Annotated in this window: 52 protein-coding genes and 3 tRNA genes (1 of these 55 running past the window's edge); 29 read left to right on the forward strand and 26 right to left on the reverse strand. The window is 56.5% G+C overall.

The features are described 5' to 3' along the window. The 3 genes in view from C4S72_RS04250 to qhpR are tightly spaced (at most 43 nt apart) and all read left to right on the forward strand, a layout consistent with a single transcriptional unit that may run on beyond the window. On the forward strand, positions 1–567 hold the 3' portion of the coding sequence (locus C4S72_RS04250; RefSeq protein WP_104001800.1) for a peptidyl-prolyl cis-trans isomerase. 306 nt of this gene lie to the left of the window's left edge; only the last 567 of its 873 coding nucleotides appear in the window; the start codon falls outside the window, past its left edge; its stop codon occupies positions 565–567. Then, positions 548–1549 (forward strand): HupE/UreJ family protein, encoded by a 1002-nt coding sequence (locus C4S72_RS04255; RefSeq protein ID WP_104001801.1) that lies wholly within the window; start codon positions 548–550, stop codon positions 1547–1549. The genes C4S72_RS04250 and C4S72_RS04255 overlap by 20 nt, the downstream gene beginning before the upstream one ends. Before the next feature lie 43 nt (positions 1550–1592). After that, positions 1593–2609: an AraC-like transcriptional regulator QhpR gene (qhpR, locus tag C4S72_RS04260; RefSeq protein WP_104001802.1), complete on the forward strand. Its 1017-nt coding sequence runs from the start codon at positions 1593–1595 to the stop codon at positions 2607–2609. A gap of 97 nt (positions 2610–2706) precedes the next feature. Here qhpR and C4S72_RS04265 read toward each other — a convergent pair whose 3' ends face one another. Beyond that, positions 2707–3744, reverse strand: coding sequence for a methionine synthase (locus C4S72_RS04265; RefSeq protein WP_104001803.1), 1038 nt, complete (start codon positions 3742–3744; stop codon positions 2707–2709). A 14-nt stretch (positions 3745–3758) separates the two neighbouring features. Continuing rightward, entirely contained in the window at positions 3759–4745 is a 987-nt protein-coding gene (locus C4S72_RS04270) for a DUF1852 domain-containing protein (protein ID WP_104001804.1), read from the reverse strand. Positions 4746–5805: 1060 nt separating this feature from the next. Between C4S72_RS04270 and cspE the strand changes: the two genes are divergently transcribed. The 8 genes from cspE to C4S72_RS04310 all read left to right on the forward strand — a co-directional run bounded on the left by cspE (position 5806) and on the right by C4S72_RS04310 (position 15663). Continuing rightward, on the forward strand, positions 5806–6015 hold the full coding sequence (cspE, locus tag C4S72_RS04275) for a transcription antiterminator/RNA stability regulator CspE (RefSeq protein WP_104001805.1): 210 nt from the start codon (positions 5806–5808) through the stop codon (positions 6013–6015). Between the two features lie 685 nt (positions 6016–6700). Next, positions 6701–7729, forward strand: a complete 1029-nt coding sequence (locus tag C4S72_RS04280; protein WP_160115440.1) for an AraC family transcriptional regulator — start codon at positions 6701–6703, stop codon at positions 7727–7729. A gap of 256 nt (positions 7730–7985) precedes the next feature. Beyond that, positions 7986–9359 (forward strand): FAD-binding oxidoreductase, encoded by a 1374-nt coding sequence (locus C4S72_RS04285; RefSeq protein ID WP_104001807.1) that lies wholly within the window; start codon positions 7986–7988, stop codon positions 9357–9359. A gap of 618 nt (positions 9360–9977) precedes the next feature. Further along, positions 9978–10544 (forward strand): gluconate 2-dehydrogenase subunit 3 family protein, encoded by a 567-nt coding sequence (locus C4S72_RS04290; protein WP_104001808.1) that lies wholly within the window; start codon positions 9978–9980, stop codon positions 10542–10544. 1 nt (position 10545) lies between these two features. Beyond that, positions 10546–12087: a GMC family oxidoreductase N-terminal domain-containing protein gene (locus tag C4S72_RS04295; protein WP_104001809.1), complete on the forward strand. Its 1542-nt coding sequence runs from the start codon at positions 10546–10548 to the stop codon at positions 12085–12087. Between the two features lie 37 nt (positions 12088–12124). Next, positions 12125–12916, forward strand: coding sequence for a 2-keto-4-pentenoate hydratase (locus C4S72_RS04300; RefSeq protein WP_104001810.1), 792 nt, complete (start codon positions 12125–12127; stop codon positions 12914–12916). 9 nt (positions 12917–12925) lie between these two features. Further along, positions 12926–14788, forward strand: coding sequence for a dihydroxy-acid dehydratase (gene ilvD / locus C4S72_RS04305; RefSeq protein WP_104001811.1), 1863 nt, complete (start codon positions 12926–12928; stop codon positions 14786–14788). 83 nt (positions 14789–14871) lie between these two features. Further along, a complete protein-coding gene (locus tag C4S72_RS04310) occupies positions 14872–15663 on the forward strand; it encodes an HpcH/HpaI aldolase family protein (protein WP_104001812.1) in 792 nt (263 codons plus the stop codon). A gap of 305 nt (positions 15664–15968) precedes the next feature. Here the strand turns inward: C4S72_RS04310 and C4S72_RS04315 are convergent, their stop codons facing one another. Together C4S72_RS04315 and C4S72_RS04320 are read right to left on the reverse strand one after the other, a co-directional pair. After that, on the reverse strand, positions 15969–17135 hold the full coding sequence (locus C4S72_RS04315; protein WP_235009043.1) for a glycerol dehydrogenase: 1167 nt from the start codon (positions 17133–17135) through the stop codon (positions 15969–15971). Between the two features lie 153 nt (positions 17136–17288). After that, positions 17289–18764, reverse strand: a complete 1476-nt coding sequence (locus tag C4S72_RS04320) for a coniferyl aldehyde dehydrogenase (RefSeq protein WP_104001813.1) — start codon at positions 18762–18764, stop codon at positions 17289–17291. Positions 18765–19222: 458 nt separating this feature from the next. Between C4S72_RS04320 and C4S72_RS04325 the strand changes: the two genes are divergently transcribed. The 6 genes from C4S72_RS04325 (at position 19223) to C4S72_RS04350 (ending at position 26275) form a co-directional block, all read left to right on the forward strand. Next, complete coding sequence (locus C4S72_RS04325; protein ID WP_104001814.1) at positions 19223–20857, forward strand: fatty acid--CoA ligase; 1635 nt, start codon at positions 19223–19225, stop codon at positions 20855–20857. A 158-nt stretch (positions 20858–21015) separates the two neighbouring features. Then, the gene (locus C4S72_RS04330) at positions 21016–22392 is read left to right on the forward strand and encodes a GntP family permease (RefSeq protein WP_104001815.1); all 1377 of its coding nucleotides are present in this window, start codon (positions 21016–21018) and stop codon (positions 22390–22392) included. Positions 22393–22442: 50 nt separating this feature from the next. After that, on the forward strand, positions 22443–23375 hold the full coding sequence (locus tag C4S72_RS04335) for a 2-hydroxyacid dehydrogenase (protein WP_104001816.1): 933 nt from the start codon (positions 22443–22445) through the stop codon (positions 23373–23375). A gap of 42 nt (positions 23376–23417) precedes the next feature. Further along, positions 23418–24575: an L-lactate dehydrogenase gene (locus C4S72_RS04340; protein WP_104001817.1), complete on the forward strand. Its 1158-nt coding sequence runs from the start codon at positions 23418–23420 to the stop codon at positions 24573–24575. Positions 24576–24992: 417 nt separating this feature from the next. After that, entirely contained in the window at positions 24993–26003 is a 1011-nt protein-coding gene (locus tag C4S72_RS04345; protein WP_104001818.1) for an SEL1-like repeat protein, read from the forward strand. Further along, positions 26000–26275 (forward strand): hypothetical protein, encoded by a 276-nt coding sequence (locus C4S72_RS04350; protein WP_104001819.1) that lies wholly within the window; start codon positions 26000–26002, stop codon positions 26273–26275. The genes C4S72_RS04345 and C4S72_RS04350 overlap by 4 nt, the downstream gene beginning before the upstream one ends. Before the next feature lie 239 nt (positions 26276–26514). On the opposite strand, the gene C4S72_RS25585 is transcribed toward C4S72_RS04350, so the two are convergent. The 10 genes from C4S72_RS25585 to C4S72_RS04400 form a co-directional block, all read right to left on the reverse strand. Then, positions 26515–27378 (reverse strand): hypothetical protein, encoded by an 864-nt coding sequence (locus tag C4S72_RS25585; protein ID WP_146071857.1) that lies wholly within the window; start codon positions 27376–27378, stop codon positions 26515–26517. 81 nt (positions 27379–27459) lie between these two features. Beyond that, positions 27460–28167 (reverse strand): YkgJ family cysteine cluster protein, encoded by a 708-nt coding sequence (locus C4S72_RS04360; RefSeq protein ID WP_104001821.1) that lies wholly within the window; start codon positions 28165–28167, stop codon positions 27460–27462. 108 nt (positions 28168–28275) lie between these two features. Beyond that, on the reverse strand, positions 28276–29187 hold the full coding sequence (locus C4S72_RS04365) for a hypothetical protein (protein ID WP_104001822.1): 912 nt from the start codon (positions 29185–29187) through the stop codon (positions 28276–28278). A gap of 100 nt (positions 29188–29287) precedes the next feature. Beyond that, positions 29288–30229 (reverse strand): hypothetical protein, encoded by a 942-nt coding sequence (locus tag C4S72_RS04370; RefSeq protein ID WP_104001823.1) that lies wholly within the window; start codon positions 30227–30229, stop codon positions 29288–29290. 578 nt (positions 30230–30807) lie between these two features. Continuing rightward, complete coding sequence (locus C4S72_RS04375; protein ID WP_104001824.1) at positions 30808–32454, reverse strand: electron transfer flavoprotein-ubiquinone oxidoreductase; 1647 nt, start codon at positions 32452–32454, stop codon at positions 30808–30810. A 140-nt stretch (positions 32455–32594) separates the two neighbouring features. Further along, on the reverse strand, positions 32595–33524 hold the full coding sequence (locus C4S72_RS04380) for an electron transfer flavoprotein subunit alpha/FixB family protein (RefSeq protein ID WP_104001825.1): 930 nt from the start codon (positions 33522–33524) through the stop codon (positions 32595–32597). Between the two features lie 12 nt (positions 33525–33536). Further along, positions 33537–34286: an electron transfer flavoprotein subunit beta/FixA family protein gene (locus C4S72_RS04385; protein ID WP_104001826.1), complete on the reverse strand. Its 750-nt coding sequence runs from the start codon at positions 34284–34286 to the stop codon at positions 33537–33539. Between the two features lie 153 nt (positions 34287–34439). Continuing rightward, the gene (locus C4S72_RS04390) at positions 34440–36218 is read right to left on the reverse strand and encodes an acyl-CoA dehydrogenase (protein ID WP_104001827.1); all 1779 of its coding nucleotides are present in this window, start codon (positions 36216–36218) and stop codon (positions 34440–34442) included. A gap of 52 nt (positions 36219–36270) precedes the next feature. Further along, positions 36271–38412: a fatty acid oxidation complex subunit alpha FadB gene (fadB, locus tag C4S72_RS04395; protein WP_104001828.1), complete on the reverse strand. Its 2142-nt coding sequence runs from the start codon at positions 38410–38412 to the stop codon at positions 36271–36273. A gap of 212 nt (positions 38413–38624) precedes the next feature. Then, positions 38625–39809, reverse strand: coding sequence for an acetyl-CoA C-acyltransferase family protein (locus C4S72_RS04400; protein WP_104001829.1), 1185 nt, complete (start codon positions 39807–39809; stop codon positions 38625–38627). Between the two features lie 224 nt (positions 39810–40033). On the opposite strand from C4S72_RS04400, the gene C4S72_RS04405 reads away from it, so the two are divergent. From C4S72_RS04405 to C4S72_RS04415, 3 genes are all read left to right on the forward strand, one after another. Continuing rightward, the gene (locus tag C4S72_RS04405) at positions 40034–41041 is read left to right on the forward strand and encodes an AraC family transcriptional regulator (RefSeq protein ID WP_104001830.1); all 1008 of its coding nucleotides are present in this window, start codon (positions 40034–40036) and stop codon (positions 41039–41041) included. A gap of 194 nt (positions 41042–41235) precedes the next feature. Further along, on the forward strand, positions 41236–41523 hold the full coding sequence (locus C4S72_RS04410; RefSeq protein ID WP_104001831.1) for a DUF1330 domain-containing protein: 288 nt from the start codon (positions 41236–41238) through the stop codon (positions 41521–41523). A gap of 84 nt (positions 41524–41607) precedes the next feature. Further along, positions 41608–42387, forward strand: coding sequence for an SDR family oxidoreductase (locus C4S72_RS04415; RefSeq protein ID WP_104001832.1), 780 nt, complete (start codon positions 41608–41610; stop codon positions 42385–42387). Positions 42388–42601: 214 nt separating this feature from the next. Here the strand turns inward: C4S72_RS04415 and C4S72_RS04420 are convergent, their stop codons facing one another. From C4S72_RS04420 to C4S72_RS04445, 6 genes are all read right to left on the reverse strand, one after another. Next, a complete protein-coding gene (locus C4S72_RS04420; RefSeq protein ID WP_104001833.1) occupies positions 42602–43252 on the reverse strand; it encodes a hypothetical protein in 651 nt (216 codons plus the stop codon). A gap of 276 nt (positions 43253–43528) precedes the next feature. Further along, positions 43529–43602: transfer RNA gene (locus tag C4S72_RS04425), tRNA-Cys, on the reverse strand. Between the two features lie 18 nt (positions 43603–43620). Next, positions 43621–43696, reverse strand: a tRNA-Gly gene (locus C4S72_RS04430). A gap of 122 nt (positions 43697–43818) precedes the next feature. Continuing rightward, on the reverse strand, positions 43819–44367 hold the full coding sequence (gene pgsA / locus C4S72_RS04435) for a CDP-diacylglycerol--glycerol-3-phosphate 3-phosphatidyltransferase (RefSeq protein WP_104001834.1): 549 nt from the start codon (positions 44365–44367) through the stop codon (positions 43819–43821). A gap of 30 nt (positions 44368–44397) precedes the next feature. Beyond that, positions 44398–46185, reverse strand: coding sequence for an excinuclease ABC subunit UvrC (gene uvrC, locus C4S72_RS04440; protein WP_268807693.1), 1788 nt, complete (start codon positions 46183–46185; stop codon positions 44398–44400). A gap of 126 nt (positions 46186–46311) precedes the next feature. Continuing rightward, the gene (locus C4S72_RS04445) at positions 46312–46644 is read right to left on the reverse strand and encodes an excinuclease ABC subunit C (protein ID WP_235009044.1); all 333 of its coding nucleotides are present in this window, start codon (positions 46642–46644) and stop codon (positions 46312–46314) included. A gap of 42 nt (positions 46645–46686) precedes the next feature. Between C4S72_RS04445 and C4S72_RS04450 the strand changes: the two genes are divergently transcribed. Then, positions 46687–47655 (forward strand): DUF1853 family protein, encoded by a 969-nt coding sequence (locus tag C4S72_RS04450; RefSeq protein WP_160115441.1) that lies wholly within the window; start codon positions 46687–46689, stop codon positions 47653–47655. 28 nt (positions 47656–47683) lie between these two features. After that, positions 47684–48604: a DMT family transporter gene (locus tag C4S72_RS04455; RefSeq protein ID WP_104001837.1), complete on the forward strand. Its 921-nt coding sequence runs from the start codon at positions 47684–47686 to the stop codon at positions 48602–48604. Between the two features lie 98 nt (positions 48605–48702). Here C4S72_RS04455 and C4S72_RS25725 read toward each other — a convergent pair whose 3' ends face one another. Continuing rightward, entirely contained in the window at positions 48703–48843 is a 141-nt protein-coding gene (locus C4S72_RS25725) for a hypothetical protein (protein ID WP_160115442.1), read from the reverse strand. Positions 48844–48976: 133 nt separating this feature from the next. Then, the gene (locus tag C4S72_RS04460; RefSeq protein ID WP_104001838.1) at positions 48977–49852 is read right to left on the reverse strand and encodes an NAD(P)-dependent oxidoreductase; all 876 of its coding nucleotides are present in this window, start codon (positions 49850–49852) and stop codon (positions 48977–48979) included. A gap of 131 nt (positions 49853–49983) precedes the next feature. Here C4S72_RS04460 and C4S72_RS04465 point away from each other — a divergent pair, with 131 nt between their 5' ends. Further along, a complete protein-coding gene (locus tag C4S72_RS04465; RefSeq protein ID WP_104001839.1) occupies positions 49984–50529 on the forward strand; it encodes a TlpA family protein disulfide reductase in 546 nt (181 codons plus the stop codon). Positions 50530–50547: 18 nt separating this feature from the next. On the opposite strand, the gene mtnN is transcribed toward C4S72_RS04465, so the two are convergent. The 3 genes from mtnN to C4S72_RS04480 all read right to left on the reverse strand — a co-directional run bounded on the left by mtnN (position 50548) and on the right by C4S72_RS04480 (position 52601). Then, complete coding sequence (mtnN, locus tag C4S72_RS04470; RefSeq protein ID WP_104001840.1) at positions 50548–51309, reverse strand: 5'-methylthioadenosine/S-adenosylhomocysteine nucleosidase; 762 nt, start codon at positions 51307–51309, stop codon at positions 50548–50550. A gap of 199 nt (positions 51310–51508) precedes the next feature. Further along, positions 51509–52270, reverse strand: a complete 762-nt coding sequence (locus tag C4S72_RS04475) for a pseudouridine synthase (protein ID WP_104001841.1) — start codon at positions 52268–52270, stop codon at positions 51509–51511. 243 nt (positions 52271–52513) lie between these two features. Then, positions 52514–52601 (reverse strand) — tRNA-Ser (locus C4S72_RS04480). Between the two features lie 144 nt (positions 52602–52745). Here C4S72_RS04480 and C4S72_RS04485 point away from each other — a divergent pair. From C4S72_RS04485 to C4S72_RS04510, 6 genes are all read left to right on the forward strand, one after another. Beyond that, positions 52746–53426, forward strand: coding sequence for a Bax inhibitor-1/YccA family protein (locus C4S72_RS04485; protein WP_104001842.1), 681 nt, complete (start codon positions 52746–52748; stop codon positions 53424–53426). Between the two features lie 107 nt (positions 53427–53533). Then, positions 53534–53932 carry a sulfurtransferase complex subunit TusD gene (gene tusD, locus C4S72_RS04490; protein ID WP_104001843.1) on the forward strand — a complete coding sequence of 133 codons (399 nt, stop codon included), beginning with the start codon at positions 53534–53536 and terminating at the stop codon, positions 53930–53932. Further along, positions 53929–54291 (forward strand): sulfurtransferase complex subunit TusC, encoded by a 363-nt coding sequence (tusC, locus tag C4S72_RS04495; RefSeq protein WP_104001844.1) that lies wholly within the window; start codon positions 53929–53931, stop codon positions 54289–54291. The genes tusD and tusC overlap by 4 nt, the downstream gene beginning before the upstream one ends. A 2-nt stretch (positions 54292–54293) precedes the next feature. Further along, entirely contained in the window at positions 54294–54572 is a 279-nt protein-coding gene (gene tusB, locus C4S72_RS04500; RefSeq protein ID WP_104001845.1) for a sulfurtransferase complex subunit TusB, read from the forward strand. Beyond that, positions 54572–54907 (forward strand): TusE/DsrC/DsvC family sulfur relay protein, encoded by a 336-nt coding sequence (locus C4S72_RS04505; RefSeq protein WP_104001846.1) that lies wholly within the window; start codon positions 54572–54574, stop codon positions 54905–54907. The genes tusB and C4S72_RS04505 overlap by 1 nt, the downstream gene beginning before the upstream one ends. A gap of 110 nt (positions 54908–55017) precedes the next feature. Further along, positions 55018–55599: a chemotaxis protein CheW gene (locus C4S72_RS04510; protein ID WP_104001847.1), complete on the forward strand. Its 582-nt coding sequence runs from the start codon at positions 55018–55020 to the stop codon at positions 55597–55599. 62 nt (positions 55600–55661) lie between these two features. Here the strand turns inward: C4S72_RS04510 and C4S72_RS04515 are convergent, their stop codons facing one another. Next, on the reverse strand, positions 55662–56762 hold the full coding sequence (locus C4S72_RS04515) for a malate dehydrogenase (protein ID WP_104001848.1): 1101 nt from the start codon (positions 56760–56762) through the stop codon (positions 55662–55664). Positions 56763–56849: the final 87 nt, after the last annotated feature.

Here is a 56849-nt window from a genome sequence, read left to right on the forward strand (position 1 = left end):
ATCCGTCGCCGTTCGGTGCAGAAACTGGAGTTTATCGCCCAGGGCGTGGCGGAACAGGTGGTCAGTGTCGAGCCTGATGCGGTACAGGCCTACTTCGATAGCCATACCCAGGACTATTACGAGGAACCTTCCTACACCTTCACCCATGTGTTCGTTAAACCTGATGCCAGCAGCGAAAGCGCTCCGGAGCGCGCCCAGAAGCTGCTGACAGAGCTGAACGATCAGCAGGTCGAATTCTCCTCCGCCACCGGTTTCGGCGATCGCTTCCTTTACAACCGCAACTACGTCGAGCGCACCCCGGAGTTTATCGCCAGCCACTTTGGCGAGGGCTTTCGCGCCCAGCTGGCGGAACTGACGGCAGACAGCGGTCGCTGGCAAGGGCCTGTGGTTTCCAACCACGGGCTGCACCTGGTGATGCTCAGCGAATACCGCCCGGGACGGCTGCCGGAGCTGGCCGAGGTGAGAAGCCGCGTGGAGCAGGATTTCCGCCTCTCCCAGGAGAAACAGAAGCAGGAATTGGCGATTCAGCAGATAGTGGAGCAGTACGATGTTGAATACCGTCTATAAGCTGCTTAGCTGCCTGTTGCTGATCCCCGCCACGCTGCTGCTGGCTGCAACCGCGCAGGCCCATGATGCCCGGCCGCTTTATGTGCAGGTCACCGAGTTGAATAAGCCAGCTCTTGAAAGTAAGAGTGCGGGCGCGCATCAGTACCTGCTGAAACTGCAGGTGCCTCCCTCGGTAGAATCGGGTAACCGCCCGTTTATTACCCTGCCGGACAACTGCAGCCACGAGCGCTTCGGCCTGGTAATTCAGTTGAGCTGCACCTCTTCACTGGCGGGAAAGACGCTGGAGATCCATTATCCGCAGTTCAACCCGTCGATCACCACGCTGATCCGCGCCAGCTTTAGCTCTGGCGCCAGCTATCAGACACTGCTGTCGCCCAGTGAAAACCGCTGGGAGATCCCCACCGAGCAGAGCACAGCTCAGGTGATCAGTGACTACACGGTACTGGGTGTCGAACACATCCTGATTGGCTGGGACCACCTGCTGTTCCTGTTCTGCCTGCTGCTGATCTCCGGCACCTTCAAGCGAACGCTGATCACCCTGTCCGGTTTTACCCTGTCCCACTCACTGACGCTGGTGATGACCACCCTGGGAGTGATTCAGCTGCCGATCGCGCCGGTCGAAGCGGTGATTGCACTGAGTATTCTGTTCCTGGCGGCAGAGGTGATGCGCGATCGCAGGCACACATTGGCCTGGCGATATCCAGTCGGGGTTTCGGTGCTGTTTGGCCTGATCCACGGCTTCGGTTTTGCCTCTGTGCTGCAGGATATCGGTCTGCCGCAGACGGAGCTGACCACCGCCCTGCTGTTCTTCAATATTGGTGTGGAGATTGGACAGGTGATGTTTGTCAGTGCGGTGATGCTGGTGCTGTTCCTGCTGCGGAGCTGGCGTCCGTTTCCGGACGGTAAATTCCAGCAGTTGATGCTTTACGGAACAGGTTCCCTGGCGGCGTTCTGGACCATCGAGCGGATCGCCGGGTTCTGATTCATCAGCCGCAGCAGCGGTGTAATCGACAGGTAACGAGAAGATGTCGACCCACAACAACCAGATGCTGGAAGCACGCAGCAGCGTACTGCTCGGTTTTACCGAGCATTGCCGCCGACACAGGATCAACCCGATGCAGATCCTTGCGCGGGAAAACCTGACCCCGGCGGTGACCCGGTCGCAGGATCTGCGTATCCCCTACCGCAGCTTTGTGCGGGTGCTGGACCATGCCGCGGCGGAATCCCCCTACCCGCTGTTCGCGCTGACCCTGTCGCTGCGTCACGGCATAGAAGCGCTGGGTGCGTTGGGGTTGATGGCCTGTCAGTGCGACACGCTGCGCGACAGCCTGGAGATGGTGCGTAAATACGTGCACTACCATGCCCAGGGGGTGGAGCTGGAGCTGACGGAACAGAACGGTGTAGCGCGGCTCAGTTACAACGTCAGAATGGCCGAAAAGATCGATCTGACCCAGCTGATGGAGGTGGGCATAGGTCGTATCTTCAGCGTGCTCAAAACCCTGGCGCCGCCCGGCATGAGCCTTACCGGTGTAAGCTTTCGCCACGCCCCTACAGCGCCGATCGATGCCTACACCCGCGAGCTGGGGCTGGAGCCCAGGTTCAGAGCCGGGGTCAATGCGGTCAGCTTTCCTGCTTCATTTTTGCCGCTACCGCCGTCACCGGCGCCGGAACGGCTGCGGCACTACTTTGAATCCTTTCTGCGGCAGAATCCCCAGGAACATCTGTTGCCGCTAAAACAGCAGGTGATTAAGCTGATCCATGAAATGATCCCCACCGGCGAAGTCTCCGCCGACGCGGTAGCGAAGCTGATGAATATGCATACCCGCAGTCTGCAGCGCCAGCTCAAGCTGACCGGTACCGATTTCAGAACCCTGCTGGAAGAGGTGCGCTACCAACTGGCACAGGATGCACTGAGAAACGCCGAACAACCGCTGACCGAGGTGGCCCTGCAACTGGGCTACTCGGAACTGAGCGCGTTCTCGCGGGCGTTCAAGCGCTGGAGCGGCGTATCACCGCAGAAATGGCGGGCAACCTCAGGTTAGAAGCTTTGTCGATTAGCGATAAGGAGGCGCGGCATGGCTCAGGTAAAAGCTGAGCCGCCGCTGATCTCCTGCACAACGGGCTTAGATTAACCCGGGCCTAAAATGTACCCCGGGAGAGTTCCTCCCTGAGGATCGCAGCGCCCTTGCACAGGGCTTCAAGCTTGCCCCGGGCTACGCTGTTGGGCAGCGGTGCCATGCCGCAGTTGGTGCTCGGGTACAATTTATCGGCATCGACAAATTTCAGCGCACGTCGAAGCGTCTCAGCGACCTCTTCCGGCGTTTCGATCTGATGATTGGCCACATCGATAGCGCCGACCATCACTTTTTTGCCACGGATCAGTTCGATCAGATCCATGGGCACACGCGAGTTATGGCACTCCAGTGAGATCAGATCGATAGACGACTGCTGCAGCTTTGGAAATATTTCCTCGTATTGCCGCCATTCCGAGCCGAGGGTCTTTTTCCAGTCGGTGTTGGCTTTTATCCCATAGCCGTAACAGATATGTACGGCCGTTTCGCACTTCAGCCCCTCGACGGCCTTCTCCAGCGCAGCAATACCCCAGTCATTTACCTCATCAAAGAAGACGTTAAACGCCGGCTCATCAAACTGAATGATATCGACGCCTGCGGCCTCCAGCTCTTTTGCCTCCTGGTTAAGAACTTTGGCAAATTCCCAGGCGAGTTTTTCACGGGATTTGTAGTGGGCATCATAGAGCGTATCGACCATTGTCATCGGGCCAGGCAGCGCCCACTTGATCGGTTTGTCGGTCTGCTGGCGCAGGAACCTGGCATCGTCGACAAACACCGGTTTTTGACGCGCGATCGCACCGTTAACCACGGGTACGCTGGCGTCATAACGATCACGTATCTTCACCGTGCGGCGGTTTTCGAAATCGACGCCGCTCAGGTGCTCAATAAACGTGGTTACAAAGTGCTGGCGTGTCGTTTCGCCATCACTGACGATATCAATGCCAGCCCGGTCCTGATCCATCAAGGCCAGGCGCAGAGCATCCTGTTTGCCCGCTACAAGCTCATCAGCTTCCAGTTTCCAGGGTGACCAGAGTTTCTCCGGTTCTGCGAGCCACAGGGGTTTCGGCAGACTGCCGGCGGTTGAGGTCGGTAGTAATGTTTTCATGTTCAAATCCCGGATCAGATGCGTGATGAAGCGCAGTTTGCGGACCACTGCTGAAGAATCGGCTGGTAAGGCTCGATGAAGTGCTCTTTGGCAAACCTGCCCTGTTGAACCGCCAGATGGTTACGTTCTACGCGATCGTAGTTAATCAGGGTGAGCGAGTAGTCCGAGTGTTTTAAGCTCGGCTTGTAGCACTTACCTGCCGCCGCATTCGCGTTGTAAATTTCCGGGCGATAGATTTTCTGGAACGTCTCCATGGTACTGATCGTGCTGATCAGCTCGAGATTGGTGTAATCGTTGAGCAGATCCCCAAAGAAGTAGAAAGCAAGCGGCGCGACGCTGTTTGGCGGCATGAAGTAGCGCACCTGCAGACCCATTTTCTTAAAGTAGCTCTCGGTCAATGAGGACTCGTTGGGCAGGTACTCGTTGCCTAACACCGGGTGCTGGTTGTCGGTCTGTACGTACGTCTTGTTCTCGGAAACGCTCAAACAGATCACCGGCGGCTTATCGAAACTGTTTTTGTAACTTTCCGATTCAATGAAGTGTTTAAAAATCTTGCCGTGCAGATCGCCAAATTCATCGGGGATCGTAAAGTTCGGCTGATCCTTGTTGTGATCCCGTAGAAGAACGCTGAAGTCATAATCACGAACGTAGGATGAGAAGTTGTTACCGACAACGCCCTCGATGGTTTCACCCGTTTTATGATCAACGATATCGGTTTTTAACATCTCCAGCGTCGGGAATGTCTGTCCATCGCCGGCCACATCGATGTCCACGGAGACGATATCGAGTACCACGGAATAGCGCTTGCCGTCAGCGTTGTCCCAGTTCGCCAGGGCATTAAAGCGGCTGTCGATCATCTGCAACGCATTGCGCAAGTTCTCCTCGCGGCTCTCACCACGCGCCAGGTTGGCGAAGTTGGTGGTCAGGCGTGTGTCGTCCGACGGTTGGTAGTTCTCATCAAAACGGGTTTTCTTAACCGTGAAGGCAAAATCCCTGCTCATTTCACTTACTCCCTCTACTGCTTCGATAGACTCGGTTTGATTGCTGATTGGCTGAGCAATCGATCTGTGAGGGACTTTATACGCTCGATTTAATGTGAATGAAATTAATGATATTTCACTTCGATGTGAATTTAATTAATTCACACTTGTAGGTGAGTGACAGGAACGCGGTGACATCCTGCTCAGCTACCACCTCAGGATGACCGAGAAGATCGCTCTAACGCGGCAGGACTGGCACGTAACCACATTTGGTACCTCCTTGGAGTCCCTGCGCCCGCAAACGGATAAGGACTCGAAACAGCTAATTGGCAGATGGGCAGCAGTAATTGGCTGACATCCCAAAGGGGTTGGTTGAGTCAATGAATAACCAGGCACAAGGCAGAGGCGTCGGATCGAGATGGCCCTACCTGAGAGAAAAAGATGGACCCGGAGAGTCGACAACCGCTGTGCTGCGTATGTCGAAAGGGAATTCAAGATGGGGCTTGCAGGCCTAAGCCGCTCCCCGCTTTTTTTAGGGAGCACTCCGATCAAAATCACTTATTCACTATAGGACGTCCAGACGTGGACTCCTGTTCTCAACCCGTCATCGCTTTCGCGATCAATGATCATCATATTACCCGTGAGCTTTTCTGACAGAGAGAACTTCCAGGCACTAACCGTCGTGAGTCCCTGCGGTAGTTATCGGAGATTAATGCCTGGATGTAGGTGCAGCATGTAGCTTACAGAGTTCGTTATTGACTGGATTGGTACCAAAAAACTGAGGTGGCAGGAAAGGGTAAAAGCGTGAAAAAGGATCAAGCGAGGACTATTGCGTGATGGCTCAGAAAAATTACGTCGGCCTTCTATTAAATAAATAAAATAAAGCTATCACTGGTCTGGTAATGAGCGTACTATGAATTTGCTTGATAGTAAGACCTGCATTTATGCCCCTTTTCGAAGTCCTGCCTAATCGTATGTGCCTCGTTCTGTTTTCATAAGTCCTTGTATTATTTAGAGCATCATTCGAACAGATGCAGAATTTTTCTGCAGTGTTCAAACATTTTTGAACGAGAGTACTATTATGTCTACTGCTACTGGCACCGTTAAATGGTTCAACGAGTCTAAAGGCTTCGGCTTTATCACACAAAATAACGGTGGTCCGGACGTTTTCGCCCATTTCAGCGCGATTACGGGTTCAGGCTTCAAAAACCTTACTGAAGGCCAAGAAGTTCAGTTTTCTGTTACTCAGGGCCAAAAAGGTCCTCAGGCTGAAAACATAACCGCGATCTAAACATCGAGTTTAGTAAGTGATTTAAAACGGACTCTCGGGGTCCGTTTTTTGTTGCTTTTTTAAGGGGAGTTAAAAAGATTTTTTCTTTTAATAAACAATCAATTTGAATTCCGGTGCCCTTCAGTCCTTCAGCCCTACCACTACATACCGCATTATTTTTTCACTCACCAGATTCCTTTTTTGGCGATATGCTTTTAGCAGTGCACCCTTTAACACGGATTTTTTGTTGTTACTCCGTTTCGGCTCCTACTGCCGCGAAGCGATGATTTCCTCTAAAAAGCCCGCCGTTACCTGGGTTGAGCAACCTTTTCGATCTAGGGACGACCGCCCCTCTTTGCCGGAACCCGACCTTTAGCATTAACGGTATTTCCGGAGCTTCTTCAACCACGCTTACCCGCATCCGGTGGCTTTTTGGCTCTTATCACCTTTTCGATGGTCTCGTGCGAAAGCGCACATCAGTGTTGAGTTCACCTGCGTTCAAACGGTCAAGCTATTTGACAGAATGCGAACCCGGATTGACATTTTATGACAGGCGTTTGGCTGAAAATGATACCAAATCAGCAGTTCTGCATTGATTATGAAAGGTTTTGTGCCATTTTGTAGCGATTCGACGCCATTTGACAATTTGCGGCACGGGATTAATCTGAGCGCCATAAAGATAAAAATAAATTAGATGGTGCTAAAAATGGGTAGTGTAACCTCCAGCTCGAAGGTTAAGAGCAGCGCGCTCATGGGCTTTCAGGCCCTGTGTCGGAGCCGTCATATCAACCCGGTTGAAATGCTCGCCGCCGAAGGGCTGTCGAGTACCGTTCTTCGTATCCCCGATCTGATGATCGCCTATGACAGCCTCGCCCACGTCCTGAACCATACGGCCGATGTGGCGGACTACCCTCTCTTTGGACTGGAGATGTCCAAATACCAGGGGCTGAAAACCTTTGGACCTCTGGGGTTGCTTGCCTCGCAAAGCGCTACCGTCGCCGGTAGTCTTGAGATCATCGAGAAGTATTTCCACTTCCACGCCTCCGGCGTCATCATGAACCTGGTGCCGCATGGCAAAGAGATGCACTTCTGCCTGGATATCATGATCGATCCGTCGATCAGCCAGGAACAGCTGCTGGAGATGAGCCTGGTGCTGGGTTACAACGTGCTTTGCGAGCTCTCGCCGGAGTTTGCAAGCCAGACCAGCATCCACTTCCGTCACCCCGCCCTGGCCGAGCCCGAGGAGTACAGCGCCATCACCCGAGCGAAGCTCTGCTTCGGTCAGGAGCGCGATGCACTGGTGTTCCCGGCGCGTCTGCTCGAGCAGAAGCCCAGCCCCGCCTCCGATGAGGTAAAAAACTATCTGGAAGCCTTCCTTGAGCGGGAATCCCAGGGGCATGAGCAGCCGCTGCAGCACAAGGTCTCGAAACTGATCTACGAACTGATCCCCACCGGCGAAGCAACGCTGACCACCATTGCCCCGATGCTCGGGATGAACATGCGCACCCTGCAACGTGAGCTGCGCCAGCAGGGCACCGAGTTTCGTACCCTGCTGGACGACGTGCGTTTCGAGATCGCCCGCACAGCGCTGGAACAGAACCACTCCATCACCGATGTGGCGCTGAACCTGGGTTACTCGGAGCTAAGCGCCTTTTCACGGGCATTCAAGCGCTGGTCGGGTGTGCCGCCGCAGCGCTGGCGTCATAACGATCACGCTCCCCGCATGATGCACTGACCCACTGTACGGGCAGTCGTGCTTTCGCACCCTGCCCGCTCTCTTCTTTCACGTTCCCTCCTTTCACGTTTTTTTCGTTCACCTTCCCTTCTTCCAAATAAGTCACAAAATGCCGAATCGCTGTCGCGGTTGGTCAAGCCGGTTTGGTCCCAGCTCTCTATTTTCTCAGTCTGAGTCCAGCAGATTCTGTCTTCGGCTAATGAGTAGGCTCATGAGCTTGGGAAGGCAGCAGAATAAATAGAAATGGATCGAAATAATGACTACACAACTGATTGAATCACTGACGGAGATTGTCGGCAGCAAGGGCATCCTGACCGGCGAAGATGTATCCCAGCGTCCGGATGGCTGGATGAACGCTCCTCAGTGCAAGGCGAAGGCGATTATCCGTCCCGCCAATACCGACGAACTGTCTGCGGTGATGAAACTCTGTCATCAGAATGACCAGACCGTGACTACCCACGGCGGCATGACCGGGCTGGTGGGCGGTGCCATCACCTCTGAGCAGGATATCGTCGTATCGCTGGAGCGGATGCGCAATATCGTTGAGATCGACACCCAGAACCGCACCCTCACCACCGAAGCCGGCGTTACCCTGCAGACCATTCAAGAGGCCGCGGAAGCCGACGACCTGTTCTACCCAGTGGACCTGGGTGCCCGAGGCAGCGCGACGATTGGCGGTAATATCGTCACCAACGCAGGCGGTAACCGGGTGCTGCGTTACGGTATGACGCGGGACTCAGTGCTCGGGCTTGAGGCGGTGCTGGCCGACGGTACCGTGATCTCCTCGATGTCGAAGGTGATCAAGAACAATACCGGTTATGACCTGCGCCAGCTGTTCATTGGCAGCGAAGGCACCCTGGGTATCGTTACTCGTGCGGTGCTGCGTTTGCGTCCCAAGCCCCGTGGAGAAGCCACGGCGCTGGTGGCGGTTGAACGCTTCAGCGATCTCAGCAAACTTCTGAGCCTTGCCGAAGGCGGCCTGAGCGGTGGCCTCAGCTCCTTTGAAGTGATGTGGAACGATTTCTACTCGCTGGTGACCAGCTTTGAACGCCACAAGGCGCCGCTGGACGCGAACTCACCGTTTTACGTGATCCTGGAAACCCAGGGAAAAAGCGATGAAGCGGAACAGGCGCGCCTTGAGGAGCTGCTGGGCGAAGCCCTGGAACAGGAACTGATTAGCGACGCTATCCTGACCCAGTCGGTCAGCGAGCGTGACAAGATCTGGGCGATCCGCGATGACATCGAGGCGCTGTTCAGCCTGTCACCTATCCACGGCTTCGATATCAGCCTGCCGATCCCGGCGATGGAAGGCTACCTGGAGAACTTGCGGACAGATCTGCTAGCCCGCTGGCCTGAAAGCCGGATGATCGTGTTCGGCCACCTGGGCGATGGCAACCTGCACGTGATTATCGGCAAGGTCTCCTACGACGAGAAGCACGAGCTGGACGAAACGGTCTACCGGGGCCTTGCGCCGCTGGGCGGCTCGATCTCCGCCGAGCACTGCATCGGCCACGAGAAAAAGCCCTACCTGCATCACAGCCGCTCGGAAGCGGAGCTCGCCCTGATGCGCACCATCAAGCAGGCGCTGGACCCGAAAATGCTGCTTAACCGCGGCAAGATCTTCGATTGAGCGCCAGACCTTTCCACAAATCTTTCCCTTCGAAGAGCGGCCTCGGCTGCTCTTACTTTATGCCTATACAAAGGCACACTAGAGCGGGATCGGTCATTGCTACCTGACCGCAGCATTATTCCGTCCCCTTCGGCGCAGCCGAGCATCGCAGGCTGAAAGAGAAGAAAGGGACAGGCTGTTTGAGCGACGCAGGAGCGAGTTTCCTGTCCCGCTCTTTCAGACGAGAAGCACAGGGCAGTCGGCGCAGCCGGCCAAGCCGTAGGGGCGGTTTGGGATTGATAAGGGACTTGTCCGCACAAGTCCCTTGTCTCGCCAGCAGGCGAAACCTGCCTCGAAAAGCACACAAGTCTAAATGGTTGCGACAACATGAGGCGGGATTGGTAAGGCTTCCTGAGGCCTACCTTTCTTCCCTGTCGTTTTGTGTCAACAGCAAGACACCTATTGTCAAGATCGCCAACCGGCTGCCACCTAGCATGTGAGTCAGAAAATTGCTCAAAGGCCCGATGCGCCGACAGCGCCTGCGATGCGGCTCCACTTGAGCAACGACCTCGTCGCGACAGCTCCTTCTGTCTCAACGATCCAGCTACTTAGACCATAACTAAAACAAGGCTAAGAACGATGGGTAACAACTCGACACTACCGTCGGCCACGCGCCGGCTGTTCCTGCAGCGTTCGCTGTTGGCACTGGGAGCCCTGGCAGCCGCGCCGGCGATCAGTACGGCCGCCTTCGCCGATACCTCTACTGGCGATGCGCCGGTCCTCAAGCTTCTGAACGCTGAAGACTACCGCATCCTTTCCGTGGTGACCGATACCCTTATTCCGCGTGATGGCGCCTTCCCGCTGGGTGCACTGGATGTGGACCTGGCCGCCCGCATCGATACCTACCTGGAGCCGGAAGATACCGAACTGCTGCAGGGGCTGCGTGGCGCGCTGATGTTCCTTGAGCACCTGGCGCCGCGGCTGATCGGGGTCGATGGCCCGTTTAGCGCCATGCCCCAGGAACAGCGCGAATCCCTGTTGTTGACCCTGCGTGATGCCGGTGGCGATGCCACCGCGGTGTTCGCCGCCCTGCGCGGAATCAGCATGTTTTATTTCTATACCGACGAGCAGGCCTGGCCGCAGTTCAACTACGACGGCCCGCTGGTCAAGCGCGGCAAGCCGGTCTATCCGCAGGTGAGGGATTGAGATGATTATTCAAGGTCACGAGATATTTTCCCCGCTCAAGCTGAAGACCCACTCCGTGGTTGTCGGCTCCGGCGCGGGTGGCGGTGTGGCGGCCTACCATATGGCGTCTGCCGGTCTGGATACGGTTGTCCTGGAAGAAGGTGGCTACTTTCAGGCCAAGGACTTCAACCAGCGTGAAGAGGACATGATGCCGGCGCTCTACCGCAGCGCCGGTCGCCAGATGACCACCGATGGTCTGATCTACGTCTGGCAGGGTTCCACCTTTGGCGGTTCCACCGTGATCAACACCGCCGACGCTACGCCCATCGAAGCGGAAGTGCTGCACCACTGGCAGCAGAAGTTCGGCCTTAACGAACTTACCGAAGATAACCTGGCGGCCTCCTACGAGCGCGTTTACAAAACGCTGAACGTACATCGCCTTGAGGAGAAGATCCTCAACCGCAACAACAAGGTGCTGCTGGAGACCGCCAACCGCTTGGGTTACAAAGCTGGCGTGTTCAACTCCAACCGCAAGGGATGTATCGGCAGCGGTTACTGTTTCCAGGGCTGCGCCTACGACGCCAAACAGGGCACCAACCTCACCTACCTGCCGATGGCCTCCGATCTGGGTGCGCGCATCTACACCGATGTGCGCGTTGACCGAATCGAACCGATCTCCGATAACCGTTACCGCATCCACGCCAGCGTGGTTGAACGCGGTACGCGTCGTTTCCGCCACCCGGTAGAGATCGACTGCGAGCGCATCATTATGGCGGCGGGTACGGTGCATACCCCGGCGATCCTAAAGCGCTCAGGGCTCGACAAGGGTCTGCCGCAGCTCGGCAAGAATATCTCGCTGCAGCCGCAGATCGGACTCTCCGCCACCTTCCCCGATGAAGACAAGATGACCTCCTGGCGTGGCGCGCCCCAGTCGATCTACATGAGTGAGTTCGATGACAACCACGCCGAACATGGTCTGGGTGGCTTTCGCATGGAAGGTGTCGGTGGCATGGCCGGTGTCTTCGCCCAGTTCTCCAATAAGATCGGCCTGGATCACAAGCGGATGATGGAGCAGTTCCCCAGCACCCATTACTCCGCCCTGCTGGTGCCAGATCAGCCCAGTGGCTCACTCGACTGGGAATGGGCGGCGGATGGCAGCGTCAAGCCGAAGATCCAGTACAGCCTTACCGCCGAGTGGAAACAGCGGTTCAAGCGTGGTTTTAAAACCGCCGCCGAGTTCCTGTTTGAAGCCGGCGCCAAAGAGATCAACTGCAACAGCCCGGTGTTCGGCTCGATCACCAGCCCCGATCAGCTCTCTCGCGTTGATGACTTCCCGCTGGAGCCTGGCCTGGTCGCGCTCACCTCTGCCCATGTTCAGGGCAGCTGCCGTATCGGTGTGAACGCCGATCAGGGCGTGGTGGACCAGAACCTGAAGCTGCACAACCTGGACAACATCTACGTGGTCGACGGTTCGGTGATGCCGACCACCGCCTCCACCCACACGATGATTCCAATCATGGTGATGGCAGACCGGGCGATGCACAAGCTGGCCCAGGGCGCCTGATCGCTACCTCGATAAATAGAATAAAAAGGAACATCTTATGCTGAACGATACGACCCGCCAGTCGATCGCCGACAAGATCCATAGCTGCTTCAAAAGCTGCGAGCAGATTGGACTACTGACCAAAGCCTATCCCGAGATGCAGATGGAAGACTCCTACCGCATCCAGGAAAAGGTGGTGCAGAAGTTCGTCGATGAGGGCCGCCGGATCAAGGGCTACAAGATCGGCCTCACCTCCAAGGCGATGCAGGAGATGATCGGCGCCACCGAGCCGGACTACAGCGCCATTCTCGATGACATGTTTGTTAATGAGGGCGCTGCACTGCTGCGGGATGACTTTGCCATGCCGATGGTGGAGGTCGAGATCGCCTTCGTGATCAAAAAGCGTCTTCAAGGCCCCTACGTTAACGCCGCCGAAGTGATTCAGGCCACCGACTTTATCCTGCCCTCCATCGAGGTGGTCGACTTCCGCGTCGCACCGGAGCCCGGCATCAACGTGGTCGACACCATCGCCGACCTGGCCGCTATCGGCAAGGTCGCCCTCGGCGGGAACCCGGTGCGCCTCGAAGATATCGACGTGCGCAATATCAACGCCGAACTGATCATCAACGACGAAGTGCGCGAGTCCGGAAACTCTGCCGCCGTGCTCGGCAACCCGGTGACCGCCGTAGCCTGGCTGGTGAACAAGCTCTCTGAGTTTGGCGTGGCCTTTGAACCGGGCGACGTGATCTTTTCCGGTTCCTGCACCCGCGCCCTGCCGGTTCATCCCGGTGACAAGGTGACCGCCCGTTTCGACAACGGACTGGGTGACGTAAAACTGAGCTTTGAGTGAGAGGCCTACATGTCTAACTATCGTTCCAAGACCACTACCGAAGGACGCCAGGCCGCAGGCGCCCGAGCACTCTGGCGCGCCACCGGCGTATGCGATGGCGATTTCGGCAAGCCGATCATCGCCGTGGCCAACTCCTTCACCCAGTTCGTGCCCGGCCATGTGCACCTGAAAGATATCGGCCAGCTGGTGGCGCGTGAGATCGAGAACGCCGGCGGCATCGCCAAGGAGTTCAACAGCATCGCCGTGGATGACGGTATCGCCCAGGGTCACGACGGCATGCTCTACAGCCTGCCCTCTAGGGAGATCATCGCCGACTCGGTCGAATACATGGTCAACGCGCACTGCGCCGATGCGCTTATCTGTATCTCCAACTGCGACAAGATCACCCCGGGAATGCTGATGGCCGCCATGCGCCTGAATATCCCCACCATCTTCGTCTCCGGCGGGCCGATGGAAGCCGGTCGCGTACAGCTGGCGGAGCAGGTGCTGCGTATCGATCCGATCGATGCCTATGTGGCGGGCTTCAAAAAGGATATGCCGGCCGAAAAAGCGCTGGAGATGGAGCAGAACGCCTGCCCCACCTGCGGTTCCTGCTCCGGCATGTTTACCGCCAACTCCATGAACTGCCTGAACGAAGCGCTGGGCCTGGCGCTGCCGGGTAACGGCAGCATGCTGGCGACCCATGCGGATCGTCGTGAGCTGTTCCTGCAGGCCAGCCGTCGCATCGTTGAGATTACCAAGCGGCACTACGAACAGAACGACGATTCGGTACTTCCACGCAATATCGCCAACCGCGCCGCCTTCCATAATGCCATGACCATGGATATCGCCATGGGCGGCTCCACCAACACCATTCTGCATCTGCTGGCAGCGGCCCAGGAGGGCGAGATCGACTTCACCCTGGCCGATATCGACCGCCTCTCCCGCGAAGTGCCGCACCTGTGCAAGGTATCTCCGGCAACGGCGGACTACTACATGGAAGATGTGCACCGCGCCGGTGGCGTGTTTGGCATCCTCGGTGAGCTGGACCGCGCCAAGCTGCTGAGCACCCAGGTCAGCACCGTGCATAGCGCCACTTTGGCTGAAGCGCTGGATAAGTGGGATATCTGCCGTACCGACGATGAAGAGGTTCACACCTTCTTCCGCGCTGGCCCCGCCGGCATCCGCACCACCGAGGCGTTCAGCCAGGATTGCCGCTGGGACAGCCTCGATGCAGACCGTGAAAACGGCTGTATTCGCAGCCTGGACAACGCCTTCAGCACCGAAGGTGGCCTGGCGGTACTGTTCGGCAACCTGGCGGAAGATGGCTGCATCGTTAAAACCGCCAGCGTGCCCGAGCATCAGCTGGTGTTTGAGGGCGTAGCGCGGGTATTCGATGACCAGGATGCGGCGCTCGCTGCGCTGAGCGCAGATGAAGTCAAACCGGGCAGCTGCGTCATCATCCGTTACGAAGGGCCCAAGGGCGGACCGGGTATGCAGGAGATGCTGATGCCCACCAGCCTGCTGAAGGCCAAGGGGCTGGCCACATCCTGCGCCCTGCTCACCGATGGACGTTTCTCCGGTGCGACCTCAGGCCTTTCCATCGGCCACACCTCGCCGGAAGCGGCCAGTGGCGGCAACATCGCCCTGGTGCAGGATGGCGACATCATCAAGCTGAACATCCCGGCGCGCAGCATCGATGTGGCGATCTCCGATGAAGAGCTCAACGAGCGTCGCGCGCAGATGGAAGCCAAGGGGCTGAAAGCCTGGAAACCTGAAGGCCCGCGTAAGCGCCGCGTCAGCCTGGCGCTCAAGGCCTACGGCATGCTGGCCAGCAGTGCCGACAAGGGCGGCGTGCGTAACCGCGAACTGATCGAAAAATATTTCGGTTAAGCCGCACTGCCAGGGCCGATTCACCCTAGTGGCCGGCCCTGTGTACCTTCTTCCTCATTTTTAGTTTTCCGAGAGTACATCCCATGCTTAATCTTGCACTGAAGAAATGGCGCGCCAAGGAAGCCAGCCTCGGTGTCTGGTCGAACCTGCCCGATATCCATATGGCCGAGATGCTGAGCCGCATGGATGTAGACTGGATCTGCTTCGATCTGCAGCACGGCCTGATGGACTACAGCGATCTGACCCGCCTGCTGCCCGCGATCACCGGCGTTGATACCACCCCGCTGGTGCGCGTTGCAGCGAATCAGCCGGACCAGATCGGCAAGGCGCTGGATGTCGGCGCCCAGGGCGTGATCGTACCGATGGTGAACACCGCCGAAGATGCGCGGCGTGCCGTGTCTGCCTGCCGCTATCCGCCGATGGGCACCCGCTCCTGCGGCCCGATGCGCGATGCGATGCTCGAGGGTATGAACTACCTGGCCACCGCCAACGGCCAGGTCGCCTGCCTGGTGATGATCGAAACCGAAGAGGGTCTTCGCAACCTGGAAGAGATCGCCGCCGTTGAAGGCGTGGATGGCCTGTTCGTTGGCCCCATGGATCTCTGCTACGGCCTGGGTCTGGCGCCGGGCAGCTTTACCGATCCGGCGTTTGTTTCCGCTATCGCCGATATCCTCAAGGCGTGCGAAACCAATAATCTGGCCAGTGGCATGTTTGGCTACAACGCCGAGATGGCAGCCAACTCGATCAAGAACGGCTTCGATTTCGCGTCAATCGGCACCGATATCAGCTTTATCCGCGCCGGCGCCACCCAGGCGCTGCAAACCGCCAAGGGCGATGACGCAGAGAACGCCCCCACCGCTCGCGGCGGATACTGATCGATTCGCTGGCGGTTACTGCACAACCTCAAAAGCCATGACTCTCAGAGCATGGCTTTTTTATTGTCGTCGCATAGATGGCTCAAAAATCTTAAGAGAGTCTGAGCCAAACAATGGATCTCTTTGGCTCAGGGAAATCGGCATAGCCGATCAAGCTGTGGATTCGTGCATACAGCGATGGCTAAAGTCAGAAGGCAGAGGTCAGGAAAAAAATGGGGCCGGATGGCCCCAAAGGTAGGAGCTGGGCTGGCTGTTAAACAGCCAAATGGTGCAAGTGCTGGAGCTTCATTCGTAGTGCGATGGCCTTAACCGTGCAGATCGCGATAAGGCTGATCGCCCATCTCTTCGATCAGGGCATTACCCTGGCGCTCTACCTCGGCAAACGCCTGGCGCAGGCCGTCTGCCGTGACTTCCACCGCCATATTGCCGATAAACGGGAACGCCAGTGTGGCTTCGATCAGGGTATTGACCGCCGCTTCATCGCTCAGCGACATTCCCAGCTGGGCGAAGTTGATCGGCAGGCCGACCTGGGCGAATAGACGGCCACAGCGCTGGGCTTCCGCCTGATCCTGTTCCAGCATCAGCTGGGTCAGGGTGCCGATCGCCACCATCTCACCGTGCAGGTAGTTGTGGTCCACCTCTGGCAACAGCGTGAGCGCCTGGGCCAGAGCGTGGGCGCCGGCGACACCGGTGCACTCAAAGCCTGCACCGCTCAGCAGCGTGTTGGCCTCAACCACATGTTCTACCGCAGCATTGAGCTGACCGGCTTTAACCGCTTCCAGCGCATCCACGCCATGGGCGTAAAGGATATCGGCGCAGGTTTGGGATAACGCGACACCGGCCAGCGTCGGGCGATCACCGTAGGGCGACATCCCCGCCGGATTGGTATGACAGGCGCGAGCCTCGTACCAGGTCGACATGGCATCACCCATACCGGCGACGAGAAAACGTACAGGCGCTTTCGCTACGATCGCGGTATCCACCATCACCAGCGCCGGATTCTGGGCGAACACCTCGTAGGTTTCGGTGGCGCCTTCCGGGGTGTAGATCACGGACAGTGCAGAGCACGGCGCATCGTTGGATGCCAGCGTCGGCATGATCACCACCGGCACTTCCAGGCGTTCGGCGATGCATTTGCCGGCATCCAGGGTTTTACCGCCGCCGAGGGCGATCAGCGCATCCAGTTGGCCCTGCTCACGCAGTTCCGCCGTGCGGGCCTCGATCTCCTGAAAAGAGCATTCTCCACCAAAGGTGGTGACGCGGGCGTCGATGCCTTTCTTGTCGAGGGCTGCGAGCAGACGTGCGCACTCGCCTTTCTGGCTGCGCGGCGTGCAGAGCACGGCACAGCGCTTAACTTTAAGCGGCGCCAGATAGTCGGCACTGCGCTCGATCAGGCCGGGGGCCTGAACATAGCGCGGTGTGGTACGAAATACCTGTGCGGTTTGGCGTTCGGACATGAAAAGTTCGGACATAAAAGCTCTCCTGTTCTAATGCGCCTGTTCTAATGCGCCGGATCGACCGGCCTAACGTCGGACGATGGGCTGTTTGAGGGCCATAACAACGGGCGCGGGAGCCATTAATGGAAGGAATAGGCCCCGACATTCGCCAGGGCCTTTCTGGGCAGATTAGAGGCGGAACTTGAACACCAGCTTCATCAGCTTCTCGTAGCGCGCGCCGTAAGGCGGTGCCAGCATCAGGATGCCGGACTTTTTCGCCTGCTGGAAAACCGGACGGATCTTGGAGAACTCAAGGAAGCCCTCGCGGCCGTGGTAATGGCCCATACCGCTGTTACCCACGCCGCCAAACGGCATATCGTGCTGGGCTGCGTGCAGCAGGGTGTCGTTGATGCAGGCGCCGCCAGACAGGGTGTTATAGAGCACCTTCTCCTGGGTCTGCTTGTTATTGCTGAACAGGTAGAGGCCCAGCGGGCGCTCACCGGCGTTGATGTACTTGATCACCTCGTCCAGGCTGTCGTACAGCTTGATCGGCAGCAGCGGGCCGAAGATCTCGTCACGCATGATCAGCATCTCTTCGCTGACATCCAGCACCGCGGTGGGCGGGTACTTGCGGTCCCTGGCGTTGGGCTCGCCTTTGGAAACCAGACGTACCGCCTTGGCGCCCTTCTGCGTCGCATCTTCAACGGTCTGCACGATGCGCTCGAAGGAGCGGTCATCGATGATCGAGGTAAAGTCGCGGGAATCTGCACTGCCATAGCGCTCGTTCACCACTGCCTGGGCGTAGCCGAGAAACTCCTGCGCCTTGCCGCGCGGCAGGAACAGGTAATCCGGCGCGGTACAGGTCTGGCCGCTGTTGATGCACTTGCCCCAGAGAATACGCTCGGCGGCGGTGCGCAGATCGTAGTCGGGCGCGATGATGGTCGGTGACTTGCCGCCCAGCTCCAGGGTAACCGGCGTCAGGTACTTGGACGCGGTTTCCATTACGGTTTTACCGGTGGCCGGAGAGCCGGTGAAGACAAAGTGGTCCCAGGGACGGTCGGTAAATTCGCTGGCACGCACGCCGGGGATAACGGCGAACTGCTCGTCGCTGAATTCAGCCGATACCAGCTTGTCCAGCAGGCGGCAGAGGTTCTGCGAGTTGGCGGCCATCTTGACGATAACGCGGTTACCGGCTGCCAGTGCCGCGATAGACGGGCCTATCGCCAGCGCCAACGGGTAGTTCCAGGGGCTGACAACGCCGACTACGCCCTTGGGCTGTGGGATGACGCGGTTTTTCGCACCGAGGAAGTTAAGCCCCACATGACGCTTCTCCGGCTTCATCCACTTCTTGAGATGCTTCTTGTGGTAAGCCACCGCACTGGTCATCTGCGAAATATCGAGCAGCTTGGTTTCCTGCGGGCAGCGATTGCCGAAGTCGGCGTTCACCGCTTCACAGATCGCATCCATGTTCTCCATCAGGAGCTTGTCGATCTTGTTGAGCGCATCGATACGCTGCTGATAGCTCGGATAGGGCTGCTCGCGGGAGGCGCGGCGTTGTTTATCAAATACGCGATCAATGCGGCTTTTCGCCTCGCTGATCTGCGCCTGGGTACTCTGATCCTGGGCTCTCTGTTCCTGAGCAATAGTCGGTGCGGCACTCGTCATGGTGACCTCTATCTTATTTTATCTGTCGGGGTTCAAGCAGAAACGGCGAGCGCCTGCCTGAGTGCTACAGCCAAAAAGCGGCTTCTAGTAAACACTGACAGCCTAAAAGAGCCCCCACCCACCAGCTTGACACTTAGCGATTTGGATTTGACAAAAGACGTCGCGCCGAAGCCCACAGATCCCCGATGAGTCACCCTTTTATCGCGTTACTTCTCAGTAAAAAGCCGGGCTGAATTTAGAGGGATTCAAGAAGAGTTAAGACGAGTTGAACGTCGCGAACTGTCAAAGCCGGTGCGGCTTATGTCAAGCAGCCGGAATGCCCCTCTCGCACTATTCCTACCACTGAAAGAGCTCTTTTCCCGGTTTGTCCAGGCGAGGGTGCAGCTAAGCACCGCGTTCTGCGTACCCGGCGGGAGAGGCCTCAAGTCCGGTAAAAATAACTAAAAAGAGACATTCACATGGCGACTAGACTCCTGCAATCGGCCGATTCCGCTTACGACTATCCCCTGCTGATCAAACAGCTGCTGCAGTCCAACCAGCGGTTTGAAACCGAGCATCAGATCGTATCGGGCGAGCACCGGTTCAGTTATGCCCAGTTCAACGAGCGTATCTGCCGCCTCGCCAACGCGCTTAAAGCCGCGGGTATCGGCCCCGGCGATACAGTCGCCGTGATGGACTGGGACAGCCATCGTTATCTTGAATGTTTCTTTGCGGTGCCGATGATCGGCGCCGTGCTGCACACGGTGAATATCCGTCTGTCGCCGGGTCAGATTCTCTACACCATGAACCACGCCGAGGATGACCTGGTGCTGGTGCATGATGATTTCCTGCCGATCATCGATGGCATCAAGGATCAGCTGGAAACCGTCAAAGGCTATATCCAGCTAACCGATCAACCCGAAAACGCCTGCTCCTTCGAATCTCTGGGTGAATACGAGGCGCTGCTGGCCAAGGCCGACACTGCGTACGACTTCCCGGACTTCGATGAAAACTCCATTGCAACCACCTTCTATACGACCGGTACAACCGGCAACCCCAAGGGTGTGTTCTTCTCACATCGTCAGCTGGTGCTGCACACGCTGAACATGGTGAACACCCTGCAATCCCGCAACTGCGATAGCGCCCTGCTTGATCATGAAGGCGTCTATATGCCGATTACGCCGATGTTCCATGTGCATGCCTGGGGCATCCCCTACGCGGCGACCATGATGGGCGTACAGCAGGTTTATCCGGGCCGTTATGAGCCCAACAACCTGACCCGCCTGATCCGCGAGGAAGGCGTGACCTTCTCCCACTGTGTGCCGACCATCCTGCAGATGGTGATGCAGTCTGGCGAGGCGGCGGATACCGATTTCAACGGCTGGCAGGTGATTATCGGCGGCAGCGCGCTGACACCGGGCCTGGCCAAGCAGGCGCTGGAAAGCGGCATTCAGCCGTTCAGCGCCTACGGCATGTCGGAAACCTGCCCGCTGATGTCCATGACCCGCATGGACAAAAACAGCTACGCCCTGCCGGCGGAGGAGCAGATCGCACTGCGCACCCGCGCGGGCCTGCCATCTGACCTGGTCGATATCCAGATCTGGACGCCGGAAGGCAAGGTGCTGGCGAACGACGGCAAGAGCGCCGGTGAGCTGGTGGTGCGCGCGCCCTGGCTGACCCAGAGCTACCTGAACGAGCCGGAAAAAGGCGCCGAACTCTGGCAAGGCGGCTGGCTGCACACCGGCGATATCGCCTGCATTCATCCGGATGGCTGCATCGAGATCAAGGACCGCATCAAGGACGTCATCAAGACCGGCGGTGAGTGGATCTCCTCCCTGGAGATAGAGCGCCTGATCAGCCAGCACGAAGATGTGGCCGCGGTTACCGTGGTCGGTGTGCCCGACGAGCGTTGGGGTGAGCGCCCCTTCGCCATGATAGTGCCGCGCCGCGAGCAGCTGGAGGCCGAGAGCATTCAGCAGCATCTGCAGCGCTTTGTCGACGACGGCACCATTAACAAATGGGCGATCCCCAAAGCGATTCAGCTGGTGGACGATATCCCGAAAACCAGCGTCGGCAAGATCGACAAGAAGCGTATCCGCGCCCAGCTGGCCTGATAGCCGTCTTACCGCGCTACACAGCTCATCTCGAAAACAGGGTGTCCTAGGTTCAGTAAAGAACCTCAGACGCCCGCGTAAAGCAAAGCAATTCCTCGCCCGGCCCTGAATCTTTGATGCTTCAGGCGCCGGGTGCACTTTGCGGAGAATAATAAGAAATGGAATATGCCGGACTGATAGGCGGCGTTGTGCTGCTGATCCTGTTGGCGTTGCGCGGGGTGAATATCATCCTGTCATCGCTGATCTGCTCACTGCTGGTCGTACTGACCAATGACCTTCCCCTGGCCCCGAGCCTGTCTGAGTATTACGCCTTCGGCCCGCTTGGCGCCTTTACCTTTGCCGGGAAGTTCTTCCTGCTGTTTGCCGCGGGTTCCATCTTTGGCCGGGTGATGGGCGACAGCCACGCCGCCGCCAGTATCGCCACGGCGTTGATTAACCGCCTGGGTGCGCACCGCGCACTCTGGATCACCACCCTGGCCTGCGCCCTGCTGACTTATGGCGGGGTTGTCGCCTTCGTGGTGATCTTTGCGCTTTATCCGCTGGGGCTGAAGCTGCTGCAGGAAGCGAACATTCCCAAGCGGTTGTTCTGCGGTGCCCTGGCCCTCGGCGCCGGTACCTTCACGCTGACCACTTTGCCGGGCACGCCGTCGATCCATAACGTGATCTCCTCGGTGGCGCTGGGCAGCGATCTGTTCGCCGGGTTCTGGATCGGCACCGTAGGCGGCGTGGCGATGTTTTTCCTCGGGATCTGGTACCTGGAGCGGCAGCGCAAACTGGCCATCGCCAACGGCGAAGCCTTTGTGCCGGGCTCTATGGATCGCATCTCCTCCCTGGATGAAAGTGAATATCCACCCTGGCAGCTCGCCCTGCTGCCGATGGTTGTGGTGATCGGGTTGATCCTTCTGCCCCGCGTTATCAGCATGTCGATCGATATCGGTGCGCTGGATGAAGGGTCTCTGCTACGCACGTTGATCGAGTTTGCCAGCGCCCAGCCGATTGTCTGGCCCAGCATCGCGCTGATCGCGGGCTCTGTTCTGGCAGCGCTGATGTTTAGCCATATCCGTCGTGAGTCGCTGCAGGTGATGGGTAACGGCGCCCAGGATTCAATCATGCCGCTGATCAACACCGCGGCGGTGATCGGCTTTGGTGGCATCGTCACCCACACCAGCGGCTTTCTTGAATTCACCTCCCTGATGCTGGAATCCAACCTGCCGCCGCTGCTGTCGGCCTTTGTGTCGGTCAGCCTGGTGGCGGCGATCACCGGCTCCGCATCCGGCGGCCTGCAGATCTTCATGCAGACCATGGCGCCCGCCTATACCGAGATGGGCCTGAACCCGGAGGTGCTGCACCGTATCGCCACCATGGCCAGCGGCGGCTTCGACTCCCTGCCCCACTGCGGCACGGTGATCGCCACCCTGACCATCACCGGGCTCACCCACAAAGAGGCGTACAAGGATATCGGCATCATCACCGTGGTGATTCCGGTGCTGGTGACCCTGGCGTTGATTGCGCTTCTGGTACTCACATCAGCCTGATCAGCGGCTCCCAGTTATCAGTCATCAAATAACAAAAACAGGATAGCAATATGAGTAAGCCAACCCTTCTCGTGACCCGTCCGCTCCCTCAGCCGATGCTTGATGCCCTCGGCCAGTTTGGCGAGGTGCAGATCGTGGACCTGAAAGCCGACACTATCCCCGCAGGCGATATTATCGTCGCGACACCGCTGGACCCGATCAAGGGCGAGGTGCTGGCCAAACTGCCGAAATCGGTACGCCTGATCGCCAATATAGGTATCGGCGTGGATCATGTGGACCTCTCCGCCGCCCGCGAGCTGGGTATCGCCGTCAGCAATACGCCGGTGGTTACCGAAGATACCGCAGACCTCGCGATGGCACTGCTGCTGGCCACCTGCCGCAAACTCAGCGCCAGTGAGCGTTACCTGCGCGCCGATGACTGGGCTTCCGGCATGGGCCAGACCGGCATTCGTGTGCATGGCAAAACCCTCGGCATCATCGGCATGGGCGCCATCGGCCAGGCGCTGGCCCGCCGTGCACAGGGGTTTGGTATGCAGATTATCTACACCAACCGCGGCCCTAACCCAGATGCGGAAGCCGCTCTCGGTGCGCGTTTCTGCGAGACCAAGGAGCAGCTACTGGCCGAAGCCGATATCGTCTCCCTTAACTGCGACCTCAACCCGAATACCCGCCATATCATCGATGCCGAAGCGCTCAGCCAGATGAAGCCCGGCGCCGTGCTGATCAACGCCGGGCGCGGACCGCTGGTGGATGAAGCCGCGTTGATCAAGGCGCTGGAGAGCGGCCATCTTGGCGGCGCAGGTCTCGATGTGTACGAGTTTGAACCCCGGGTGAGCCCGCCGCTGACCGCTTTCGATAACGTCACCCTGCTGGCCCATATCGGCAGCGCCACCCAGGAGTGCCGCGCTGATATGGCGCGCCGGGTCTGCGTGAACATTGCTGCGTTTATCCAGCAAGGCGCACCGCAGGATTGCTGCAACTGATTTGGCGCCGGTGACAGACTGGCGTAACTGAAGGTCGATCCCATGAGTATTTTCAATGTGAACCCGGTCACGGTGGATGACTACCGACGACTGGCCCGGCGCAGGCTGCCGCGCTTTCTGTTCGACTATATCGACGGTGGCGCTAACGCCGAGCAGACCTTGGCGGATAACGTGAACGGCTTCGACCGCTACCGCCTCAAGCAGCGGGTGATGCGTAACGTGGATGATGTGGACACCTCCACCACCCTCGCTGGCTTCGAGGCGGCGATGCCTATGACACTGGCGCCGGTGGGCATGGCGGGCATGTTCGCCCGCCGTGGCGAAACCCTGGGCGCGCGCGCCGCCAACGCCAACCGAGTGCCCTTCACCTGCTCTACCCTCGGCATCTGCCCGGTGGAAGAGATAGTGCAGGCCACCGGCAAGCCGATCTGGTTTCAGCTCTATATGCTGCGTGATCGCGAGGTAGTGCAGTCGCTGCTGAAACGAGCCGAAGCAGCCGGCGTAAACACCCTGGTATTTACTGTAGACCTGCCGGTGCCCGGCAAACGCCTGCGCGACTTCCGCAACGGCATGCTCGGCACCAATCTTTGCAGCAAACTCTCCAAGGCCGCGCAGCTGCTCTACAGCCCGCGCTGGATTATGGATGTTGCAATCAAGGGCAAACCCCACGTGATCGGTAACCTGAGCGAAGTGGTGCCCAACCCCGATGATCTGAACGAATACAAAGCCTTTATCGACAGCCAGTTCGACGCCAGCGTCACCTGGAAAGATATCGAATGGCTCAGAACAATCTGGCCCGGCAAGCTGATCATCAAAGGTGTGATGGAGGTTGGAGATGCCCAGGCAGCGGTAGCCGCAGGCGCCGATGGCGTGATCGTCTCCAACCACGGCGGCCGCCAGCTGGACTCGGTCTCGTCCAGCATCGCCAAGCTTCCCGCTATCGCCAAGGCCCTGGGCGATCAAACCGAGGTTTATATCGATAGCGGTATCCGCAACGGCATCGATGTGGTCAAAGCGATCGCCCTGGGCGCCCGCGGCGTCCTGATCGGCCGCCCCTGGATCTACGCCATGGCCGGCGCCGGCGAACAGGGAGTGAATGATTTGCTCAATAACTTCCAGAGCGAGATCAGAACCGCCATGGCGCTGATGGGCGTGAACCGGTTGGAGGAGATTACTGGGGAGTTGATTGAGGAGGTTTGAGGTCGCTTAGCGAGGAACTGTTAAAGCAAGGGCCGGATCGATGAGGATCGTCCGGCCTTTTTAATTTAATCTGAGGTTCGGCTCTTGGCCCAGAGCTGGCATGAGCAGCTACTCAGTCCAGGTGGTCTTTAGTCCATGAGCAGTCATTTGCTGACAACAGAGTTGATCTAGGCTCCCCGTTAGCATCATCAATATCGTAGTCTATCCCTGTTCGTTTGCGTTTGCCGGTAAGGGAGAATGTGGTAAGTTCCGAGTGTGGCTGACCCCATGTCCATAGGCCACCTATGGGAATCAAACAGTCGTTAAAGCGAACAAGCTGCACAACAGCGTAAATGAGTCACATTCCCAACTGGGCACAGTGACTTTGTTTAGTGGCCTGACAATGTCGAAAAAAGCCCAATTTTGGAGAACGTGCTTATGAACACGAAGTCAGCAAACCTGCCAGAATTTACCCTGACAATCCTGGGTAAAAATCGCACTCCGATTCGTCAGAAGATCTTTGACAGTAAAAACTTCATCTTGCCCGGCACTCGGGTTGGCGTTGAAAACCGTGAGCCTAAAACCCGTAAAGAGAAGATGGACGCCTGGGTTCAGGCCCCACTGTCTGAGCGGCAAATTGAGATCATGGGAATGATGGGACAGCCGAACCCGTTCCACCATTTCGCCAAGGCGTTTGATACCTCCCAGCTCACGCTTTCGATTCCTAACAAGGGTATCAAGATCAAGGTCGCAGACTTCCGCGAAGAAGCTCTGAAAGCTGCTCCTGAAGGAACGAAGATAGGCGCGGCTTTTGACACCTATGCCAAAGCACAATACGACCGCTCTTATTCTGATTTGGTTAGTGATGCCCGCAACAAAGTGATCTCCCGGTTCGAAGCCGCCTTTGCGGAGAACCTTGATCACGACCCGATGAACGATGAGTACCACACTGACAAGGAAATTTTCCTGCACCATCCTGTGTGGACTCCTCAAAGCTCAATTAAGGAATACAAGTTGCTCGCGAAGCAAGGTCATGTGTACTCCCAGTACCTGGCCGGTGTGTTTCTTGCCTCGAACGCTGGTGGTTACAAGGTTGAGTGTGTTGAGTACCTGCTGATGGCATACGAAAATAAGCATCCTGAAGCCATGCGCGTACTCGCTGAGTTCCTGAATTTCAAGAATGATTACTACGGGGCGGTGCAATGCGCACTTCTGTCTATAGACGGTGGTGATGACTACTCGATGAAAATCGTTCGTGAAGTGCTTGGCAGTACCTCTCACCAAATGATGCAGACGAATCATGGTGTCGCTCCACTAAGCCTCGTAATCATTGAGACTCTCCGCGCAAACGGATTCGACTCGATCCTGGGAGAGCATTTCAGCGAGTTCAATCCTGACCCACATCCTGGAATTCGTATCGCTGATTTTCTCAACGGGGCGCAGTCATGAGCGGCTTTCGAATATGGGATAACAACAGCTCTGACGAAGAGCAGGAAGAGTTTGAGTGTCTCGATTGCGGGTGCACCACGTCCGAGGCTGACTTCGAGTCAGTCGACGATGAGATGAACCAGCAACGTCCGCGCTGCCCTGACTGCCAGAGCTCACACCGAATCTCCCGCGCAACCTGCGAATGTGGTGAGCCCGCGACTCATGAGGTTGACTCAGGGTTCGTTTGCGACGATTGCCATGACCACTATGTCAGCGGTTACAACCGGGACTAATGTTTAAGGGGGTGGGACGTGCATAATTGCTCGCACGCCCCCACATACCAATGAGACTTTAAGCATCCGGATCTCCAGCTCTCATTGCCGATAAGCGGTCACCACTTGAACCCACAGCCCGAAGCAGACGGTAGCGAGAGCAGTCATAAACGCTCCAAACAGGGGGCCGACAAATAAGCGCAGCGTATTGGCGGTTCCAGCGACCAACGGGAGCGACTGCTTCAGTTTGTTAGGCAAAATTATCCCTCGACTTGGAATATAAATTCCTCACCAGGAACCAAGTTAAAGTTGCAATCCTTAGCTTCAAGCCCGTTAAGCTTGAGGCGATTAATAGCCTCGCCTTTACTTTCTAAATCCATCAGCATTTTTTGTTCTAATTTTTCAACATGAGAAAGCATATGAAGAAACCCGCTAAGTATATCGGTACTTTCTTCTAGGAGTTGCGACCTCGAGATATCTGCAGTTCTAATGTTTAAATCTTGAATCCCTGAATGTGCCGCCTGTGAATTTCTCAACTTATTGACAAGATCCATATGATCCATGGCGCAATGCTCAAATTCTAAGCAAAGATGGTATGGGTGTGCGAGTGTGCCAACCAAAGATACGAGATGAGGTTCTTTACCATTTTTTCGTTTGCAACCTGGGCATGGAGACTCTAGCAATTGCCCTAATGCCATTCGTCCATATCTCGATTCTGGAATCTGTGTGCAGTATAGGAGCTGTTTAATTGAGGCTTCACATAGCCTCGTGGAATATAGAAGTATTTCATTATAGAGGCGAAGCCTTTCAATTTCTGAGTCTGTCTCATCATCTGTAGACTCAGAAAAGTTCGCATAGTCGTGAGAGCTATTTATAACCCTACTCATTAGAAGCGATAAAGTAACCCCGCTCTTAGAATATGGATTCGTAAAACCGCTATTATGTGGGGCTTCATGAGTAGGAATAATAGATAGGTGCCCTCGCTGTAACATCCAAGCACGCATTTCTGTTGCGATTGGCAAAAGATTTATCCCGCTAATCATTTCCCCTGACCAGCGAAACGCTTGAGGACGATAGCTCCAAGAGTGATGAGTACCATGCCACTCGCGTTTATTAGATTCCACTTCGGCTGATTCCTTCCTCATGCCTAACGTTTGGTTAAGGGGCGGCCTTTAGCCCGTCCCAGCGAGCGATTTGAACAATTTTTAGGTGCTTTCTATCAATTTAATTTCACAATCTTCGAACACATCTTGCCCTGAAGTCCACAAAGTAGCCGCTTCCTCAGTCTCTAATGCCACTAAAACTGCCTTAGTTAACTCGTAGCTACCATGAAAGCTTTTAGGTAGAGATTTTAGTAATCCACTTCGATAGCCGGATATTATGGCTGTATACGTTGCAAGCTGTGCTTTCTCTTCGGTAATACTACCTGGAGGAAAGCCGTGTGGCTTTGCAGCAATGCATTCTTGTAAGCTAAGCGATGTATGCTTCTGGCATAACAGAGGGCGAACTTTGTATATTTGGCACTTCCCTTTATCTAAGAATGCACATGGCAGATTAAGTGCTCCTCTCTGCTCTGGCGTCTTCCCCTCAATTTTTTTGTTTAAAGTGCTTAGCTTGAAGATAAACCGTTGAACCAGATTCAACTTACGTCGAGTTAGATACTCAGCAATCCTTAAAGCTTCAGGAGCTGTTACAGAAACAGACTGATAGCAGCAATGATCACATTTGGCCCTGCACGCAATCGGAGGGGTTCTCGGATCTAAGACTTTATCTCGCATATTTTTTGCGAAGTCGGCGGCATTTTCTACAACGTCACATAGGGTCGAAATAGTCGCTGACTCCGCCAGTCTAAACTGAACCTCTGATTCTTCTGCGTCAGCCAAACCTGACAGAAATTCTTGTTCCTTATCCAAGCGACCTCCGTGCTCTTAGTCCGCCTAACGTCGCGTTAAAGGGCCAGAGCAGAAAAGTTATAGAGGTCCCAGGAGCGCAGTTACCGAATTTTAGTGCTTTGTTATATCTCATTTTCCCACCACCTGTGCCAGCCATTTCTTGAAGTATGTTAGCTCTTTCGGGTCCGGGATAACTTTAAACAACTGGGCCAGATTTTCACGAGTTAGCAGCACTCGGCCAGCCTTCACAGCGGTTTTAACACGCTCCAGCTTTTCCTCAAGTTCTTGGCACCATTTTGCCCAAAAGCGGAGTGCGCTCGAGGGCGCTGCATCGACATCAAAATCCGCCAATTCTGCAAGTTTAGGTTCTACATCCAGAACTAGGATCTCTCGGATATTGTGCTCATGGTAAAGGCACTCGATGCCACTAAGATTGCCTGTTTGCTCCTCGAGATACTGTGGCCGAGGCAACGACTTGCCAGCCATTACCTCCATTCCCTTAACCTCTTCTTCCGTCGCTAGGCGAGGAACACGGATTGATCCATCTCGCGCCCGGATCATTTTACCAACCTCGCGCACTAAAATGTCGGGGCAACCTTGGTTCCGCTCGGCCAAAGCTCTGCTAGTTCGATACACCCAATCGGTACCTTTCTCCTCTCCCCTCATCTTGGAAATCTCTTCGAGGTAGCGTTCGAGTTGAAAAAGGAATGACGCAATAGTCTGTCGGTTTTGGTAATCAGTCAGTGCTCGGGCAAATACCTTGGAGAATTCATCAAACTTCACACCAAAGTGATTTTTACCGCAGATATTTCCAATATTTGTGACCCTTCCGGATTTCGTTGTGACGATATAGCCCCGGCCGTGTGGTTGGTGGCACACAGAGAGGCCACAGTTGATCTTGTCTTTGAACATATACCTACCTATGATTTCTTTCAGCTCCTCTTTTTCAGGATCAAGGTCGATAGTAAAACCCGGAAGTTGCAGGATTTCTTCCCAAGACTCTACATCTTCAAATCCGCGCTCGCTGTTTAGGGTGATCATTATTTACGACCTCGAATCTGATACATAACGCCCGCAGCACGCGTGGCTTTGGAATGTAGGCAAAGCCGCAATGAAAAAGACGTCGCCGTGCCTACGATTGTTAGAAACGATCAATATCATTCAGCCTCTTGAGTTTATCTGTGTTGGCCAGCAATACGAACTGACGAATGCGGTACGTATCCGCGACAAGCTTTCCATGTTCTTTAATCGTTTGTAGTGCGTCATCCGATCTGCGAAGATCAAATCCGATTTCACGAGAAATCTTCCACGTAGATTCTGAAAGTTCTTTGAGGCTTACAAGGGATTCACCTGCAGTCGAAGTTGCATTCTCCACAATAGATGAAATCACATCAGACAAACGGCTCGGACCTCTTCCTACAAACTGAGGCGAATGCCAGCATATATCTGTCCCTGTCTGTGAGTAGGAATAGAAGTGATTATGATCCTGGACATGCTCGTGCGGTGTTATAGCCACGTGTTCTCTTAAAAACGGACTGCAATTCAGGTAACGAACCATAAATCTCTCTCGGATCTCAGCGTGGCGTCTGAACCATATAGGATCACCATGAAAACGGAAATCTTCGTTAAAAAGCGTTTGATAATATTGTGATTTATCTAGCTCTAAAGGAGCTACATAGAACGCTCTTGAAACACCTTTTATTTCATGGCTAAGCAGCACATTATGCTGAAGGTGATACGCTTTTTCAGCCTTCTTTCGGAGCTGAAAAAACAGTGATGGATCCTCTTCCAAGCTATTGAGAGCTCGATACTCTCTGATGTCTTCCATCCGGCTTCGGCTAACAGATTTAGAAATTGGGACAATCGTCGATGAGTGCAGTCCTGTTGATTTTTTAAACTGCATGTAAATCGTACAGCCTGCATCATATCGCTTATCTGCGCCAGTGATTGGCTCGTTCACATCGACTAATCGCAGCGGTCCGGGACTCCCCAGAGGCGTGCACCAAGAAAAGTACGAAGCAATATCTGCCTCAATCTGAGCTTCTGAAAGGTTCCCTTTAATTACGTACTTCGGACTAGCCACAAAACTTTCCTTTATGTTCTAACATTTTGATACTGAGCATGCGTGCGTTGGTTTAGAGAGCAGAAAGAATGAGGTGATATAAGCATTTGAAATATATCGATATTTAAACATCATGGTTATTTCTCCTCCGTGAAAAACGAGCATGCACGTTTGTATGAAACGCTGTGCGTAGTATCACACAATCCCCGCTCCTTAATCCCTTAAACTTGCGCCCGTTTTCCGGGCTTTGCCGGTAACATATGAGCACACTCAGGTTAAAAAACGAGCAACTAGACCAATCCACACTAAATATACTGTATGAAATTACAGAGAAACGAGGTGCTTTGTCCACACGCCAACCACGGCTTAGGCTCAGAGGTGACTCCCGCAAAGTCCGCTTTGTGCGCTAAGCAGAACCGCTTATTGCCTTTCGTGCAAGGAGATGGCGTACCAGCCCGACCTGGGTGGGTGCAGCTGTGGGTGAGGAACAGCAGTGGTCGGCTGGTACATAACGCGAAGATCGACGGGATCGCCGACCTTCTGAGGTTCGCCCCGTATCCCTAAAGTAGGGATTTATATGCCGGGGCGAAGGTGGAAGGCTACATGTTCGGGTAGTTGGGTCCGCCCATCCCTTCTGGCGTGACCCAGGTGATGTTCTGGGCCGGGTCTTTGATATCGCAGGTTTTGCAGTGCAGGCAGTTCTGGGCGTTGATCTGGAAACGCTCGCCCTCTCCCTCCTCTATCACTTCATACACGCCTGCCGGGCAGTAACGCTGGGCGGGTTCTGCAAACTTCACCAGGTTCTGCTGCAGCGGGATATCGGCGTTCTCCAGCTGCAGGTGACAGGGCTGGTCCTCTTCATGGTTGGTGTTGGAGAGAAACACCGACGAGAGCTTATCGAAGCTCAGCTTACCGTCTGGCTTGGGGTAGATGATCGGCTGGTAGCTGCTGGCCGGTTTCAGCTGTTCATGGTCCGGGTGGTTATCGCGCAGCGTGACCGGGATACGGCCACCAAACCAGTTTTGATCCACGTAGTTGAATGCACCGCCGAGCCACTGACCGAGTTTATGCATCGCCGGGCCGAAGTTACGGGAACGGAACAGCTCATCGTAGAGCCAGGACGACTCGAACAGATCCGTATAGCCTACCAGCTCATTGCCGCCCTCATCGCCTTTGGCCAGCGCCTGGAAGATCGCTTCAGCGGCGAGCATGCCGGATTTCATCGCGGTGTGGCTGCCCTTGATCTTGCTGAAGTTGAGCGTACCGGCATCGCAGCCGACCAACAGTCCGCCGGGGAAGGTCATCTTCGGCAAGGAGTTGTAGCCCCCCTTTGCAATGGCGCGGGCGCCGTAAGAGACACGCTTGCCCCCTTGCAGATGACGCGCAAGCACCGGGTGATGTTTCAGGCGCTGCAGCTCATCGAAGGGGCTCAGGTAAGGGTTTGCATAGTTCAGGTCAACGATCTGCCCGACCACCACCTGATTGTTTTCGGTGTGGTAGAGGAAGAAGCCGCCACTGGTGTCTTTATCCAGCGGCCAGCCGGTGCCATGCACCACCAGACCAGGCTGATGCTGTTCCGCAGGAATATCCCATAACTCTTTGATACCTAATCCATAATGCTGGCAGTCGGACTGGCTATCCAGCTTGTAACGGGCGATCAGCTCCTTGCCCAGGTGGCCGCGACAGCCCTCTGAGAAAATGGTGTATTTGGCATGCAGTTCCATGCCCGGCGTGTAGTTGGCGCCCTGCTCTCCGGCGGCGGTTACGCCCATATCGCCGGTGGCGATGCCCTTCACGCTGCCATCCTCGTTATAGAGGATTTCGGCGGCGGCAAAGCCAGGGAAGACTTCGACACCCAGGGACTCGGCCTGCTCCGCCAGCCAGCGGCAGAGGTTACCCAGGCTGATGATGTAGTTGCCCTGGTTGTGCATCGTCTTCGGCACGAAGGCGTTGGGGATGCGGGTGCCCTTTTTGGCATCTTTCAGCAGATAGACTTCATCTTCGGTGACGGCCGTGTTCAGCGGAGCACCGAGCTCTTGCCAGTTGGGGAATAGTTCATCCAGTGCGCGGGTCTCGAACACCGCACCTGAGAGTATATGAGCGCCTATCTCGGAGCCTTTCTCGACGACGCAGACGGTGAGTTCTTTTTCCGCTTCCTGGGCCTGCTGCATCAGGCGGCAGGCGGTAGAGAGCCCGGCCGGGCCGGCGCCCACGATAACGACATCAAACTCCATAGAATCACGCATAAAAACCTCCCGGCGATATCCCTGCCGCCTTTCTTATAGATATAAGGTCATCAATTCGGGTCAAAAAATATGCCCTGAACCTGGGGAAGAACAGGGCATAAAGGATTGCGACGACTGTCTTTCGGATTTACGGCTGAGGCTTATAGCTTGGATTCCAGCTCCGGCACCGCCTCGAACAGATCAGCCACCAGACTGTAATCCGCCACCTGGAAGATCGGCGCTTCTTCATCCTTGTTGATCGCGACGATCACCTTGGAGTCCTTCATACCGGCCAGATGCTGGATCGCACCGGAGATACCCACGGCGAAGTAGATATCGGGCGCTACGATCTTGCCGGTCTGGCCCACCTGCATATCGTTGGGTACAAAGCCTGCGTCCACGGCAGCACGGGAGGCGCCCACCGCCCCGCCGAGTTTGTCGGCGAGGGATTCCAGCAGTGCGAAGTTCTCGCCGTTACCCAGGCCACGGCCACCGGAAACTACTACGCTGGCCGCAGTCAGTTCTGGGCGGTCGGACTTCGCCATCTCTTCACTGACAAAGGCGGAGGTGCCGGCATCGTGAGCCGGGCTCACGCGATCTACACTGGCGCTACCGCCGGTGCTTGCTGCCGCGTCAAACGCGGTGCCGCGCACGGTGATCACCTTGATCGCATCCAGTGACTGCACGGTAGCGATGGCGTTACCGGCGTAGATCGGGCGCTCGAAGGTATCGGCGGCTTCTACGGCGATGATGTCGGAGATCTGGCCCACATCCAGCAGCGCGGCCACGCGGGGCATCACGTTTTTGCCGGTGGTGGTGGCCGGCGCGACTACGTGGCTGTAGTCCTTGCCGAGCTCTGCTACCAGCAGCGAGAGGTTTTCCGCCAGCTGACGCCCATAGGCGGCGTTATCGGCCAGCAGGACCTTGGAGACGCCAGCAACGCCTGCAGCGGCTTCGGCAACTGCGGCGCAGCCTTCGCCCGCGACCAGCAGGTGCAGTTCTTCGCCCATCTGGCTAGCGGCGGTAACGGTGTTGAGCGTGGCACTTTTCAGGGTGCTGTTGTCATGTTCTGCAATGATGAGAATAGCCATCTGATCGCCCCCTTAAAGTACTTTGGCTTCGTTTTTCAGTTTGTCGATCAGCTCGTCTACGCTGGCGACACGGATACCGGCCTGGCGCTCTGCCGGGGCGGAGACTTTCAACAGGCGGGTGTGGTTCTTGAGATCTACGCCCAGGTCTGCCGGGGTTTTCACATCAAGCGGCTTGCGCTTGGCTTTCATGATGTCCGGCAGCTTGGCGTAGCGCGGTTCGTTCAGGCGCAGATCGGTGGTAACGATGGCCGGGAGTTTCAGGTTCAGGGTCTGCAGGCCGCCATCCACTTCGCGGGTGACGTTAACGCTGTCGCCGTCGATCTTAACTTCAGAGGCGAAAGTACCCTGGGGCCGGTTCAGCAGTGCGCCGAGCATCTGGCCGGTCTGGTTGTTGTCGGCATCGATAGACTGCTTGCCGAGGATAACCAGGCCCGGCTGTTCCGCTTCAACTACTTTCGCGAGCAGCTTGGCAACGCTCAATGATTCGGGCAGCTCTTCGGTTTCGATCTGGATGCCGCGATCGGCGCCCAGCGCCAGTGCGGTGCGGATCTGTTCCTGGCATGCTTTGGGGCCGATGGATACCACAACCACCTCGGAGGCGGCGCCGGATTCCTTGAGTCGAACCGCTTCTTCTACTGCGATTTCGCAGAAGGGGTTCAGGGCCATCTTCACGTTAGCCAGATCCACATCGGAGTTGTCCGGCTTTACGCGTACCTTGACGTTGTAGTCGATGACGCGCTTAACAGCGACGAGTACTTTCATCTTAAACCTCTCTTAACACCCTTTGCGGATGGCTCCATGCGGGTGTTTGTTCTCTTGTTATTCTGGGTGCTGCCGGCTATTCACCGGCAGCTTGTGCCTTTAGATTCTTATTCCTTTTGAATCCGAATCTGTGCGTTCTATTAAAGGTGCTGATCAGAACTGATCTTCACTCAGCGCCATGATGCTTGCGCTGCCCTTCTGGATCGTTTCCAGGCTCGCCTTGGTGCGCGGCAGCAGGTGCTCGGAGAAGAACTGGGCAGTGACCAGTTTCGCCTTCAGGTATTCCGGATCGCCCTCGCCTGCATCCAGCAGCGTCTGGGCGCGCAGTGCAGACTGGCCCATCAGCCAGCCACCGCAGAGGTAGCCGAACAGCATCATGAAGTGCACGCTGACAGCACCGGCCGCGGCCGGATCTTTCGCAGCGTTTTCCAGCAGCCAGCTGCGCGCGGTGTTGCCTGCTTCCAGCGCTTCACGCAGTGCCGCGCCCTGCTCTGCAAAGCCTTCATGCTTACTCAGCGCAACCACGGTCTCTTCGATCTCGGCCAGCAGTTCTGCCAGTGCTTCGCCCTTGTTAAGCAGGGTTTTGCGGCCGACCAGGTCCAGTGCCTGGATACCGGTGGTGCCTTCGTAGATGGTCAGGATGCGGGCGTCACGGTAGTGCTGGGCGGAACCGGTTTCTTCGATAAAGCCCATGCCGCCGTTGACCTGGGTGCCCAGGTAAGTGATCTCCTGAGACAGTTCGGTGATCCAGCCTTTGACGATCGGGGTCAGCAGTTCCAGGCGTGCCTGGTGACGGCGCTGGTCCGCTTCATCCTGGGCGCGTCCGGCGCGGTCCACCTCTGCAGCGCCGACGAACGCCAGTGCACGCATTGCTTCGGTAGCGGACTTCATCTGCATCAGCATGCGACGCACATCCGGGAACTTGATGATGGCGAAACGGCTGCCATCCTTGTTGGTGCCCTGCAGACGCTCTTTGGCGTAATCCAGCGCCTGCTGGTAAGAACGCTCGGCAATGGCGACACCCTGAAGACCCACTCCCTGACGGGCGCAGTTCATCATGGTGAACATGTACGCCAGACCCTTGTTGGCTTCGCCGACCAGGTAGCCTATGGCGCCCTCTTTATCGCCGTAGCTCATGACGCAGGTGGGGCTGGCATGAATGCCGAGCTTGTGCTCAACGGAGACGCACTTCACATCGTTGCGTACGCCCGGGTTGCCTTCGGCATCGAGCAGAAACTTGGGCACCACGAACAGGGAGATCCCTTTCACGCCGGCCGGTGCGTCCGGCAGACGGGCCAGCACCAGGTGAATGGTGTTGTCGGTCATCTGGTGATCGCCCCAGGTGATAAAGATCTTCTGCCCGGTAATCAGGTAGTGATCGCCATTGGGGATCGCGCGGGTCTTGATCGCAGCCAGATCGGTACCGGCATCCGGCTCGGTCAGGTTCATGGTGCCGGTCCATTCGCCGGAGACCATCTTCGGCAGGTAGGTCTGCTTCAGCTCTTCGCTGCCGTGGTGCGCAATCGCTTCAACCGCGCCCTGGGTCAGCAGCGGGCAGAGCGCGAACGCCATGTTGGCGGACTGCCAGATCTCGTTAACGGCGGTGCACAGTACGTTGGGCAGGCCCTGGCCTTCGTACTCTTCATCGGCGATCAGGGAGCTCCAGCCGCCTTCGGCGAACTGCTGGTACGCTTCCTTGAAGCCGGCGGTCTCTTCAACGCCCTGCTCGGTCAGTTTGACGCCCTGGTTGTCGCCGATCACGTTCAGCGGTGCCAGGACTTCGGAGCCCAGCTTGCCGGCTTCGGTGAGGATGGCGGAGGCCAGTTCAAAGTTGATGTCGTCAAAGCCGTTGGCGGCGCACAGATCGTCGAAGCCAACCAGCTCGTTCAGTACAAACTCGGCGTCCTGATGCGGGTGTTTATAATCGCTCATTGTTATTCTCCTCGGCTCCAGCGCTCTGGCTGGAGCTCTTGTTCATCGGTTTTCAGTAGTAAGAGCGGCCTTCGGCCAGACGGGCTTTGAAGCCTTCGGTAAGCTGGTAAAGCGCGCCGCGTGACTGGTGTTCTTCCGCACGGCGGGCAAACTCTTCCAGGCCCAGGGTGTCGATGTAGCGCAGGGCGCCGCCACGGAAGCGCGGGAAGCCCAGACCCAGAATCAGCCCCATGTCCGCCTCGGCCGGTGTTTCGACGATGCCGTCTTCCAAGCAGAGTGCGGCTTCCAGGCACATGGGGATCATCATGCGGTCGATGATCTGCTGATCGGTCAGCTCCAGCTGGGCGCTGCGGCGATCTTCGATCAGTTGCTGCGCCTTCTCTGAGGCCTTCTTGAAGCGACGACCGTTCTCATCCTTGCCGTACTCGTAGAAGCCCTTGCCGTTTTTCTGACCCAGGTGCTTGGCATCCAGCAGTGCCGCCGCAATCACATCGCCGTCGTGACCCATGCGTACCGGGAAGCCTTCCTGCATGACGTGATCGGCGTGTACCAGGGTGTCGATGCCGACAACGTCAGCAAGATATGCCGGGCCCATGGGCCAGCCGAAACCTTCCATAACACGGTCGATGCGCTCGAAGTCGACACCGTCCAGCAGCAGGCGGTTAAAGGCGTTGAAGTAAGGGAACAGGATGCGGTTGACCAGGAACCCCGGGCAGTCGTTAACCACAATCGGGGTTTTGCCCATGGCGCTGGCATAAGCGACAGTGCGGGCGATGGTTTCATCACTGGTCTGGCTGCCGCGGATCACTTCTACCAACGGCATCAGGTGCACCGGGTTGAAGAAGTGCATGCCGCAGAACTGCTCCGGGCGGGAGACGCTCTCGGCCAGCTGGTTGATGGAGATGGTCGAGGTGTTGGAGGCCAGCACCGCCGTTGCCGGTACCGATTTTTCCACCTCGGCCAGCACGCTGGCTTTGACCGCCGGGTTTTCCACCACGGCTTCCACCACGATATCGACGTTGCTGAAGTCGTCGTAGCTCAGCGTCGGCTGGATGCCACCCAGCACTGCCTGTTTAGCTTCTTCGGTCAGACGGCCCTTTTCGATCTGCTTGTCCAGCAGGCCGGAAGCGGTGTTGATACCCAGCTCCAGCGCTTCGTCGCGGATATCCTTCATTAGAATCGGAGTACCGGTGGACGCAGACTGATAAGCCACGCCGCCGCCCATGATGCCGGCGCCGAGCACGGCGCTCTGTTTAACCGGTGCTGCCTGTTTGCTCCAGCTGCGCGCTTTCTTTTTCAGCAGCTGATCGTTCAGGAACAGGCCGATCAGGCTTTTCGCCGCGTCGGACTTTGCCAGGGTGGTGAAGCCCTCGGTTTCAACTTTCAGTGCTTCGTCGAACGGCAGAGACGCATGGGTGGCGACGATCTCCAGGATCTGGATCGGCGCCGGATAGTTCGGGTCCAGCTTTTTCGCCATCTCCGCGGCCATCGCCTTCACTTCGGAGCTGTTCTGAATCGGCTGCCGCTTACGCTGGCGGTTAGCGCGGAAATCCACTTCGCCATTCACCGCTGCCTGCAGCAGTTCCAGCGCTACAGCGCGCAGCTCGCCCTCTTCCGCGAGACGATCCGCAACGCCCAGTTCCAGTGCGACAGCGGCCTTCTGCGGCTTGCCGGTCAGCATCCACTGCACGGCGCTGGCGGTATCGATCATGCGGCTCAGGCGAACGGTGCCGCCCCAGCCTGGGTAGATCCCCAGGTTCACTTCCGGCAGGCCGACGCGGGCATCCTTGGTAAGCACACGGAAATCGGTGCTCAGTGCCAGTTCAAAACCGCCACCCAGGGCCATGCCATTAACGGCAGTCAGAGTCGGGAACGGCAGGGACTCGATACGGGAGAACAGTGCATGGCTCTCTGCCAGACGCTGCTGAAGCTCGGCATCGGGCAGCGCGAACATGCTCATGAATTCGGTGATATCTGCGCCGACGATAAATGCCGGCTTGGCGCTGCTGATCAGCAAGCCTTTGATGGACGAACCCGTGATGGAAGAGTCTGCGGCGATGATCTCTACCGCTTCGCCCAGCTCGCGCATGGCGATGGAGTTCAGGGTGTTGACCGGCGCACCCTGTGCGTCGAGAACCAGCTCAACCAGCCCATTTTCAATAGATTTAAGCGTTACAGCCTGACCGTTATACATATTGTTATTCCTCAGTCATGCCTGCGGTAGAACACTCGGCCCACTTGGCTTACGTGCTGCCGGATGGAGCTAACTCTTGGTTTGCAGACAATTAAAAACCGTTATTGCCGGGAAAATGAGCCGTCTAAAAAGAGCCGTCCCTGGCCTAATGGGCATCAAACGAGGTTCCCGGTGTACAAACTTGCTAATGCGTTTCTCTTGGTAGGGTCTGATCAGGCGCGCTCAAACAGCGCTGCGATACCCTGACCACCGCCGATGCAGAGGCTGACCATGGCGTAACGACCGTTAATGCGCTCCAGCTCGTACAGCGCCTTGATGGTGATCGCGACACCGGTGGCGCCAATCGGGTGACCCAGGGAGATACCACTGCCGTTGGGGTTGACGCGGTCACGCGGCAGGTCCAGCTGCTGGCAAACGGCCAGGGCCTGGGAGGCGAAGGCTTCGTTGACTTCGTAAACGTCGATATCGGTAACGCCCAGGTTGTTGCGCTCCAGCACTTCGGTGATCGCCGGGACCGGGCCGATACCCATGATCTTCGGATCAACGCCCACTACGGAGTAATCCACCAGGCGGGCCATCACTTTAACGCCCTGGGCTTCGGCGGCTTCGCGATCCATCATCACGATGGCAGCGGCGGCGTCGTTCATGCCTGAGGCGTTACCGGCGGTGACGGTGCCGTCTTTCTTGAAGACCGGCTTCAGGGAGGCGAGGTCTTCCTGGGTGCAGTTGAAGCGCACGTGCTCGTCGGTATCGAACTGGGTTGGGCCTTTGCGTCCCTTGATCTCGATCGGCAGGATCTGGTCCTTGAAGTAGCCCTGCTCGATGGCGTTCTGGGCGCGGTTGTGGCTCAGGGTTGCCAGTTCATCCTGCTGCTCGCGGGTGATGCCGTACTTCTCGGCCACGTTTTCCGCGGTGACACCCATATGGATGTTGTTGAATGGGCAGTGCAGCGCGCCGACCACCGGGTCCACCATGACGCCATCGCCCATGCGCTGGCCAAAGCGAGCATTCGGAAGCTGGTAAGGTGCGCGGCTCATGGACTCGGCGCCACCGGCGATAACTGCATCGGTGATACCCAGTTCGATCTGCTGTGCAGCGGTGAGGATCGCCTGCAGACCGCTACCGCAAAGACGGTTAACCGCCATGGCCGGAGTGGTTTCGGGTGCGCCCGCATTCACAGCGGCAACGCGTGCCAGGTAGGCGTCGCGGGGTTCTGTCGGCAGCACATGGCCGAAAACACTGTGGCCGATCTGCTCTGGGGAGATGCCGGCGCGCTTGATCGCCTCGTCGGCAACCATGCTGGCCAGGATATGCGGCGCAAAGCCTTTCAGGCTGCCACCGTAACCACCGATCGCTGTACGAACACCACTGACGACTACTACTTCACGTTTCTGCATGGGACCCACCCTTTTCTTCCTGCCTGCGGTGCCGAACCTTGCCGGTCGCAGGGTGATTATTGTTAGCCCAGGATTCTGGGTTCATCGGTTTAGGCTTAGTTTCCGGTTCTGGGAGGGTTCCAACAATGACGGATACAGCCCGATATCTAACATATTCGGACATTTAATCTATAATTGGTCGCGGTATAAGCGTTAATCACCGGTTTGGTTGAGCGAAAACGGACATGAAGAACGAGCAGCACTCCGTCTCCATACACTTTGCGATCACCCTGATCGCCGCCGCCGAGCGCAAGGGGCTGGATACCCGGCAGCTGTTGCACAATGCCGGTTTGAACGAGCAGTTGTTGAAGCAACCGGGGTTGAGGATTACACCGGAGCAGCTGAGCCGACTGACTCAGGAGGTATGGAAAGCCGCGGACGACGAGCTGATCTGCATGGGCAGCCGGCCATCGCGCCAGGGTGTGTTCGCGCTGATGGCCAAACACCTGGTGCACTGCCGCAAGCTGCGCTCGGTCTATCATCGCTTTGCTCAGTACTACAACCTGATCGCGGATGCCTTCGAGCTGAACTTCAGTGTTGATGGAGAGCTGGCTACCCTCACCCTGAAACTGACGGATGTGGACAACGACCCCGACCATACCCTGCGCGAGTTTCTGCTGTTGCTGCTGCACCGCTTCCCCAGCTGGCTGATCGGCCAGAGAATTACTCTGGAGCGGGTCACCTTCGACTTTCCCAAACCCGCACACAGCGAAGAACACCGGCTGATGTTTCCGGGCCGGGTGGATTACGACCAGCCTATCTGCAGCTTTTCATTCAGCAAAAAGCTATTGGATGAACCTGTAGTGCAGACCACCAGCACGCTGGGCGGCTATCTGCGTACCCTGCCGCTGGAGTGGTTCAAACGCCAGGCCTACTATCCGGTGTATACGCGGCGGGTGCTGAATTATCTGGAACAGGCGTCGGACCTGGCGCAGACAGGTATCGAGCAGGTGGCGGAGGAAGCGCATATGACCTCGCGTAATCTGCGCCGCAAGCTGAGTAGCGAAGGCACCAGCTTTCAGGAGCTGAAGGATTCGGTAAGGCGCGATGCCGCGATCCACTATCTTAGCCAGCCCACACTGACCATCGCGCAGATCGCCCGCGAGCTTGGTTTCTCGGAGCCCACAGCTTTTACCCGCGCCTTCAAGCAGTGGACCGGGGTTTCACCCAGCCTCTACCGGCAGGAGTCTTAAAAAGGCTTTTGCCCCTTCTCTATTCGAAGGCAGCTCCGATTCAGTGCAGCTGCTTTCGCGTCACAAGATATCAACCCCGTTTCATCTTCGGTCAAACCGCTCACTCTGGAATTTCTTACGCTGAGGCAGGACTCGGTGTGCGGGATACGTACGCCATATGAAGACAGTGATATGCCCAGCAGAGGAAAACAATAATGAGTGCGTACGCGATTTTCGATGTAGAGATCTATGACCTTCAGCGCTACCAGGACTTTATGAGCCAGGTGAAGCCAGTGGTGGAATCGTTCGGTGGTAAGTACCTCTCCCGCGGCGGCGCGCACAAGGTTTACGAGGGTGAATGGGAGCCGCGTCGGATCGTTTTGTTTGAGTTTCCATCCATGGAGAACCTGGAAGGCTTCTACTACAGCGACACTTACCAGGGGCTGAAAACGATTCGTGACGAGTGCAGCTCGGCCCGTGTGGTTTCGGTGGAAGGTACCTGACCACGGAACTGGCTCAGGCTGCGTCCGCTGGAAAAGATCTTAGTGGACGCATTTCGAACACAATAAGAAAAGGAACAACCTACCTTGAACCTTAATCTGAAAGGCCGAAAGGCGATCGTCTGTGGTGCTTCCAAGGGGCTGGGCAAAGCCTGCGCCCTGGCGCTTGCCGAAGAAGGCGTGGATCTGGTGATCAACGCACGCAGTGCTGATGCTCTGAATGAAACCGCAGAAGAGATCCGCAGGCAGACCGGCGTCGGTGTCACCGCTGTGGCCGCCGATATCACCACCGAAGCCGGACGTGATCATGTCCTGTCCGCCTGTCCCAAACCCGATATCTTGGTAACCAATGCCGGTGGTCCGCCACCGGGAGATTTTCGCGAGTGGGACGAACAGGACTGGTATTCGGCGCTGGATGCGAACATGCTGACACCGATCTTCCTGATAAAGTCGGTGATCGATGGCATGCAGGCGCGTCACTTCGGCCGCATCATCAATATCACCTCTTCCGCGGTAAAAGCGCCGATCCCTATTCTTGGCCTCTCCAACGGCGCCCGCAGCGGCCTCACCGGTTTTGTCGCTGGGCTAGCGCGTCAGACCGCAGCCTACAACGTAACCATTAATAATCTGCTGCCGGGTTCTTTCGAAACCGACCGCCTGACCTCCACGCTGGATTCCTACGCGAAAAAGCTAGGTGTAAGCGCCGAGCAGGTCCGTGAAGAGCAGATGAAGGCCAGTCCGGCGGAACGCTTTGGCGATCCGGCTGAGTTCGGCGCTTACTGCGCTTTTCTCTGCGGCAGCCAGGCAGGCTTTATCACCGGTCAGAACCTGTTGCTGGATGGTGGGGCTTATCCGGGTACGCTGTAAAAAGATCAGGTCCCAATTAGCGGGGGTTAGTTGGGGCTTTTTTTCAGTGGAAAGTGAGCAATTTACCGGGGAAGCTCGATAAGTAGTGGGGCTCAATCCAATGTCGGTACTGGAGCGGACGTAAGACTGAGCTCAGGTGTCAGTCAATGATGGGAAAACGTTGATAGTGGATACGCATGATTAAAAAAGCCCCTTATAGGGGCTTTTCAATTACTCACGCTGCGGTAGCTATCACACCAAGACGGTCTTTATGAAACTCACACTGCCCCCATAGCCACTTTTCCTGAGTGGCTAGCGATTTTTCATCTCTGATAAAAGAGACGTTTCCATTCTTCGCGTCACCTACTGCGGCAACGAACTTGGGATTTTTCATTGCCGTATACAATAGTGACTCCCACATACGCTTGCCGTCTCGAGTCTGCTCTGAATCACTAACGACGATATTGTATTCCTGAACGAGCTTCTTGAAAAAAACCGCTTCAGTTATATCGCGAGTAGCCTTCGCATCATCGCCACGGATCTGCCGCCAAATCATCGACTGCTTAACCGGCTTATTGGGATTAATTCTATCCAGAGTGATATCTGTTTTCTCAACCCTGTTGAAAAAGGCGACTCTCTTCTCAGCCCGATTAAGAACGAATATCTCAAGCTCCGTATGCTCATTGAAGTGCTCAATAATTCGCAGCTCGTAACCCTCTGGCATAGTGACGCCAATCTCAGCACTGAGATCACGACTATCAAATTGTTCCAGACGATCAAATTCCTCCCGATTCTGATCGGGATCAGAAAGGTGGGCGAACAGCTTTGTCGCTTGTTGGTCGTCCAGTACGAACGGCACTTCTAATGCTCCTGAAATCGCACTCATAGAAGGCTCCTTAGCTATCTAGAACCTTGGGGTCTTGACGCCGTCTCAGCGGCTAAATATAGCGATTGGTAATCAACTATTAGTTGACAACCAGTATACGGTTGTAACGTAGGTTAATCAATTTGAGTGCGTATTATTTATACAGAAGGAGGCTAATCAGCGCTTAGTTATTGGAGCACTGTGTATTCGGAAAGTATTCGGAAATTTTCAGAAGCGACTTAGATGGTCTCTCTAAGTGCTGATGTTCCTGAAGGGAACATCGAGGAGTTCAAAGAATGGAGGCTGGAGTCGGAATCGAACCGGCGTACACGGAGTTGCAGTCCGCTGCATGACCACTCTGCCATCCAGCCCTTTCTTTGTTTACTTGTTGGAGCGGGAAACGAGACTCGAACTCGCGACCCCGACCTTGGCAAGGTCGTGCTCTACCAACTGAGCTATTCCCGCGCTGTGCGGCGTGTGCCTCAACAAGTGGTGCGTATTATAGAGCTCTAAATCGGGCTGTCAACACACTTTAATAATTATTTTTGCTTAAAAATTAACCATTTAGCGAAAAAACTGGGATTAACCTAGATATCTTCGCTGAGGAACGGCCAGGCGGCTTTCAGATAGACAAACATTGACCAAAGAGTGAGCAGCGCCGCACCGTAGAGTGCCCCTACCCCAATCCATGACAGAGTGCTCAGCGGCGGAACGGCCAGCAGCACCAGGATTGAGATCATCTGCAGCGTGGTTTTGACCTTGCCGATCATCGATACCGCTACGCTGGCACGCTTGCCGAGTTCAGCCATCCACTCCCGCAGCGCGGAGATCACAATCTCGCGACCAATGATCACGATAGCGGGCACCGTCATCCAGGGCTCTGCAAAAGTTTCCACCAGCACACCCAGTGCCACCGCTACCATCAGCTTGTCGGCGACAGGGTCCAGGAAGGCACCAAAGGGCGAAGACTGATCGAGTTTGCGCGCCAGGTAGCCGTCAAACCAGTCGGTGATCGCTGCCAGGCCGAAGATCAGGGCCGACGCCAGCGGCGCCCAGCCGTACGGCAGGTAATAAACGAGTACAAATACCGGAATCAGGACGATCCTCAGCAGGGTAAGAATATTGGGTATTTTCATCTAGAGGATCTGAAGCCTGTGCTGTGACGCTTAACGATCGGGATGGAGCGCGGCGTAGATTTCCTCCGCCAGCGCCCGGCTAATGGTAGAGACTTTTGCGATTTCTTCAATACTGGCGCCCTCTATATCCCGCACGCTGCCGAAGTGGCGCAGCAGCTCGCGGCGGCGTTTCGGACCAATGCCCGGGATACCTTCAAGCTTGGATTGCTTACGCGCCTTGCCGCGGCGTGCGCGGTGGCCGGTAATGGCGAATCGGTGCGCCTCGTCGCGGATATGCTGTAGCAGATGCAGCGCGGGAGAATCGCTCTCAAGGATCTGCTCTTCGCCGGTCTCACCGCTGACGAGGACTTCGAAGCCCGCTTTTCGGGTGGGCCCCTTGGCGATACCGATGACCAGTACTTCGGTAACCTGAAGACTGGCGAGCACGTCCATGGCCTGTGCGACCTGCCCCTTGCCGCCATCGATCACCAGCAGATCGGGCAGTTTGCCCTCGCCTTTTTTCAGCCGAGTATAGCGGCGGGTCAGCGCCTGGTGCATGGCGGCGTAATCGTCGCCACCGGTGATCCCTTCGATATTAAAGGTTCGGTAATCGGATTTGAGCGGGCCGTTACGGTCGAACACCACACAGGAAGCCACGGTGGCCTCACCGGAGCTGTGACTGATATCGAAGCATTCCAGCCGCTCCGGCAGATGGTCCAGGCCCAGAAGGTCCTGCAGCGCCAGATAACGGGCGTGAATGCTCTGTTTGCTGGCCAGGTGGCTGGCCAACTGCTGTTCGGCATTGGTCTGCGCCAGACGCTGCCACCCTGCCCGTTCGCCACGCACCTTATGGGTGATATTGACGGCGCGGCCACGCTGGGCGCTGAGAGCTGCCTCAAGCGCGTCGTGATCCTCCAGTTCAAAACTGAGGATCAGGCTGTCGGGGATCTCGCGACCAGCGCCGAGATAGAACTGCGCGATAAACGCTGACAGCACATCGGCAGGGCCTTCTTCCACCGAAACCCTTGGATGGTAAACCTTGCTGCCGATCACCCGGCCCTGGCGCACAAACAGGCCATGCACCACCGTGCCGCCGGCCTGGATGGCGCAACCCAGCACATCGGCATCACCACTCATGCCGGAGATATACTGCTGTTCCTGCACCTGGCGCAGGCGACCGATCTGATCGCGGATCTCGGCCGCCTTTTCGAACTCCAGGTTCATGGCAGCGTCGTCCATCTGCTTCGCCAGTTCGTCCATCACCGCCTGATTGCGCCCTTCAAGGAACATGGTGGCGTGACGTACGTCGCGCTGATAATCCTCGGGCGAGATCATATCGACACAGGGGCCGCTGCAGCGTTTGATCTGGTACTGCAGACAAGGGCGGGAACGGTTACGAAAGAAGCTGTCATCACACTGACGGATCAGGAACACCTTCTGCATCAGGTTAAGGCTTTCCCGCACGGCCGCACCACTGGGGAATGGGCCGAAGTAACGCGCCTTACCCTTCTTGGCACCGCGGTGAAAACGCACCGCGGGGTAGGTTTCCTGGTCGGTGATCAGGATGTACGGGTAGGACTTATCGTCACGCAGCAGGATGTTGTAAGGCGGCCTCTGTTGCTTGATCAGGTTCTGTTCAAGCAGCAGGGCTTCGGTCTCGCTATTGGTTATAGTGACTTCGATGCGCGCAATACGGCTGACCAGAGCGATGGTCTTGGTGGTCAAACCACTGGCGCGGAAATAGCTGGAAACGCGGTTCTTCAGGTTTCGCGCTTTGCCAACATACAGAATCGAGTCATCGGCCGCATACATCTGGTAGACGCCGGGCCGTGTGGTCAGGCGGCTTAGAAAGGCTTTACTGTCGAACCCGCCGGTCTGCTCAGAGCTGGCCTGATCTTGGCTGGCTTGACCTAGGTTAGAATGTTCCTGGTTACTGCTCACGTATTAAACCGAACCTTCCCCTGCTTACTCTGCCAGCAGCGCGAACTTCTTGTTCGCATCCATATGGAGGTGGGTGGCTTCCTGGTGAATTTCACGCAGCTGGTCACGGGTCAGATCCGAGATGCCGGCACCGCGGGAGAGTGATACTTCCAGGTAAACACCTATCTCGGCGTAGTAATAAAGCCGCGCATCAAAGGTTTTTGCACGCTTGAGCTTGGACAGCGCGATCTGCGCACCGTTAACCAGGATATTGTTGATATCGGTTTCAGACAGCAGCGGATGACGTTTACTTTGGCGGTTGTTCTGCTGCTGCTCGGTTTTCAGGCGAAGTGCCTGGCGTTTTGTCATCGCTGTCATTGGACGCCTCTGTCTGTCATCCTAAGTGTTGCTGGAAGTGCCGTGAAACCTGCTATTGGCACGTGCAATAGTCTAGGGAGTCTTAAAGCAGAAGTGAATCGCAACCCTATCATTCAGAGCACTACCCTTCGTAACCCTGCCATTCGTACAGCCGAAGGTCAGGAGTGTCTGCTGGCCGAGCTGGAGTGGCTGCGCACTTCTCCGGATCTGATGCTGGCTCCCTCAGAGTTTAGCTGTCCCGACGAGATCAGGTTTGGCTCCGGCACTATCGGCTCATCAGCCGATTTGACCGACTATGAACCGCGCTGGCGGCTGGGGGAACACTTCGAGAATATTGTACACTTTCACCTTAAAAACAACGACCAAATATCTGATATTCATAGAAATATCCAAGTTGCTAAAGATAAGATCACCTTGGGCGAAATGGACTTCCTGCTCAAGCTGGGGAGCCGGTGGATACATCTGGAAGTTGCCCTTAAACTCTATCTGCTCGACCCTGTCGATGATGCTGAACCTATCGATCTGGCGGGGTTTATCGGCACCCGACGCAAGGACTGCCTGGCTACCAAATGGCGACGCATGCTGAGCCATCAGCTCCCGTTGAGCCAGCGCCCGGAAGCGCAACAAGTGCTGACGGAATTGGGTGTTGAAGAGTCACCTCTGCCTGCAGTCTGGGTTAAAGGCTGGCTGTTTTATCATCCTCTGCAAGCTAAGACACCCGCCCCGGCCGGGGTGAATCCCGAGCATCTGCGCGGCTGGTGGTTGACCTGGTCGGAGCTGGAATTACTTTCCAACAAGGGAGAGCGGTTCATGTTGCCGGGCAAGCCGGACTGGCTGCTACCGCCCGCCTGCCTGGGCAATCCGGTGTTTACACTTGATGAACTGCGCACGCATCTGCAGGATCAACATCGCGGCAATCTGGTTGTGGCGCTTGAGCGAGTGGATGGCGGTTGGCTAGAGAGCAGTCGCGGCTTCGTCGTGCCCGACAACTGGCCCGGTAGCAGCCGATGAAGAGCAGTGCGATGAGGAGCAGCGTTTGATGGTTGGTAAGGCGCTCAGCGCGCATCTGCTGCTGTTTCTATGGACCGTTCTGGTGGCCTCCTCTTTCCCTGTCGCCGCGCTGTTTGATCCAGCGCTTTCTACCAACTTCCTTGTCAGCCTTAGGTTTCTCACCGCAGGTGCCATCATGCTGGTGTTTATGCGTGAGCGTGGCTGGCCCGGTTTCACTGCCGGGATGATCTATTCGATTCTCGGGCTGCTGCTGGCGGCGTTCTTCTCCATTATGTTCAAGGCGCTGCAGTTTATCTCTCCGTTAACACTCGCCGCGCTGTTTGTAACCCAGCCGCTATTTGCCTACCTGATCGCGATAACCGTGGGCATAGAGAAGCCCAGGTTTAAACGCCTGGGTACGCTGCTGCTGGCGGCAACGGCAGCGCTGGTGATAGTCAGCCGTGCGGACTTCGCGGGGCTTTCCGGCTTCGAACTTGGCTTTGGCGAGTCTATTTTCCTGTTTGGCTGCGTACTCTCAGCGGGCTATAACAATCTCTCCCGCTATGCCACCGACCATGGATTGATCCCGGCCAACCCATATCGGACCACCTGTTACGGCTTGCTTGCCGGCGGGGTGCTGATCGGTTTGCCGGATCTGCTGCTGGGGCGACTGGGTGAGTTTTTCGCCACAGTGAGCCTTGGCGATCTCAGTGCTCTCGCCTATCTCACGCTCTTCACGACGCTGGTGACCTTCTGGATCTTGCAGGTGGCGACACTGAGGTTATCGCCAAGCATGGTCGCAGCCTATGGTTATGTGCCGCCCCTGTTGGTGCTCTGCGCGGAGCTATTGTTTGGTATAACCGACTGGAAACCCGGCTACCTGCTCGCCTCCGCCATGCTTATGGTGAGTATGTTGCTGCTGGCCCGGGCCGACAGTCAGTCGGATAACACCCACTGCAAACGCCTTTAGTAAAAGACGGGTAGTAAAAGACGGGAGTAAAACACGGGCACAAAAAAGGGCCGCTTTAAGCGACCCTCTCGAATTCGGCTGTGCTTTGCAGCGGGCGATTATTCGCCGGCTTTAGCAGCGTCCTTCGCGATAACTTTCTTCAGAGCGCGAACCGCAACGAAGGTACCGATGATCATGGCGGCAACGATGGCCAGGCTCGGTGCGAAGGAAACCAGGGTGTACTTATCGATGTCAGGCATAGAACGAGAACCTCTCACTGAGATGGTTAAGGAGCGGTGGGCCGCCCTCTGGTGAAATTTTGCGCATTATAACGATTGCAGCGACGAAAGCCATATAGACTCTCGTACTATTCTGTCATCGTTGCGCCATCAATCAGTCGTTACCGGGCTCTAGCCGCTTCAGCAGGCTCGACGTATCCCAGCGGCCTCCTCCCATCGTCTGCACATCGGCGTAAAATTGGTCCACCAACGCGGTAACCGGCAGACGGGCGCCGTTGCGCCGCGCTTCATCAAGTACCAGGGACAGGTCCTTACGCATCCAGTCCACGGCAAAGCCAAAATCGAATTTATCGTTCAGCATGGTCTGGTGACGGTTGGTCATCTGCCAGGAGCCGGCGGCACCGTGCTGGATGACATCGAAGACCGCCTCGCCATCCAAACCGGACTGTTTAAGGAAGTGGGTAGCCTCGGCCAAACCCTGTACCAGGCCCGCGATACAGATCTGGTTAACCATCTTGGTGAGCTGGCCGTTGCCGGCTTCGCCCAGGTGCTTGATCGCCTTGCCGTAGGCCAGCATGACCGGTTCGCCACGGGCAAAGGTATTCTGATCACCACCGACCATAACACCAAGCACGCCATTCTCTGCCCCCGTTTGACCACCGGAGACCGGTGCATCCAGAAAGCCTGCGCCCTGCGCCTTGCAGGCGGCGTCCAGCTCACGGGCGATGGCCGCAGACGCGGTGGTGTGATCGATGAGAATGCTGTCCTTGGCCAGTGTTTTGAGTACACCCTGCTCGCCCAGCGTCACTTCCGCCAGGTCGTTGTCGTTACCGACGCAGGTCATAACAAACTCGGCGCCTTCTGCGGCGCCGGAGGGTGTCTCCGCAAGTCGGTGTCCGTATTCGGCCACCCAGGCTTCGGCTTTACTCAGCGTACGGTTGTATACGCAAACCTCATGCCCCGCTTTAACCAGATGCCCGGCCATCGGATATCCCATGGTGCCCAGACCGATAAATGCTACCTTTGCCATTACGCGCTCCTTGGAGTTTTCGCCCAGAGGCTCATTGTTTTTAGATGCTTGGCTGCGGAAAACACCGCAGGATAAATCGTTATAATCCCATTACCGGTTTTTAGCGTACAGCGTGTGAGGAGGTACCGCGAATGGTTAATGTGCTAATGAGGAAACGGGTTGGCAAGTGGATAGGTAGATCGTTCGCGACGCTGATGTTAGTGAGCCTGCCGATGGTGCAGCTCGCCCATGCGGAGAGTTCGGCTGAGGATTCGCCTGAACTCTACGGACTGGAGTTCTCAGCCCTGGATGGTTCCGGGCACAGCTTCGCACAACACCGTGGAGAGGTTGTGCTGGTGAATTTCTGGGCGACCTGGTGCCCTCCCTGCGTGCGTGAAATGCCGGCACTGGACCGCCTGCAAACCGCGTTCGAGGGGAAGCCGTTCTCGGTGCTGGCGATCAGTGCCGGGGAGCAGCCGGAAGATGTGCAAAGTTTTCTCGACAAGCTGGAGCAGCCGCTCGAGCTAACGCTGCTGCTTGACCCTGAAGGTCGAACCTTCAGGGAGTTCAAGCTGCGTGGTCTGCCGATGAGTTACCTGTTCTCCGCCGATGGCGAGTTGATCGAGGTGATCACTGGCGAAGAGGAGTGGGACAGTGAAGCCTGGCAGGCCAGAATCGACGAGCTGCTACCGTCCTGATAGCAGCTTCGCCCTGGATCAGTGGTCGGCTTTCCAGCCTCTGATCCGGTCGGTAATCGCCATCACCATCTCGGCTGAGTGGCTGGCTGCGGTTTCCAGAAACTCCTTAAAGGAGATATTGGATTCCTTGCCGGCGATATCAGACAGCGCGCGGATGATAATAAACGGGGTGTCGAAACGGTGGCATGCCTGGGCAATTGCCGCCGCTTCCATCTCGCAGGCCTTCATGGTCGGGAACAGCTCTCGCGTGGCGGCCACACGATCGGCCTTGTCCATAAAGGTATCGCCGGTGGCGATGAGGCCATTAACCGTCTTCATCCCTTTCATGCTGCCGATGCACTGCTCAGCAAAATCCACCAGCAGTGCGTCCGGTGCAAAGGCTGGCGGCATACCTGGCAACTGGCCGTGCTCGTAACCGAAGATAGTCAGATCCACGTCGTGATGGCGTACTTCCTTGGAGATCACCACGTCACCGACTTCCAGCTCTGCATCGAAACCACCGGCGGAGCCGGTATTGATCACGCAGGTCGGCTGGAATTGATACAGCAGCAATGCAGTGCCAATGGCTGCATTGACCTTGCCGATGCCGGACTTGAGCAGCACCACGTCGGTACCGTGGAGCTGGCCGGTGTAAAAGTCGAAGCCGGCAATAACCTGGTGCTCACGACCGGTTAAAGCCTCCTTCAGTTGTTCAACCTCCTGATCCATTGCGCCAATGATGGCAACCCGCAGTGGACTGGATGACTTAAGCAGGTCAGCTAGTGCGGAGGGAGTTGTCATAAAAATAGATTCGCTGTTCTCTTTAGTTGTGTAGTGGTGGTGACTGGCACCGACCGCCTATTTAAATGCCCCGTCCCTGGGGCCCCATCTTGCTTATAGTGTTTGTAAGCGCTGTCCTGCTGGCAAAAGTATAAGCAACTTTAGTTCCAGCAAGAGTTCCAGCAAGCGTTATCGCAATAGTTGTAGCAAACCTACTGACTCAGTTCGGGTAAAGACCCTGCCAGCCGAAACTGTCGAAAACACGAGCGACATCATCCGCTACCGACGCCTGGATCTTCATTGTTTCACCTGTTTCCGGATGTTTCATCTCCAGTTCGGTGGCCATCAATAACAGTCGATGCAGGCCGAGTTCCTCGCGGAACAAGCGGTTATGCCGCCCTTCCCCATATTTTGTATCGCCCGCCAGCGGATGAAAGATATGTTTCATATGGCGACGGATCTGATGCTTACGCCCTGTTTTGGGGCGCACCTCGACGAGACAATAGCGTGCAACGGGATATTTGCCTATCGGAATCGGCAACTCGACGCGTGCGAGCGGTTTGTATGTCGTAATTGCATCCTGGGGAGGTTTATCCGGATCGGCTTTTGCGTCGGCGATACGGTCGTGGATATGACTCAGCGCGTAGTCGATCTCGCCGGCCTCTTCGATCCAGCCACGCGCAACGCAGAGGTAGGTTTTCTCTACTTCCCGTTCGGCAAAAGCCGTTTGCAGCTTATGTGCGGTGTCTTTATTTCTGGCGAACAGGATGATGCCAGAGGTCGCCCGGTCGAGCCGATGCACCGTGTGGATCTTTTCATCCGGGTAGCGCTCACGCAGCCATCCCACCAGATGAGGCGTTTTGGCAGGTGCGATCCAACTTGGATGCACCAGCAGGCCGGCCGGTTTATCGACGGCGATCAGCCATTCATCTTCGTAAAGGATTCGGGGTTCAGCGGTGGGGTCTGGACTGAGGTCGCTCACGGTACTGCGCTCACGGAACTGAAAGTATGATCTTACGGCCGGTTAATTGACGGCGGCCCTTGGGCAGCCTTCGCGAATTGGCGCGTAGTGTACACGATTGTAGGGGTATTTCACCGGCGAACAGCGATATTCCTGTCTGAGCGCCGCTGACTCAGTTCAATGAAAAGAAATTGGGCGCACTGGCGTGGTGTAAAAAGAAAAAAGCCGCTGGCTTGATAGCTCAGCGGCTTTTTCTGGTATGAGTGGCGGAGGGACAGGGATTCGAACCCTGGGAGCCTCTCGACTCGTCGGTTTTCAAGACCGGTGCTTTCAACCGCTCAGCCATCCCTCCGCAGTCGATAGGCAGTTTACGTGGAATCTTTGCGATGTCAAACGGTCCAAAACACTTGAAAATCCCGTAAAAGAAACCATTATGGCGTGTAACCAAGTTACTAATTTTAATTACTAACTTATCTAAAACTTAGTGAGGATAACTATGGCGAACGTTCAACCCCTGTCACATCGGGCGCACAGTTCCGCGGTCGACACCAACAAGGTGATCCGCAACACCTACATGCTGCTGTCGATGACACTGGTTCTCAGCGCCGTGACCGCAGGCATTTCCATGGCGATTAACCCTCCGTTTTTCGCTTACCTGGGTAGCGTAATCCTCAGCTTCGTGCTGCTGTTTGTGCTCAACAAAAAGCAGAACAGCGCTGCTGCCCTGCCGCTGACCTTTGCCTTTACCGGCCTGCTCGGCTTCGGTCTTGGCCCGATTCTTAACCAGTACCTGGCGATGTCCAACGGTGCCCAGATCGTTATGACCGCACTGGGCATGACTGCTGTCACCTTCCTTGGCCTGTCCGCTTACGCGCTGACCAGCCGTAAGGACTTCAGCTTCATGGGCGGCTTCCTGGCTGCAGGCAGCATGGTGCTTATCGTTGCGATGATTGCACTGTTCATCCTGCCGATGTTCGGCGTAGACATCTCCGGCATCCAGCTGGCGTTCTCCGCGGCGGTCGTCATGCTGATGGCCGGTTTCGTCCTTTACGACACCAGCAACATCGTGAACGGTACCTACACCAACTACGTCATGGCCACTGTCAGCCTGTACCTGAGCATCTACAACCTGTTCGTACACCTGCTCGCACTGGTTGGCGCGTTCAGCGACGACTGATAGCTGCTGACAACCGATAGCTGCTAAAGAAAAAGCCCCGCTGTCTCTGGTAAGATAGCGGGGCTTTTTTACGTCTGATTTTTGCGTTGAAACACAAAGAGTAGCCGATGATCTTTTCTCTAGTCGTGCAGGCCTCACCGGTACAGAGCCAGGGAGCCGAAACGGCGCTGCGTTTTGCCCGTGCGCTGCTTGCCTCCGGTCATAGCATCCATCGCGTATTTTTCTATCGCGACGGCATACATAACGGCACAGCCCTGGCCTCTCCGCCCCAGGATGAAGCCAATATCCCTGCCCAGTGGCAGGCGCTGGCAAAGGAACATCAGCTCGATTTGGTCGTCTGTATCGCAGCCGCGGTGCGTCGTGGTGTGATGAACGAGAACGAGGCGAAGCGCTATAAGAAAGAGAGCGCCAACCTTGCACCTGGCTTTGAGCTATCCGGCCTTGGTCAGTTGGTGGAAGCCTGCCTGGTGTCAGACCGTGTTATCACCTTCGGAGGCCGTTCATGAGCGTTGACAGCATTCTTATTCTGGTGCGCAGTGCTCCCTACGGTAGCTCTGCCGCGCGCGATGCGCTGGATGCCGCATTGACCTGCTCAGTATTTGAGGCGCCGGTTACCCTGCTGTTTATGGATGATGCCGTTTACCAGCTACTCAAGGGGCAGTCACCGGCCGGGATCGGCCAGAAAAACCTCAATGCCATTCAGCAGTCACTGCCGCTCTATGATATCGATCGTCTCTGTGTTGCCCAAAGCGCCATGGCGCAGCGAGGCCTGAGCGAAGATCAACTGGCACTGCCAGTGGAGAGCGTCGATGCGGCTCAGATCGCAGAGTTGATGGCCGAACACACCCACGTGCTGAGTTTTTGATCATGATTTTGCATACACTCAATCAGGGACCTGCCAATAGAGCCTGCCTGGAAAGCTGCCTGGAGGCGATGGCGCCTGAGGACAGCCTGTTACTGATAGAGGATGGCGTCTATTGGCTTCAGCCCGCGTTTGCCGAATTGCTGCCAGCACAAGGTAAACTTTTCGCGCTGTCGCCCGATATACAGGCTAGAGGCCTTGAAATTGCCCTTGAGCAACAGGTTGACGATGCCGGCTTTGTGGCGCTATCTGTATCCCATGACAAAGTAGTGAGCTGGTTTTGATGGAAAACCTTGAAATAGAAGGAACCAGCATAGTACTGGACGACGAGGGATACCTTGAGGACCTCTCCCAGTGGCAACCCGCGGTAGCGGAATATCTCGCCGCGCAGGAAGGCATAGAGTTGACGGATGCGCATTGGGAGATACTCTACCTGTTACGCGACTTTTACAGCCGCTTTGAACACTCACCGGCGATGCGACCTCTGGTCAAGGCGGTGAAGCTCGAACTTGGCGAAGAAAAGGGCAAGAGCATCTACCTGATGAAGCTATTTCCAGGCAGCCCTGCCAAGCTGGGCGCCCTGCTGGCGGGGCTGCCAAAGCCGGACAACTGCCTGTAACGGCCTTTTAAGGAGCACAGCTCTGTGTGATACTGAGCTGTCCCTTTTATACTACAGTTTTCGATCCCGCTGGATCGTTGGGCACTAACACGACTGACAGGGTACTCAACATGAGTCTACAAGCCGAAGCAGATCAACTACAGATGCTCAAGGCGCTGGAAAAGAAGAAGCAGGAAAAGCAGAATTCCCGCAATTCGCAGAAGGAAGAGATCATCTACAACCAGTGGGCTACCTTCCGCGTCGACAACGAGCTCTACGGCATCGATGTCATGCAGGTGAAGGAAGTCCTGCGGTACAGCGCGATCACCCCTGTCCCCGGTGCTGACACCTCGGTGCTCGGCATTATCAACCTGCGCGGTAATGTCGTCACCGTTATCGATACCCGCCAGATGTTCCGTCTGCCGATGGTTGAGCCGGATGATGAAACCCGTGTCATCGTTGTTGAGTTTAACGAGTCCGAAGTGATCGGCCTTGTGGTAGACAGCGTCGACGAAGTGCTGAGCCTGCCGCAGAATGAGGTTGAGCGTGCGCCCAACGCGTCTGGTGATGAAACCAGCAAGCGCTTTGTCCAGGGTGTCTGCTACCACAGCAACATGCTGATCATCCTGCTTGATCTGAGCAAAATGCTGCAGTCGATCACACCGACAGAAGAAGAGGAATCAGTAGCCGTTCCGTCCATGCCGACGATCTGATCTGCTCCTCAAGCTCTCGCTGTAAAAAAAGCTCCTGCATAACAGGAGCTTTTTTGTGCCGCTTACATGACACGGTTGGTGGTCAGGTACTTGGATGATGCGTCGGGGCCGGTACCGTCAGCATAAAGAGTGACACCGGAGCGCAGGCAGATCGACAGGTTCTGATGCGATTCGGCGGTTTCCGCCGGCAGCAGGTGTTGAACTGCATCGCGCTCTTCGATCAGTTCTGCTTCGGTGGCCTTCATCCGTTCACGGGCCCAGTCGCCGATCTCCAGCCCTTTCACGATCTGGTAGCGGCCGTAATCACAGCGCACCGGGAAGGAGTAGATAATCCCCTTTTCCACTCCGTAGCTGCCATCGCTGACAATTCCCATGCTGACGATCTCGCCGGGTTCCGTGCCAAGTATCCAGTCGTGCATATGGTCAATCACCGCTTGGGCGGCTGATGCGGCGCTGGATAATCCCCGTGCGGCGATAATCTCACCGCCCCGATTCTGGATCTTCGGTATAAACACCTCTTCGTACCAGCTGCGGTCGATCTGCCCCATCACCGGTTCATCGAGCACGGTCGCATGATGAAGATCCGGGAATTGCGACGGCGAATGGTTACCCCAGATGACAATGCGGCCAATATTGCGCGGGTTGGCGCCGGTGTGGTTGGCGAGAATACCCTTGGCGCGGTTATGGTCGAGGCGTGTCAGGGCGGTAAATTGTGAGGGGCTGAGCTTGGGGGCGTTGCGGCTGGCGATCAGTGCATTGGTGTTGGCGGGGTTGCCGACTACCAGCACCTTTACATCGCGGTTGGCGAAATCGTTGAGTGCCCGCCCCTGACGGCTGAAGATCTCGGCATTGGACTCCAGCAGATCGCGGCGTTCCATCCCCGCTCCTCGCGGCCTGGCGCCTATCAGCAGTGCGTAGTGGACGTTGTTGAAGCCATCCTCGACATTATCGTGCAGGGTGATGGTGTGTAGTAGCGGGTATGCGCAGTCTTCGAGCTCCATGGCGAGCCCGCGTAGAGCCTCCATACGGCCAGGCATCTCGATCAACTGGAGAATAACCGGCTGGTCCTTACCCAGCATCTCCCCGCTTGCAACCTTGAACAACAGACTGTTACTGATGGCACCTGCTGCGCCAGTGACGGCGATACGTACCGGTCTCCTCATGAGCACTTCCTCTGTCAGCTTATCGTTGTTATTACATTAGACGCGATAGCATTAGACTTTCGTCTAATACTGCATTGAATGCAAACA

Source organism: Marinobacterium lutimaris (assembly GCF_900108065.1).
GTDB classification, from domain to species: Bacteria; Pseudomonadota; Gammaproteobacteria; order Pseudomonadales; family Balneatricaceae; genus Marinobacterium_D; species Marinobacterium_D lutimaris.

Excerpts from the sequence above, each read along its gene's own strand:
- C4S72_RS04255 (WP_104001801.1), top strand. The coding sequence starts at position 548 with ATGTTGAATACCGTCTATAAGCTGCTTAGCTGCCTGTTGCTGATCCCC.
- qhpR (WP_104001802.1), top strand. The coding sequence starts at position 1,593 with ATGTCGACCCACAACAACCAGATGCTGGAAGCACGCAGCAGCGTACTG.
- C4S72_RS04265 (WP_104001803.1), bottom strand. The coding sequence starts at position 3,744 with ATGAAAACATTACTACCGACCTCAACCGCCGGCAGTCTGCCGAAACCC.
- C4S72_RS04270 (WP_104001804.1), bottom strand. The coding sequence starts at position 4,745 with ATGAGCAGGGATTTTGCCTTCACGGTTAAGAAAACCCGTTTTGATGAG.
- cspE (WP_104001805.1), top strand. The coding sequence starts at position 5,806 with ATGTCTACTGCTACTGGCACCGTTAAATGGTTCAACGAGTCTAAAGGC.
- C4S72_RS04280 (WP_160115440.1), top strand. The coding sequence starts at position 6,701 with ATGGGTAGTGTAACCTCCAGCTCGAAGGTTAAGAGCAGCGCGCTCATG.
- C4S72_RS04285 (WP_104001807.1), top strand. The coding sequence starts at position 7,986 with ATGACTACACAACTGATTGAATCACTGACGGAGATTGTCGGCAGCAAG.
- C4S72_RS04290 (WP_104001808.1), top strand. The coding sequence starts at position 9,978 with ATGGGTAACAACTCGACACTACCGTCGGCCACGCGCCGGCTGTTCCTG.
- C4S72_RS04295 (WP_104001809.1), top strand. The coding sequence starts at position 10,546 with ATGATTATTCAAGGTCACGAGATATTTTCCCCGCTCAAGCTGAAGACC.
- C4S72_RS04300 (WP_104001810.1), top strand. The coding sequence starts at position 12,125 with ATGCTGAACGATACGACCCGCCAGTCGATCGCCGACAAGATCCATAGC.
- ilvD (WP_104001811.1), top strand. The coding sequence starts at position 12,926 with ATGTCTAACTATCGTTCCAAGACCACTACCGAAGGACGCCAGGCCGCA.
- C4S72_RS04310 (WP_104001812.1), top strand. The coding sequence starts at position 14,872 with ATGCTTAATCTTGCACTGAAGAAATGGCGCGCCAAGGAAGCCAGCCTC.
- C4S72_RS04315 (WP_235009043.1), bottom strand. The coding sequence starts at position 17,135 with ATGTCCGAACTTTTCATGTCCGAACGCCAAACCGCACAGGTATTTCGT.
- C4S72_RS04320 (WP_104001813.1), bottom strand. The coding sequence starts at position 18,764 with ATGACGAGTGCCGCACCGACTATTGCTCAGGAACAGAGAGCCCAGGAT.
- C4S72_RS04325 (WP_104001814.1), top strand. The coding sequence starts at position 19,223 with ATGGCGACTAGACTCCTGCAATCGGCCGATTCCGCTTACGACTATCCC.
- C4S72_RS04330 (WP_104001815.1), top strand. The coding sequence starts at position 21,016 with ATGGAATATGCCGGACTGATAGGCGGCGTTGTGCTGCTGATCCTGTTG.
- C4S72_RS04335 (WP_104001816.1), top strand. The coding sequence starts at position 22,443 with ATGAGTAAGCCAACCCTTCTCGTGACCCGTCCGCTCCCTCAGCCGATG.
- C4S72_RS04340 (WP_104001817.1), top strand. The coding sequence starts at position 23,418 with ATGAGTATTTTCAATGTGAACCCGGTCACGGTGGATGACTACCGACGA.
- C4S72_RS04345 (WP_104001818.1), top strand. The coding sequence starts at position 24,993 with ATGAACACGAAGTCAGCAAACCTGCCAGAATTTACCCTGACAATCCTG.
- C4S72_RS04350 (WP_104001819.1), top strand. The coding sequence starts at position 26,000 with ATGAGCGGCTTTCGAATATGGGATAACAACAGCTCTGACGAAGAGCAG.
- C4S72_RS04365 (WP_104001822.1), bottom strand. The coding sequence starts at position 29,187 with ATGATCACCCTAAACAGCGAGCGCGGATTTGAAGATGTAGAGTCTTGG.
- C4S72_RS04375 (WP_104001824.1), bottom strand. The coding sequence starts at position 32,454 with ATGCGTGATTCTATGGAGTTTGATGTCGTTATCGTGGGCGCCGGCCCG.
- C4S72_RS04380 (WP_104001825.1), bottom strand. The coding sequence starts at position 33,524 with ATGGCTATTCTCATCATTGCAGAACATGACAACAGCACCCTGAAAAGT.
- C4S72_RS04385 (WP_104001826.1), bottom strand. The coding sequence starts at position 34,286 with ATGAAAGTACTCGTCGCTGTTAAGCGCGTCATCGACTACAACGTCAAG.
- C4S72_RS04390 (WP_104001827.1), bottom strand. The coding sequence starts at position 36,218 with ATGAGCGATTATAAACACCCGCATCAGGACGCCGAGTTTGTACTGAAC.
- fadB (WP_104001828.1), bottom strand. The coding sequence starts at position 38,412 with ATGTATAACGGTCAGGCTGTAACGCTTAAATCTATTGAAAATGGGCTG.
- C4S72_RS04400 (WP_104001829.1), bottom strand. The coding sequence starts at position 39,809 with ATGCAGAAACGTGAAGTAGTAGTCGTCAGTGGTGTTCGTACAGCGATC.
- C4S72_RS04405 (WP_104001830.1), top strand. The coding sequence starts at position 40,034 with ATGAAGAACGAGCAGCACTCCGTCTCCATACACTTTGCGATCACCCTG.
- C4S72_RS04410 (WP_104001831.1), top strand. The coding sequence starts at position 41,236 with ATGAGTGCGTACGCGATTTTCGATGTAGAGATCTATGACCTTCAGCGC.
- C4S72_RS04420 (WP_104001833.1), bottom strand. The coding sequence starts at position 43,252 with ATGAGTGCGATTTCAGGAGCATTAGAAGTGCCGTTCGTACTGGACGAC.
- pgsA (WP_104001834.1), bottom strand. The coding sequence starts at position 44,367 with ATGAAAATACCCAATATTCTTACCCTGCTGAGGATCGTCCTGATTCCG.
- C4S72_RS04445 (WP_235009044.1), bottom strand. The coding sequence starts at position 46,644 with ATGACAGCGATGACAAAACGCCAGGCACTTCGCCTGAAAACCGAGCAG.
- C4S72_RS04455 (WP_104001837.1), top strand. The coding sequence starts at position 47,684 with ATGGTTGGTAAGGCGCTCAGCGCGCATCTGCTGCTGTTTCTATGGACC.
- C4S72_RS25725 (WP_160115442.1), bottom strand. The coding sequence starts at position 48,843 with ATGCCTGACATCGATAAGTACACCCTGGTTTCCTTCGCACCGAGCCTG.
- C4S72_RS04460 (WP_104001838.1), bottom strand. The coding sequence starts at position 49,852 with ATGGCAAAGGTAGCATTTATCGGTCTGGGCACCATGGGATATCCGATG.
- C4S72_RS04465 (WP_104001839.1), top strand. The coding sequence starts at position 49,984 with ATGGTTAATGTGCTAATGAGGAAACGGGTTGGCAAGTGGATAGGTAGA.
- mtnN (WP_104001840.1), bottom strand. The coding sequence starts at position 51,309 with ATGACAACTCCCTCCGCACTAGCTGACCTGCTTAAGTCATCCAGTCCA.
- C4S72_RS04485 (WP_104001842.1), top strand. The coding sequence starts at position 52,746 with ATGGCGAACGTTCAACCCCTGTCACATCGGGCGCACAGTTCCGCGGTC.
- tusD (WP_104001843.1), top strand. The coding sequence starts at position 53,534 with ATGATCTTTTCTCTAGTCGTGCAGGCCTCACCGGTACAGAGCCAGGGA.
- tusC (WP_104001844.1), top strand. The coding sequence starts at position 53,929 with ATGAGCGTTGACAGCATTCTTATTCTGGTGCGCAGTGCTCCCTACGGT.
- tusB (WP_104001845.1), top strand. The coding sequence starts at position 54,294 with ATGATTTTGCATACACTCAATCAGGGACCTGCCAATAGAGCCTGCCTG.
- C4S72_RS04505 (WP_104001846.1), top strand. The coding sequence starts at position 54,572 with ATGGAAAACCTTGAAATAGAAGGAACCAGCATAGTACTGGACGACGAG.
- C4S72_RS04510 (WP_104001847.1), top strand. The coding sequence starts at position 55,018 with ATGAGTCTACAAGCCGAAGCAGATCAACTACAGATGCTCAAGGCGCTG.
- C4S72_RS04515 (WP_104001848.1), bottom strand. The coding sequence starts at position 56,762 with ATGAGGAGACCGGTACGTATCGCCGTCACTGGCGCAGCAGGTGCCATC.